General features: G+C 62.4%; 55 protein-coding genes (1 of these 55 cut by a window edge). 24 read left to right on the forward strand and 31 right to left on the reverse strand.

Annotated elements, in window-relative coordinates; translation table 11 throughout:
• From ACOVQ0_RS18060 to ACOVQ0_RS18070, 3 genes are all read right to left on the reverse strand, one after another.
• Positions 1-271 (reverse strand): tyrosine-protein phosphatase (locus ACOVQ0_RS18060; protein WP_421887709.1); only part of this gene is annotated, 271 nt, incomplete at its 3' end.
• 2 nt (positions 272-273) lie between these two features.
• Positions 274-1,056 carry an SDR family NAD(P)-dependent oxidoreductase gene (locus tag ACOVQ0_RS18065; protein WP_421887712.1) on the reverse strand — a complete coding sequence of 261 codons (783 nt, stop codon included), beginning with the start codon at positions 1,054-1,056 and terminating at the stop codon, positions 274-276.
• A 10-nt stretch (positions 1,057-1,066) separates the two neighbouring features.
• Positions 1,067-3,226, reverse strand: coding sequence for a TonB-dependent receptor (locus ACOVQ0_RS18070; RefSeq protein ID WP_421887715.1), 2,160 nt, complete (start codon positions 3,224-3,226; stop codon positions 1,067-1,069).
• A gap of 190 nt (positions 3,227-3,416) precedes the next feature.
• On the opposite strand from ACOVQ0_RS18070, the gene ACOVQ0_RS18075 reads away from it, so the two are divergent.
• Positions 3,417-4,076 carry a TetR/AcrR family transcriptional regulator gene (locus ACOVQ0_RS18075; RefSeq protein WP_421887718.1) on the forward strand — a complete coding sequence of 220 codons (660 nt, stop codon included), beginning with the start codon at positions 3,417-3,419 and terminating at the stop codon, positions 4,074-4,076.
• Positions 4,077-4,169: 93 nt separating this feature from the next.
• Entirely contained in the window at positions 4,170-5,333 is a 1,164-nt protein-coding gene (locus ACOVQ0_RS18080; protein WP_421887721.1) for an LLM class flavin-dependent oxidoreductase, read from the forward strand.
• A 230-nt stretch (positions 5,334-5,563) separates the two neighbouring features.
• Here ACOVQ0_RS18080 and ACOVQ0_RS18085 read toward each other — a convergent pair whose 3' ends face one another.
• From ACOVQ0_RS18085 to ACOVQ0_RS18095, 3 genes are all read right to left on the reverse strand, one after another.
• Positions 5,564-7,996 carry a TonB-dependent receptor gene (locus tag ACOVQ0_RS18085; protein WP_421887725.1) on the reverse strand — a complete coding sequence of 811 codons (2,433 nt, stop codon included), beginning with the start codon at positions 7,994-7,996 and terminating at the stop codon, positions 5,564-5,566.
• Between the two features lie 132 nt (positions 7,997-8,128).
• Entirely contained in the window at positions 8,129-9,007 is an 879-nt protein-coding gene (locus ACOVQ0_RS18090) for a Coq4 family protein (protein ID WP_421887729.1), read from the reverse strand.
• 119 nt (positions 9,008-9,126) lie between these two features.
• Positions 9,127-10,869 (reverse strand): D-aminoacylase, encoded by a 1,743-nt coding sequence (locus ACOVQ0_RS18095; protein ID WP_421887732.1) that lies wholly within the window; start codon positions 10,867-10,869, stop codon positions 9,127-9,129.
• A gap of 151 nt (positions 10,870-11,020) precedes the next feature.
• On the opposite strand from ACOVQ0_RS18095, the gene ACOVQ0_RS18100 reads away from it, so the two are divergent.
• From ACOVQ0_RS18100 to ACOVQ0_RS18110, 3 genes are all read left to right on the forward strand, one after another.
• The gene (locus tag ACOVQ0_RS18100; protein ID WP_421887735.1) at positions 11,021-11,773 is read left to right on the forward strand and encodes a helix-turn-helix domain-containing protein; all 753 of its coding nucleotides are present in this window, start codon (positions 11,021-11,023) and stop codon (positions 11,771-11,773) included.
• A 124-nt stretch (positions 11,774-11,897) separates the two neighbouring features.
• Complete coding sequence (locus tag ACOVQ0_RS18105; protein ID WP_421887738.1) at positions 11,898-12,668, forward strand: SDR family NAD(P)-dependent oxidoreductase; 771 nt, start codon at positions 11,898-11,900, stop codon at positions 12,666-12,668.
• Positions 12,661-13,203 (forward strand): nuclear transport factor 2 family protein, encoded by a 543-nt coding sequence (locus tag ACOVQ0_RS18110; RefSeq protein WP_421887741.1) that lies wholly within the window; start codon positions 12,661-12,663, stop codon positions 13,201-13,203. Before ACOVQ0_RS18105 ends, ACOVQ0_RS18110 begins: the two co-directional genes overlap by 8 nt.
• Before the next feature lie 3 nt (positions 13,204-13,206).
• On the opposite strand, the gene ACOVQ0_RS18115 is transcribed toward ACOVQ0_RS18110, so the two are convergent.
• The 7 genes from ACOVQ0_RS18115 to ACOVQ0_RS18145 form a co-directional block, all read right to left on the reverse strand.
• Positions 13,207-14,550, reverse strand: a complete 1,344-nt coding sequence (locus ACOVQ0_RS18115; RefSeq protein WP_421887744.1) for an MFS transporter — start codon at positions 14,548-14,550, stop codon at positions 13,207-13,209.
• Positions 14,551-14,690: 140 nt separating this feature from the next.
• Complete coding sequence (locus ACOVQ0_RS18120; protein WP_421887747.1) at positions 14,691-15,446, reverse strand: SDR family NAD(P)-dependent oxidoreductase; 756 nt, start codon at positions 15,444-15,446, stop codon at positions 14,691-14,693.
• Positions 15,443-16,564: a Gfo/Idh/MocA family protein gene (locus tag ACOVQ0_RS18125; protein WP_421887749.1), complete on the reverse strand. Its 1,122-nt coding sequence runs from the start codon at positions 16,562-16,564 to the stop codon at positions 15,443-15,445. Before ACOVQ0_RS18125 ends, ACOVQ0_RS18120 begins: the two co-directional genes overlap by 4 nt.
• Positions 16,561-17,418, reverse strand: coding sequence for a sugar phosphate isomerase/epimerase family protein (locus ACOVQ0_RS18130; RefSeq protein WP_421887752.1), 858 nt, complete (start codon positions 17,416-17,418; stop codon positions 16,561-16,563). Before ACOVQ0_RS18130 ends, ACOVQ0_RS18125 begins: the two co-directional genes overlap by 4 nt.
• Positions 17,418-18,650 carry a DUF1214 domain-containing protein gene (locus ACOVQ0_RS18135; RefSeq protein WP_421887755.1) on the reverse strand — a complete coding sequence of 411 codons (1,233 nt, stop codon included), beginning with the start codon at positions 18,648-18,650 and terminating at the stop codon, positions 17,418-17,420. The genes ACOVQ0_RS18130 and ACOVQ0_RS18135 overlap by 1 nt, the downstream gene beginning before the upstream one ends.
• A 2-nt stretch (positions 18,651-18,652) precedes the next feature.
• The gene (locus ACOVQ0_RS18140) at positions 18,653-19,918 is read right to left on the reverse strand and encodes a sulfotransferase family protein (protein WP_421887758.1); all 1,266 of its coding nucleotides are present in this window, start codon (positions 19,916-19,918) and stop codon (positions 18,653-18,655) included.
• Positions 19,915-20,907, reverse strand: a complete 993-nt coding sequence (locus ACOVQ0_RS18145; protein WP_421887761.1) for a zinc-dependent alcohol dehydrogenase — start codon at positions 20,905-20,907, stop codon at positions 19,915-19,917. Before ACOVQ0_RS18145 ends, ACOVQ0_RS18140 begins: the two co-directional genes overlap by 4 nt.
• Positions 20,908-20,919: 12 nt before the next feature.
• On the opposite strand from ACOVQ0_RS18145, the gene ACOVQ0_RS18150 reads away from it, so the two are divergent.
• Both ACOVQ0_RS18150 and ACOVQ0_RS18155 read left to right on the forward strand, forming a co-directional pair.
• Positions 20,920-21,735 (forward strand): TetR/AcrR family transcriptional regulator, encoded by an 816-nt coding sequence (locus tag ACOVQ0_RS18150; protein ID WP_421887765.1) that lies wholly within the window; start codon positions 20,920-20,922, stop codon positions 21,733-21,735.
• A 91-nt stretch (positions 21,736-21,826) separates the two neighbouring features.
• A complete protein-coding gene (locus ACOVQ0_RS18155; RefSeq protein ID WP_421887768.1) occupies positions 21,827-22,330 on the forward strand; it encodes a nuclear transport factor 2 family protein in 504 nt (167 codons plus the stop codon).
• Between the two features lie 2 nt (positions 22,331-22,332).
• Here ACOVQ0_RS18155 and ACOVQ0_RS18160 read toward each other — a convergent pair whose 3' ends face one another.
• Complete coding sequence (locus ACOVQ0_RS18160; RefSeq protein ID WP_421887771.1) at positions 22,333-24,084, reverse strand: N-acyl-D-amino-acid deacylase family protein; 1,752 nt, start codon at positions 24,082-24,084, stop codon at positions 22,333-22,335.
• Positions 24,085-24,260: 176 nt separating this feature from the next.
• Here ACOVQ0_RS18160 and ACOVQ0_RS18165 point away from each other — a divergent pair, with 176 nt between their 5' ends.
• Positions 24,261-25,016: an SDR family NAD(P)-dependent oxidoreductase gene (locus ACOVQ0_RS18165; RefSeq protein WP_421887774.1), complete on the forward strand. Its 756-nt coding sequence runs from the start codon at positions 24,261-24,263 to the stop codon at positions 25,014-25,016.
• A gap of 48 nt (positions 25,017-25,064) precedes the next feature.
• On the opposite strand, the gene estDL136 is transcribed toward ACOVQ0_RS18165, so the two are convergent.
• From estDL136 to ACOVQ0_RS18230, 13 genes are all read right to left on the reverse strand, one after another.
• Positions 25,065-25,991, reverse strand: a complete 927-nt coding sequence (estDL136, locus tag ACOVQ0_RS18170) for a chloramphenicol hydrolase (protein ID WP_421887776.1) — start codon at positions 25,989-25,991, stop codon at positions 25,065-25,067.
• Positions 25,992-26,008: 17 nt separating this feature from the next.
• The gene (locus ACOVQ0_RS18175; protein WP_421887778.1) at positions 26,009-26,911 is read right to left on the reverse strand and encodes an NAD-dependent epimerase/dehydratase family protein; all 903 of its coding nucleotides are present in this window, start codon (positions 26,909-26,911) and stop codon (positions 26,009-26,011) included.
• Complete coding sequence (locus ACOVQ0_RS18180; RefSeq protein ID WP_421887781.1) at positions 26,908-27,327, reverse strand: nuclear transport factor 2 family protein; 420 nt, start codon at positions 27,325-27,327, stop codon at positions 26,908-26,910. The genes ACOVQ0_RS18175 and ACOVQ0_RS18180 overlap by 4 nt, the downstream gene beginning before the upstream one ends.
• Positions 27,324-28,196 carry an SDR family NAD(P)-dependent oxidoreductase gene (locus ACOVQ0_RS18185; protein WP_421887784.1) on the reverse strand — a complete coding sequence of 291 codons (873 nt, stop codon included), beginning with the start codon at positions 28,194-28,196 and terminating at the stop codon, positions 27,324-27,326. Before ACOVQ0_RS18185 ends, ACOVQ0_RS18180 begins: the two co-directional genes overlap by 4 nt.
• A gap of 117 nt (positions 28,197-28,313) precedes the next feature.
• Entirely contained in the window at positions 28,314-28,646 is a 333-nt protein-coding gene (locus ACOVQ0_RS18190; protein ID WP_421887787.1) for a 2Fe-2S iron-sulfur cluster-binding protein, read from the reverse strand.
• Positions 28,647-28,656: 10 nt separating this feature from the next.
• Positions 28,657-30,075, reverse strand: a complete 1,419-nt coding sequence (locus ACOVQ0_RS18195; RefSeq protein WP_421887790.1) for a cytochrome P450 — start codon at positions 30,073-30,075, stop codon at positions 28,657-28,659.
• 284 nt (positions 30,076-30,359) lie between these two features.
• On the reverse strand, positions 30,360-31,232 hold the full coding sequence (locus ACOVQ0_RS18200) for an SDR family NAD(P)-dependent oxidoreductase (RefSeq protein ID WP_421887793.1): 873 nt from the start codon (positions 31,230-31,232) through the stop codon (positions 30,360-30,362).
• Positions 31,229-32,119: a helix-turn-helix transcriptional regulator gene (locus ACOVQ0_RS18205; protein ID WP_421887796.1), complete on the reverse strand. Its 891-nt coding sequence runs from the start codon at positions 32,117-32,119 to the stop codon at positions 31,229-31,231. The genes ACOVQ0_RS18200 and ACOVQ0_RS18205 overlap by 4 nt, the downstream gene beginning before the upstream one ends.
• A gap of 10 nt (positions 32,120-32,129) precedes the next feature.
• Positions 32,130-32,873, reverse strand: coding sequence for an EthD domain-containing protein (locus ACOVQ0_RS18210; RefSeq protein ID WP_421887800.1), 744 nt, complete (start codon positions 32,871-32,873; stop codon positions 32,130-32,132).
• 15 nt (positions 32,874-32,888) lie between these two features.
• Entirely contained in the window at positions 32,889-33,650 is a 762-nt protein-coding gene (locus tag ACOVQ0_RS18215) for an SDR family NAD(P)-dependent oxidoreductase (RefSeq protein WP_421887803.1), read from the reverse strand.
• A gap of 25 nt (positions 33,651-33,675) precedes the next feature.
• Entirely contained in the window at positions 33,676-34,887 is a 1,212-nt protein-coding gene (locus ACOVQ0_RS18220) for a sulfotransferase family protein (protein ID WP_421887805.1), read from the reverse strand.
• 88 nt (positions 34,888-34,975) lie between these two features.
• On the reverse strand, positions 34,976-36,070 hold the full coding sequence (locus tag ACOVQ0_RS18225) for a zinc-binding dehydrogenase (protein WP_421887807.1): 1,095 nt from the start codon (positions 36,068-36,070) through the stop codon (positions 34,976-34,978).
• A gap of 5 nt (positions 36,071-36,075) precedes the next feature.
• A complete protein-coding gene (locus ACOVQ0_RS18230) occupies positions 36,076-37,734 on the reverse strand; it encodes a GMC family oxidoreductase (protein WP_421887810.1) in 1,659 nt (552 codons plus the stop codon).
• A 124-nt stretch (positions 37,735-37,858) separates the two neighbouring features.
• Between ACOVQ0_RS18230 and ACOVQ0_RS18235 the strand changes: the two genes are divergently transcribed.
• Together ACOVQ0_RS18235 and ACOVQ0_RS18240 are read left to right on the forward strand one after the other, a co-directional pair.
• Positions 37,859-38,098: a ferredoxin gene (locus ACOVQ0_RS18235; protein ID WP_421887813.1), complete on the forward strand. Its 240-nt coding sequence runs from the start codon at positions 37,859-37,861 to the stop codon at positions 38,096-38,098.
• Positions 38,095-39,339 carry a cytochrome P450 gene (locus tag ACOVQ0_RS18240; protein ID WP_421887816.1) on the forward strand — a complete coding sequence of 415 codons (1,245 nt, stop codon included), beginning with the start codon at positions 38,095-38,097 and terminating at the stop codon, positions 39,337-39,339. Before ACOVQ0_RS18235 ends, ACOVQ0_RS18240 begins: the two co-directional genes overlap by 4 nt.
• 53 nt (positions 39,340-39,392) lie before the next feature.
• On the opposite strand, the gene ACOVQ0_RS18245 is transcribed toward ACOVQ0_RS18240, so the two are convergent.
• Positions 39,393-40,085, reverse strand: a complete 693-nt coding sequence (locus ACOVQ0_RS18245; RefSeq protein WP_421887818.1) for a hypothetical protein — start codon at positions 40,083-40,085, stop codon at positions 39,393-39,395.
• A gap of 226 nt (positions 40,086-40,311) precedes the next feature.
• On the opposite strand from ACOVQ0_RS18245, the gene ACOVQ0_RS18250 reads away from it, so the two are divergent.
• Positions 40,312-41,112 carry a sugar phosphate isomerase/epimerase family protein gene (locus tag ACOVQ0_RS18250; RefSeq protein WP_421887821.1) on the forward strand — a complete coding sequence of 267 codons (801 nt, stop codon included), beginning with the start codon at positions 40,312-40,314 and terminating at the stop codon, positions 41,110-41,112.
• A 44-nt stretch (positions 41,113-41,156) separates the two neighbouring features.
• Here ACOVQ0_RS18250 and ACOVQ0_RS18255 read toward each other — a convergent pair whose 3' ends face one another.
• The 3 genes from ACOVQ0_RS18255 to ACOVQ0_RS18265 form a co-directional block, all read right to left on the reverse strand.
• Positions 41,157-42,119, reverse strand: coding sequence for an aldo/keto reductase (locus ACOVQ0_RS18255; RefSeq protein ID WP_421887824.1), 963 nt, complete (start codon positions 42,117-42,119; stop codon positions 41,157-41,159).
• An 84-nt stretch (positions 42,120-42,203) separates the two neighbouring features.
• Positions 42,204-42,971, reverse strand: coding sequence for an SDR family NAD(P)-dependent oxidoreductase (locus ACOVQ0_RS18260; RefSeq protein WP_421887827.1), 768 nt, complete (start codon positions 42,969-42,971; stop codon positions 42,204-42,206).
• 21 nt (positions 42,972-42,992) lie between these two features.
• Positions 42,993-44,447, reverse strand: a complete 1,455-nt coding sequence (locus tag ACOVQ0_RS18265) for an FAD-dependent oxidoreductase (protein ID WP_421887830.1) — start codon at positions 44,445-44,447, stop codon at positions 42,993-42,995.
• A 234-nt stretch (positions 44,448-44,681) separates the two neighbouring features.
• Between ACOVQ0_RS18265 and ACOVQ0_RS18270 the strand changes: the two genes are divergently transcribed.
• The 13 genes from ACOVQ0_RS18270 to ACOVQ0_RS18330 all read left to right on the forward strand — a co-directional run.
• Positions 44,682-45,443 carry an SDR family oxidoreductase gene (locus tag ACOVQ0_RS18270; protein WP_421887832.1) on the forward strand — a complete coding sequence of 254 codons (762 nt, stop codon included), beginning with the start codon at positions 44,682-44,684 and terminating at the stop codon, positions 45,441-45,443.
• A 6-nt stretch (positions 45,444-45,449) separates the two neighbouring features.
• A complete protein-coding gene (locus ACOVQ0_RS18275) occupies positions 45,450-46,388 on the forward strand; it encodes a VOC family protein (protein WP_421887835.1) in 939 nt (312 codons plus the stop codon).
• Positions 46,385-47,281, forward strand: coding sequence for a CoA transferase subunit A (locus ACOVQ0_RS18280; protein ID WP_421887838.1), 897 nt, complete (start codon positions 46,385-46,387; stop codon positions 47,279-47,281). Before ACOVQ0_RS18275 ends, ACOVQ0_RS18280 begins: the two co-directional genes overlap by 4 nt.
• Positions 47,281-48,084: a CoA-transferase subunit beta gene (locus tag ACOVQ0_RS18285; RefSeq protein WP_421887841.1), complete on the forward strand. Its 804-nt coding sequence runs from the start codon at positions 47,281-47,283 to the stop codon at positions 48,082-48,084. Before ACOVQ0_RS18280 ends, ACOVQ0_RS18285 begins: the two co-directional genes overlap by 1 nt.
• A gap of 14 nt (positions 48,085-48,098) precedes the next feature.
• Positions 48,099-48,998 (forward strand): enoyl-CoA hydratase, encoded by a 900-nt coding sequence (locus ACOVQ0_RS18290; RefSeq protein WP_421887844.1) that lies wholly within the window; start codon positions 48,099-48,101, stop codon positions 48,996-48,998.
• The gene (locus ACOVQ0_RS18295; RefSeq protein WP_421887846.1) at positions 48,998-50,062 is read left to right on the forward strand and encodes an NAD(P)H-dependent flavin oxidoreductase; all 1,065 of its coding nucleotides are present in this window, start codon (positions 48,998-49,000) and stop codon (positions 50,060-50,062) included. The genes ACOVQ0_RS18290 and ACOVQ0_RS18295 overlap by 1 nt, the downstream gene beginning before the upstream one ends.
• Positions 50,063-50,082: 20 nt before the next feature.
• The gene (locus tag ACOVQ0_RS18300; RefSeq protein ID WP_421887849.1) at positions 50,083-50,838 is read left to right on the forward strand and encodes an enoyl-CoA hydratase family protein; all 756 of its coding nucleotides are present in this window, start codon (positions 50,083-50,085) and stop codon (positions 50,836-50,838) included.
• 121 nt (positions 50,839-50,959) lie between these two features.
• Positions 50,960-52,105: an acyl-CoA dehydrogenase gene (locus ACOVQ0_RS18305; RefSeq protein ID WP_421887851.1), complete on the forward strand. Its 1,146-nt coding sequence runs from the start codon at positions 50,960-50,962 to the stop codon at positions 52,103-52,105.
• A 12-nt stretch (positions 52,106-52,117) separates the two neighbouring features.
• Positions 52,118-53,164, forward strand: coding sequence for an acyl-CoA dehydrogenase family protein (locus ACOVQ0_RS18310; RefSeq protein WP_421887853.1), 1,047 nt, complete (start codon positions 52,118-52,120; stop codon positions 53,162-53,164).
• Positions 53,157-54,308, forward strand: coding sequence for an acetyl-CoA C-acetyltransferase (locus tag ACOVQ0_RS18315; protein ID WP_421887855.1), 1,152 nt, complete (start codon positions 53,157-53,159; stop codon positions 54,306-54,308). The genes ACOVQ0_RS18310 and ACOVQ0_RS18315 overlap by 8 nt, the downstream gene beginning before the upstream one ends.
• 4 nt (positions 54,309-54,312) lie before the next feature.
• Complete coding sequence (locus ACOVQ0_RS18320) at positions 54,313-54,753, forward strand: nuclear transport factor 2 family protein (RefSeq protein ID WP_421887858.1); 441 nt, start codon at positions 54,313-54,315, stop codon at positions 54,751-54,753.
• 21 nt (positions 54,754-54,774) lie between these two features.
• On the forward strand, positions 54,775-55,680 hold the full coding sequence (locus ACOVQ0_RS18325) for an SDR family oxidoreductase (RefSeq protein WP_421887861.1): 906 nt from the start codon (positions 54,775-54,777) through the stop codon (positions 55,678-55,680).
• 27 nt (positions 55,681-55,707) lie between these two features.
• Positions 55,708-56,101, forward strand: partial view of an acyl-CoA dehydrogenase family protein gene (locus tag ACOVQ0_RS18330; RefSeq protein WP_421887864.1) — the 5' portion only. Its footprint extends 662 nt past the window's final position; the window shows 394 of its 1,056 coding nt (coding positions 1-394); its start codon is at positions 55,708-55,710; its stop codon lies off the right edge, out of view.

A 56,101-nucleotide genomic window follows, 5' to 3' on the forward strand; every position in this document is an offset into this window, starting at 1 on the left:
TGGTGCGCAGGTCTGCGATGGCGAAAGGGCGAAGCGCGGCGATGCGGGCAAGATCGGCATCGCTGAGCAGGTTCATCTGGTCGGAACGAAAGGCCAGGCCGGACTTCACCACCCGCCCATCAATCGTGCGATAGCCGCCGATATCGCGAAAGTTTGGCGCGGTGGACAAGGCCAGCGTCGGTGCGTCCACAGCGGCGGACTGCTCGGCCACCGTGGGCGCGCAACCCGCCAGCAGCAATCCAAGCGCAAGGGCGCAGGCAAGGCGTTTCATGGTCATACCCTTTGCGACGAGATGTTGCCGCCATCGACCACCAGTTCGGCCCCGGTGATATAGCTGGCCTCTGCCGATAGCAGAAAGCGGATGGCGCGCGCGACTTCTTCCGGGCGGCCCAGACGTTCGAGCAGGATGCGCTTTTCGAACCAGCCTTCGGGCAGATTGTCTATCGCCGGGCGCGTCATGGGGGTAACGATCTGGCCGGGCGACACCGAATTGATGCGGATGCCATCACGCGCCAGACGATCTGCCAGGGAGCGGACGAGCGAGAGCAGCCCGCCCTTGCCGGCAGAGTAGACCGGGTTGATGGCGTTGCCCAAGGTGGCGTTGATCGATGTGACCGCGACAACTGCCGAACCTTGCTGCGCGGCCATATCGGCGCGCATTTCCTTCACCATGAACGCCAGCGCGCGCAAATGGATGGCGATGCCGCTGTCCCAGCTTTCGGGCGTAAGGCCATCGATCGAATCCGTATCAACGGTGCCCGCCGAATGGACGAGGCCACCAGCGGGACCAAGCGCCGTGCGCGTTGCTGCAAGGGCTGTGGGAATGGCCGAAAGATCGCGCAGATCGATGGCAATGCCAAAGGCGCGCACGCCGCGTTCGGCTTCGATTTGCTGCGCAGCATTTCGTGCAGCATCGCCATTGATATCCCACAATGCCACCGGACGGCCCACGGCGGCCAGCGCCTGTGCAGTGGCAAGGCCGATGCCCGATGCTCCACCGGTGACGATCACCGGCGAGGAGGGAACGGAAAGCTGCGTCTGGAACATGTCGGTCATGGAGATCCCTTCAATATTCGAAGCGGAGTTCAAGGCCATAGCTGCGCGGATCGCCAAAGAAGGCCGCCGGAAGCCCTGCTGAGAAGTGGGCCAGATAATACTTCGTATCGGTAAGATTGCGCCCATATGCGGCAAGCTGCCACTTGCCGAAGCCCACGGGAATTCCCGACAGCGCGATGCGCGCGCTCAAGATACCGTAATCCCCGATCACATATCGCGCATCGGTGGTGGACGAGAACTTGCGGCTTTGCATGTAGTAATCGACGCTGGCGCTGGGCAGGCCGAGCGGCGTTTCGGGTAAGGTCCATTCCGCACCCACGGTAAGCGTGTGTCGTGGCGCTTCCACGAAATTGAAGCGCCCGGCAATGTTCGCGCCGGTGACCTGATCGGTGATCCGGCGATAGCCTGCGTCAAGGAACGCATAGCTGGCGTTGAACGTCAGCGCGCGCGAGGGCTTTGCGGTAATATCGAGTTCAAGGCCCTGAATGCGCGCTTCGCCAGCGTTGAAGATATCGGTCACTGCGGGGTTCGCAGGATCGGACTGGATATTGACCTGAATGTCGCGATAATTGGCGCGGAACAGGGCAATGTTGGCGCGCAGGCGATTGTCCAGCCAGCTGGACTTCACGCCCACTTCAAAGGAATCCAGCCGTTCAGGCCCATAGCCCTCGGCAAAGCGCGCAATCGTGCTGGCGCGCAGGTTATATCCCCCCGATTTGTACCCGCGTGACCATTTGGCATAAAGGTTCACATCCCGGCTGGCTTCATACCCGATGATCACGCTGGGGCTGTAATCGGTGAAGGTGTTGTCGCCGCTGCCCTGCGGGCGGGTGGTGACGGTGCCGTTCAGCGCCACGCTGCTTTGATCCAGCGTCGCCTTGCGGTTGTCCTGCGACCAGCGCAATCCGCCCGTCAGGTAGGCGCCATCCAGCATGGCCGGGCGCCATGTTGCCTGCCCATAAAGCGCCCATGCGCGGTTATGGACGGTGGCCGTGCGCAACGATGTGGCGCGGCCAGCGGGGACGGAACTGTCAAAGCTGGAGGCCTTTTCATCGAAGAAATAGGCACCCAGCGTATATTCAAGCTGGCTGTCGAAGGTAGAGCCGACGAGCTGCAGTTCTTCGCTCCACTGGCGCTGCGTCTGCTGGAATTCGGTGAGGAACACCGGGAAGGGACCGGCGACACCGGTCAGGTAGTTCTGATTGGTGTAGTTCGCCAGCTTGCGATAGCCGGTGATCGATTTGACGGTGAGCGCATCGGATACCGTCCAGCTTGCGGTCAGGCCGTGGCCCTGCGCCGTCACGTCGTTTGCCTTTAGGCCACGCACGGCGGGCGATCCGGCAGTGGGGCGCCGGGCAAGCAGCGGGTAGAACGGGGCCGAAACCATGAAGGCGGGCGTATCCGCAATGTCCGAGCGGTCATAGGCATAGCGCACTTCAAATGCAGGGGCGGGCTGCCATAGCACTGCGGCGCGCCACGCATCGCGGCGCTGATCGCCGAAACGGGCCACGCCGGTGCCAGGATTGCGGACGAAGCCATCCTTCTGGCTGTGCAGATAGGCGAGTTCCACCGCCAAGGTATTGCCCACCGGTACGTTCACACTGGTGCGCGAACGGAACTGGTCATAGTTGCCATAGGCGAGCGTCTGGCGGGCGTGAAACTCACCCAACGTGGGCTGGCGCGTGATGTAGTTGATCGCACCGCCGGTGGCATTGCGGCCATAGAGCGAACCTTGCGGACCGCGCAGCACTTCGATCCGTTCAACTTCGGCGATTTCGGCGGCAAGCCCCTGTCCGCGCGCCACATAAACGCCATCGAGATAGATCGCGACGCTGGGGTCCACGGTGATCTGATCATCGTTGTTGCCCACGCCGCGCAGGAATACGCGCGCGGTGGTGGCGCTGTTGGGGTGCGGGGTGATCTGGAGCGAAGGCACCTGGCTGCGCAGATCGGTAAGATCGGCAATGCCCTTTTTGGCGATGTCATCAGACGTAAGCGCGACGATGGAGAGCGGCGTCTTCTGCAGCGGTTCGGCGCGCTTCTGCGCGGTGACGACGATTTCCGCGATACCGCCGTCCTGCTGTTCCGGCGCACCATCCTGTGCATGGGCGGTGGTGGCAAGCGCCAGAGCGAGCAGGCCTGCGCCCCCCTTGATCGTCGACTGTTGCATGATTCTCTCCCTACCTGCGCCGTTTCGGCACTGTTTTCTACGTCCTGTTAGATTTTCTACCTACAAGAAGGTAGAATTGCAACAGTGTTTGTGCAAAGGTGCGCAGCGATGGCTTGGGAGTGCGGTTACAGACCGCTATGACGGGCGCATCGCGCGTTCGATTTTGGGCGTGATCTTTGGGGAAAGCCGCTTGTCCACCGCCAGATTGCCTGATGATCCGATGCAGAACGGCGCGAAGCCGGTGGCGCGGCAGCCGCGCGGCGATGCCACGCGGCAGGCCATCCTCAATGCGGCAGAGCAGGTATTTGCCGATCTCGGCTATGCCGCGGCGCGGCTGGAAGACGTGGCGCAAGTGGTGGGCATCCGCCGACCATCGATCGTCTATTACTTTCCCGGCAAACAGCAGCTCTACGATGCGGTGGAAGCCGAAATCTTTGGCGCGATGCACGCCTTCGTGACCGACCGCATGACAGGCACGGAAAAGCCGATGGACCGGCTGCTGGCGCTGTTCGACGCCTGGCTGGACTTTCTGGTGCAGCGCCCCACGGCAGCACGGATCATCCAGCGCGTGGTGGCTGACCCGGCACCGCGCGGCGACAATCCCGTGCTGTTTTCCGATACGGCACTGCGCGATCTGGAAGCCATTCTGGATGCGGGTGTGACCGACGGCAGCTTTCGCCCGATCCCGGCGATGCACATCCTGAACAGCATTGCCGCAGGGGCGCTGTTCTACGTCTGCAATGCAAGGCAATTGGGCGACAGGCGGCAATACGATCCCGCCGATGCAGATACGCTGGCGGCATTTCGCGCAATCATCCACCAGCAGGCTCGCATCGTGGTGAGTGCATAGCCCGATCGGGTTATGCGCCACCAGCGCGCGAGAGGTAACTTCGGCAGCGGAACAAGAACACGCCCGGCAACAGGGCGGCAGCCGGAGAGTCTCATGAAATTCTCGATCATATATGAAGCGCAAATGGTGGACACCAGCCGCGAGAACGAGCGCGCGGTGTTCCTGCAGATCGTGGAGCAGGCGAAACATGCCGAGGCGCATGGGTTTGATTGCATCTGGTGCGTGGAACATACCGCGCTGACGCAATATGCACACATGTCGGCCCCCGAAACGGTGCTGGCGTTCATTGCCGGCGCGACGAGCCGTATCCACATCGGCCACGGCGTGGTCTGCCTGCCCCCTGCGATGAACCATCCGGTAAAAGTGGCCGAACGCATCGCCACGCTGGACATTCTTTCGCAGGGACGGTTGCACTTCGGCGTGGGCAAGGGCGGCACGCAGCAGGAAGCAGGAACGTTCGGCTATGACCTGAACGAATTGCAGCCGATGATCGATGAATCGATGTACCTGATCCCGAAGATCATGGTGCAGGACGAGATCGAGCACGACGGCCAGTTCATCAAGATTCCCAAGCGCCCGATCCATCCCAAGCCGTATCAAGATCCGCATCCGCCGATGTACATGGCCTGCACACGCGAGAACACGCTGCTGGCGGCGGGCGCGCGCGGCATCGGCGCGCTGGTTCTGGGCTTTTCCGGCCCGGACGAGATTGCCAAGAAGAACGCGGTCTATCGCGAGGCTTTCCGCACACGCAAGGCGGAGGATCAGGTAGGCTTCCGCCCGACCGAACACCTTGCCGCGCTATGCGCCGCCACCGTGCTGGACGACCGCGAAAAGGCGCGCAAGATCGGTTTGCGCGGGCAACGTTTCTTCGCGGAAAGCATCGCCTATTGGTATCAGGGCGGACCGAAGCCAACGGTGGACGAAAACCTCGATGCCGCAGATCACGCCAAAGTGCTTGAGCAGGGCAAGCAGGCGACGATTGCCTATCTTTCGGAAGAAGCGATCCCGGTGGGGGACGAGCATCTTTCGAACTACACCGTGGCGCAGGACGCCTATGGCACGCCGGACGATTGCATCCGCTATGTCCAGCGGCTGAAGGATGCGGGCGCGGACGAAATCCTCTTCATCTTCCAGATGGGCGGCATCCCGCACGATGTGATCATGGAAACGATCCGCAACATCGGGGAAAAGGTGATCCCGCACTTCCGCGCGATCGAGGCAGCAGAGGCGGAGGAGATGGAAGCGGCTGAATAGGGCGGATCAGCCAGGTTCGAAGCCATGAAAGGGTGCCAGCGCGGCACCCTTTCTTTTTGGCAAGTGGGTAGTTTGCAAACACACCCGTTGGCAGTCGTCATTGCGAGCCTCGCGTAGCGAGGAGAAGCAATCCAGAGCGGTTTAGGCCAATTCTGGATTGCTTCGTCGGCTTCGCCTTCTCGCAATGACGATACGTGTTTACGAACTATACAATCGCCTTCTTTTTGGCGTCAGAAAGAGAAGCCAGCCTCGATGCCGTAGGTCCGGCCTCGTTCATAACTGCCGGTGAACAACAGCACCGGTGCGCCGAAGCTGATGTAGCGCTTGTTGAAAATGTTGTCTCCGAAGGCGGCGATGGACAGGCGGGAGCCACCCAACGGCATGTCGGCAAGGCCGATCCTGCCGTTGACCAGCCAGTAGGCGGGCTGGCGGTTGCGATCTTCCAGCACAACTTGCCCCGCCAGATTGCGCAAGGGGGTTGAGGTCAGGAAATAGGCACTGCGATAGCGGGCTTCGAGCAGCGCGGTAACGTGGCCGCCCTGGCTGGTAAGGTCGGGCGAATTATAGGTCACGGCGGTGCGCCCGGTCCAGTTCGAGAAGTAGGTGGGCCGGGCAAAGGCCGCAACGTCCTGACCGTTCAGGACGAAGGTATCGTAATCGAAATCGGTATAGCCCACGCTTCCCGACAGGTTCAGGCCTGCCGCGGGCACGATGTCCAGTTCCGCTTCGAAGCCCTTGATCTTGGCCTTGCCCGCATTGTCGAAGAACTGGCGGCCATTGATGAAGTTCTGCGTCTGCAAATCCTTGTAATCGTTGTAATAGGCCGAAACGTTCAGCCGCACGCGATTATCGAGGAACTGGGTCTTTGCCCCCACTTCATAGCTCGTCAGGTTCTCTGGCCGGTAGGGAATGCCGCTGAGGATACCGCCGGAAACATAGCCGGTGGCGACCTTGGCGAAGATCGTGCTCTGATCGTTCGGCCGCCATGTAGCGATGCCGGTATAGGTCAGCTTTTTGTACGTCTGCTTGTAGGTGCCGACGCCGAGGGAACCACCCTGTGCGCCCGAAATGACGGAAATCTGCAATTCGCGGTCGTCAATCGTGCCGCGCAGGCCACCAGTGATGTCAAAGCTATCCGAAAGATGGACGGTCAACTGGGCATAGCCTGCCATTGAATCGTTCACCCCCACGGTGCGGGTAATGCCGCTGCCGAACACCGCATCAAGCGGGCTGGGGACGATCGTGGCTGAAGGCGTGGGCGACAGGATGCCGAGCACTTCGGTTCCGGGCGAGTTTTCGTGGAAGTAGAACAAGCCTGCGGTCAACTGGTAGGCATCGTTGCTGAGCTGGAACTGCAACTCCTGGCTGAACTGCTTCTGCCGTGTGGCGCGGGCGGACAGCAGGGGGAAGAAATAGTCGTTCGCCCCCGGCACATTGGCCGGATTGAACAGCGCCGCCTGAATTTGCTGCGGCGTAAGGCCCGGCGTGATCAGCGCACCCAACTGGCCAAAGGTAAAGCGCATTCCGCTTGCTGAACCCAGATCGAAAATCACCGGGTCTTGCCGGAACTTGCGATAGGCGGTGATCGACTTGACCGTGAAATTGTCGCTGGCGTCGAGCGTCAGGGTCAGGCTGTGCCCTTGGGTAACAGTGTGTTCTTCACTGGTGGCCGCAGCCACCGACGAAAGCGGGCCGTTCAGCCCTTCGTTGGTCGTGCCGCCGAAGAATGGTTGCAGGGCGACGATGGGGGCAAGCAACTGGCCAGAGGCATCGGGGATCACGCCAAGGCTTTGCATCGCGCGGCCTGATGCGCGTGTATCGGTATAGTCGAAGCGGTAATCGGCGGTCAGCGCGCCAAATTCACCGCGCACGGCAACTTGCCCGCCATCGACATTGCGATGGCCCAGCTTCTTCACAAACCGCTGCGTGCCGAATTCGGGCGCACGCAGGGCGATGTTCAGGCCTTTGCCCGCCATCGTATTGGTCACATCACCGTCGATCTGATCGTGCAGATAGGACAGGCGGACGGAAAACGGGCCGATCTGCGGAAGATCGAGCGAAACCTTGCCGCGCCAGGCATCGTAGTTGCCATAGGAGCCGGTGGCACGCACGCCCCATTCTCCCTTGGGCGCGGCAGTGACGATGCTGATCGCGCCCGATGTGGCATTGCGCCCGAACAGCGTGCCTTGCGGGCCGCGCAGCACTTCAACCCGCTGGATATCGCTGAAATCCAGCAGCGAACCGACGGCGCGACCGATATAGACGCCATCGATATAGATGCCGACCTTGGGATCGACAGAGTTGCTCGACGTGCCGGATGCCACGCCGCGAATGATGATGGTCGGGTTCGACTGCTGGCCTTGCGCGTTGAACTGCAGGCTGGGGGCAAGCCCCGCAAGGTTGCGCACGCTGGTAACGCGCAGGGCGGCAAGCTGTTCGGTCCCGATGGCGGTGACGGCCACGGGCACCTTTTGCAGGCTTTCTTCGCGGCGCTGGGCCGTGACGATGATTTCCTGAACCGACGTCTGGCCGCCGCTGGCCGTATCCTGCACTTCTGGCGCCTGTTCTTCGGCATGAGCAGCGCCCGTCAGCGCAAAAGCACCTGCCGCCAGCATCGAACCGCGCAACAGCGTTGATCGGATATACCGTGCTTTCATCATCATTCTCCCTCCGTCATTGTTATTGTTATTCGGCAGACCGGCGTTCCCCGCCGTGACGCCGCGCGGGCGGCAAGACGCATGTGCGTCAGGCCGCCCAGGCATTTCAGATTGTGTTCTTGATGACCTGACCCACCGTCATTCAGCGGCTTCCATCAACGGCTCGCCGTAATGCGGATCATCCTCGTTGCAGAGGCGGTTGGTCAGATCCCAGCGATTGTCGATGACCGGCGTGATGCCCAGTTCGCTGCGGATGTCGTCGATCTGCACATCGGCATATTCGCGCCAGTCGACCAGCATCAGCGGATACTTCCAGTTGCGGCCCTGCTGCGCACCGAGGTATTCCGCCTCAAGGTTCACAACCATCGCATCGGGATAGAACAGGCCGTCCTTCATCACCGTCTTGGCCTTCAGATAAAAGGCGATGCGGCTGAAGAAGTTGCTGAGTTCCGGGTGAAAGTAGACCGACTTGGCGTGCATATTGGCCGAAAGCAGCGCCACTTCGCCGCCGTGGTTGGGTCCAAAGCCGCTGACCATATGTTCGATATCGTGCGAAAGTGCGGTCTGGCGCAGATAGAAGGTGAAATCGTTCACCACCTGAATTTCCTGAAAGAACAGGTCGAGCTGGTAACCCGAATTCGCCATGAAATTGTAGATGGCCGCACCCAGCGTGCCCGGCGCGCAATCTTTGGTTTCGGCCAGTGTGAAGTTCGAAAGGCTGCGGCGCTCCAGCCAACGCTTGAACAGTGGCAGGCGCGCCTTTTCCATTTCGAAAAGTTCGATGATCCGGGGCATGTCTTCCAGATCGTGCAGGATCTGCGCAACTTCGGGGATATAGGCGGTGTTGGGCAGATCAGGCCCATTGCGGCGCAGCATTTCCTGCGCGATCAGCGGCCGCAGGCCGGAATGGTTGAGGTATTTTGACGAGCTGACGAGGACCGAGCTTTCGGTCTCGATCTTGCGGATTGCACCGTTGAAATAGGCGCGGTCGGCTTCACCGATCTTGGCTTCGCTCATGTTCGGCATCCTTCTCTGGTCTGTTTTTCGTTGGAATGCGGAAGCGGGGGCGCCCGGAGGGATGGGCGCCCCCTTCGAGGAAGCTGGTCAGGGCTTCCTCAATGCTGTGCTGGCCCGGATTATTCGGCAGCCTCCGCCAGTGTGCCCACATCGTTGGCGGGCGAAAGGAACTGTCCCGGCATCGCGCCGGTGAAGGCGCCGTTCTCGAACGTGGGCACGCCGTTCACCAATGTGATGCGCGTCGGCATGGCCTGACGGGTAAAGCGCCAGGTGGTGCCGCCCCGGCCATCGGGTACGTCGAAGGCCTTCTCCATTTCGCGGCGCTGGATTTCGTCCATGTTGAACACGGCGATATCGGCGCGCTTGCCCACGGCGATCACGCCGCGATCGTTAAGGTTGAAGTGTCCAGCCAGCTTGCCGGTCATCACATGGATGGCCTGTTCCAGCGTCAGCTTCTGCTCTTCACGCACATATTGCGTCAGCAGCAGCGCGTTCTCGCCACCGCCGCACAGCATCTGAAGATGCGCGCCAGCGTCCGAGATATTGCCGACGGTGCGCGGGTCGTTCATCAGTTCCAGCGTCAGCGCCTCGTCCTTGGGGAAGGGGGCCATATGGACGGTCGATCGGGTGCCGTTCGCAATGATCCAATCGGCCATCGCGTCGCTGCGGTGCAGGCCACGGCTGTCGGCGTATTCCTTCAGCGTGATGCCCACCGGGCCGGTGCCGTTTTCGCTGTCGAGCAGGAACAGTTCCTGCGGGTTCTTCAGCGGCGAATGATCCCAGGCGTTCTTGTCCCAGCTTTCGCGGGCGCGGGCGCGCCAATCGGCATTGGCCAGCAACGCGGCTTTCTTGTGATGATCATCCTCCAGCACCACTTCGTGCCAGACATAATCGTTGGACTGCGCAAAGATCAGCGATTTGACGAGGCTGAGCGTGGATGTGGGGGAAACGTGGGCATAGCCCGGCCACACATCGACACCGGCTTCGCGCATCTTGCGCACCGATTCCTGCATGGCGGGCAGGATGCCCTTCTGGAATTCCAGCGTGGGCACGGCGCCTGCGATCTGGACCTTGATCTTGCGGCCCGCCAGCAGCTTGGACAAGCGTTCGAGGTTGGCCGGACCGGTCATTCGCATGAACGTATCGACGATCACCTGATAGCAGCAGCCGGGATAGCGTTCCATCACCGCGAACAGGGCTTCGAATTCGGCGTCGTTAGCTTTGAGCGTCGGGACGGGGCGATCCTGCCCGTCATGGTCGTGCATGTTGTCGGACATGCCCAGCGCACCTGCTGCCAGCGCATCGTCGAGCAGGTCTGCCATCCTGGCGATTTCTTCCGCCGTCGCCTCGCGGTCCCACGCATCCACACCCATCGCGGCAAGGCGGATGGCGATATGGCCGACATAGGCGGCGTAGTTCAGCGGCACCCTGACGTTGCGCTCCACCGATGCGCGGTATTCCGACCAGCTGTTCCAGTCCCACGGAAGGTTCTGCATGAACGGGCCTTCGGGGATATCTTCGAAGAACGAAAAGATGCCGATCATTTCGCGCTGGGCCGGCATGTATTTGTGCAGCGGCGCGGGCGAAAAGCCGCAGTTGCCAAGGATCATCGTGGTTGCACCATAACCGGGCAGGGGATCGAGATCGGGCTGCCACCACATCGTGCCATCGTAGTGGGTGTGGCTTTCGATAAAGCCCGGCGTCACATGGCAGCCGCTGGCATCAAACACGCGCTCGCCATTGGGGGCAAGGTTTTGGCCCACTTCTGCGATCAGGCCATCGCGCACGCGCACGTCAGCCTTGATCGCTGGTGCGCCGGTTCCGTCCACGACGGTGCCGTTCCTGATAAGAATATCCGACATCTCTTTCTCCCAATCTGCCGAACCATCCGGGCGTTCATGCTGCAATTTGTGCAGGCAGCCGGTGGGCGGGTTGAGTGCAGCATATGTCGGTGTTTGAGTCGGTCGAAGGAGAGGCTTGCCAAAGGGATCGTTTCGTTATCTGATGCAGATCATGACGCGATACGAATCCAGCGCATCCGCAATGTTATCCGTTTTGCGCCGCCATTTGCGCAAAGATGGCTGGACAATTTTGCGCCTTTCACGCGAAATTGGCGTGGGTGAAGCCACGGTAAAGCGCTGGCTGGCGGGCAAGGGGCTGACAATCGACCGGTTGGAGGCGATGGCACGGTTGTGTGGTCTGGTGCTGGGAGATCTTGCGCGTGAGGCCGAAGATGCGCCAGGCGAACTGGCGCATGAACTGACGCTGGCGCAGGAAAAGGCCCTGTCCAGCAACATCTTTCTGTCCTTCTTGTTCATGACCATTCTGAATGGTGTGCAGCCCACGGAAACCGCCGCCGATTTTGCCGTACCGCCCCGCACGATGGAGGCAGCGCTGGCCCGGCTTGAGCGGTTGGCCCTGATTGATCGGTTGCGCAGCGGGCGCGTGCGTCCGCTGGTGGATCGAACGATGGTGTTCCGCAAGCTGCCGCTGCGCTCACTGTTCGAACAGCACATGAAGCGCGTGTTCTTCGAACTCGATTACAGCGCGCCGGAAACGACCTACATTTCCGAGGTGGTGAAACTTTCGCGCGCGGGCGAAGCGCAGCTGGCCGAATTGATGGAGCAGTTTCGGGGGCAAGTGCAGGCGCTGGCAGATCGCGATGCGCAAGGTTCCGCACTGGGCCGCGAATGGATCGGCCTGCTGGGCGTAATGCGCCAGCTTGACCTTTCGCCCATACGCGAAGCGCAGTGGGAATTTGGATAAATATACGCGAATATGAAGTTTTAGCAATTATAAATCGATATATGCGTAATTTGATTGACTCTATAGCCTCGCTTTTTGAAACTCGCTGAGTATGGTCTGCGCAGCGCAGCGAAAGGGAGAGATCATGGAAGTCAACTTCCCCACCGGGACGACAATCGTGTTTGGCGGCAGCGGCGGTATCGGTCGTGGCGTAGCGTTGGAGTTTGCACGCGAAGGCAGCGATGTGGCGGTGGTCTATCGCTCAAAGCCCGATGTGGCCGAAGCGGTTGCGGCGGAAATCCGCGCGATGGGACGCAAGGCCTCGATCCACAGGGCCGATGTTCGCGACAGGACGCAAGTAACCGCCGCATTTGCCGAAGCGGTGAACACGCATGGCCGCGTGCATACCGTGGTGTGGGGCGCCGGGCCGGTGGTGCCGCAGGTGCCGATTGCGGACTGGACCGAACAGATGTTCCGCGATTCGATGGAGATCGAGGCGTTCGGCTTCAACAATGCTGTCCACACCGCTTTGCCGCACATGCGCGCCAATGGCGGGGGCAGCTTTGTTCATCTCGGATCGGCAGGGCATGACTGGTGGCCCAGGCTGGATGGCCTTTCGGTTGCGCCAAAGGCCTGCAACGAAGCGCTGGTCAAAGGCATTGCCAAGGAAGAGGGCGTGAATGAAATCCGCGCCAACTCCATCCTCGTCGGCGTGATCGATGCAGGCCAGTTCAAGATCGGACAGGAAGCCGGCACGTTCACGCCTGAATGGGAAGCGGCGGTCAAGGCGATGCTGCCGCTCAAGCGCTGGGGCACGCCGCAGGACATCGGGCAGGCGGCTGTGTTCTTCGCATCAAGCCGGGGCAACTATGTGACCGGTCAGACCATATCGGTGGGCGGTGGCTTCGGTGTCTGATCGGCACGGGATCGAACCCCGTGTCATCGGACCGGGCGAACTGGTGGCGCGCGAAAGCCTGCGCCACCTCGTTGCCGCCTATGGCCATGCCATAGACCGGCGCGACTGGAACTTGCTGCGCACGCTGTATCATGATGACGGGATCGACGATCACACGCCCTATTATTGCGGGCCGGTCGATGGGTACGTGGCGTGGCTACCGGGCATGATGGCCAATTGGCAGGCGACGATGCACACGGCCATATCCTGCCTGTTTGCCATTGATGGCGATCAGGCGCAGGGCGAAATTGCGGCGCGGGCCTGGCATCTGACGCTGGATGGCACGCGCCAGTTCGTGGCGTGGGGACGCTACGCCGATCACTATGCGCAGGTGGATGGCGTCTGGCGCTTCGCCAAACGGTCGTTCATCCTCGATTTTGCCGAGGATCTGCCGGTTGCCGCAGGTGATGACTTCGGCAGCGCTGGCGTAGGCACCGGGTCTGCCGGAGCCAACGACCCGGTTTATGCGCGACTGTCGTTGTTCGGCAGAGAGTGAGTGTCAGGCGGCAGCAAGGTTCGCCTTGTCCTGTTCAAGCGATCGGACTGCGCGCCACGCCGCCCATACACCGATGTAGCCAGTCGGGATCGCCACGCTGAGGCCGAACCGCAGGCCATGCGGGCCGGACCCGGCGATCCAGTCGCTCAACTGGCCCGCCAGAACCGGGCCAAGCACGGTTGCGAACATGCTGGAAATCAGCAGAACCAGCGCGGTGCCGGTGGCGCGGTGGGCATTGGGCAGCATGTATTGCAGGCCCGCCAGCACGCCCACCGACCAGCCTCCGCCCATCAGCCCCGCAGGCACGGCGAGGATCCGCGCCAGCGTCAGGCTCTCGCTCCACGTTACCAGCAGGATCGCGGTGGTCGCGCCGCCCAGCGCCAGTGCGGTCAGCCGAAGCTGCACAGTGGCATCGCCTTTGCCCAGACGGTCGGCCAGAAAGCCGAAGCCGAGCACGCCCAGCAGGCCGGGCATTCCGAACGACAGCGCGAAAGTGGCTCCGGCTGCCTGCGTGGAAAGGCCATAGGCGCGCTCGAACAGGGCCGGACCCCACATGCCGAAAGTAACTCCCGAAAGCGAGCCGAGCGCCATGACGGTCGCCAGCAACCGCACCGAGGGCGTGCCGATCAGCAACCGCATGGTTTGCCCCAGTGGCAGGACCGGAGCGGCGTGGGCCACAGGATCGCGCGCTGGTTCACGCACGATCAGCCACGTTGCCAGCGCCACGACGATCCCGATCAGGCCGAGCACGTGAAACGCGCTTTGCCAGGTGCTGACGGCAGCAATGGCAGGGCCACCAGCAAGGCCGCCCATCTGGCCGATATAGATGGCCGTGCCCATCAGCGCAAAAGCGCGCCCACGTTCCGAAACCGGGAAATAGGCGGCAATCAGCGCGGCGGCAGGGGCCTGGTAGGCCGCTTCGCCAATGCCCACGCCCACCCGAGCCAGCGCCAGCATTTCCGGGCTTGTCGCCATGCCCGACAGCAGCGTGAAGAAACTCCAGAAGGCACAGCCTCCGGCGATGATGAGAATGCGCGAGCGGCGATCTGCCAGACGTGCGATGGGCAGGGTGAACAGGCTGTAGAGCAGCGCAAAAGCCGGTCCCATCAGCAGCCCCATCATGGTGTCGCTGATGGCGAAGTGGGCCTTGATCGGCTGGGCAAGGCCGGGGATCAGGAAACGATCCGCGTAATTGAGGATGGCGACCAGCACCAGCAGGCTCAACGCCAACCAGCGATTGGTCAGCGGCCTCCCGCTTACCGTCATGGTCGCCACAAACGGGAGGGCAGGCGAACCGGCGGCAGAAGGCGCAGGCGCCACTACAGCGCCGCCACGAGGACGGTTCATCAAATCTCTCCCAAGGCGCAGATTATGCGTATTATTGCCCTGCGTATATTCTGCAAAGAACCTATTTGGAAGAGATTTATTCGCCTTAATCGGAATATTGGAGTTTCCGCTCTTGCATTTGTTGCATTTTTACCGCCGCCTTAGCCGGAAATAACGTAACCCCCGTCCACAACCAGCGTCTGCCCGGTGATCCAGCCCGCAGCCGGACTGGCAAGGAACGCTATGGCCTGTGCAATATCCTGAGGCTCGCCCAGACGGCCCAGCGGCGTGCGGGCAAGCGTGGGTGCGGTCCATGCGTCCTGCTCGAACGTGCCCGCGGTCATCCCACTGCGGGTAAGGCCTGCGGCCACGGCGTTGGCGCGCACGCCGCGCGGTCCCCAATGTGCCGCCATCGTGCGCGTCAATCCCAGCAACCCGGTCTTCGCCGCGCCATAGCCCGGCACGATCGGGATCCCGAAAAAGCTGCTCATCGATGCAATGCCGATCACCGACCCGCCGCCGGGCATGGGGCTGGCCGCCAGCAGATCCACCGTGCGGCGCGCCATGCGGAATGCGCCGTTCAGCAGCATGGCCACGGCCCGGTCGAATACATCAGGCTCCCATTCGTCAAGGCCGAGCGAAGGCAACGCGATCCCCGCGTTGTTCACCAGCACATCAAGCCGGGGCAGGGCCGCGGCCACCGCGTCGATCTGCGCCTTGTCCTCGATATCGAGCGGGAGATAGCGATAGGCCGAAAGATCGGCGTCATATTCGCTGGCGCTGCCGCGTGTGCCGGTGATGGTCACTTCGGCCCCGGCATCGCGAAACAGGGCAGCCGTCGCGGCCCCGATGCCACTGGTGCCGCCCGTGACAAGAACGTGTGCGCCGGCAAAATCGTGCTTCGGTCCCATCGTCATACTACCTCCACATCGACCCAGCGTTGCTCTGCATTCGAACGCCGTGCCGCATCGAGAATGGCCTGATTGGCCGCCGCATCGCGGAAATCGCCTGCCGGATCGGGCAGCGGCGGCGCTGTGCCTGCAATGCGCGCACCGATCTGGGCGAACAGCTTGGCATAGGGCGCAACGTCGAAGCCCTGGCTGTGCCAGCGGTCCATTTCTGTCTGAACCAGTTCGCCAATCGGGAAAGGTTCAGGGGCCGGGTTGATCAGTTCGGGCGGCATATCGATCATCCGCGCGCCTTGGCCATCGCGCACCCAGACCTGTTCGGGATCGCCAAAGGCCGCGCCGGATTGAATCCACGCAGCGCCCTTGGTGCCCGCCACCTTGGTAGACATTACGAATGGGCCGGGAAAAGCCAGTGCGGCTTCGAGAAGGCCCATGCAGCCCGACGCCGTGCGGAACTGCAGCGTATAGTAATCGTCAGACGTCTGCGTTGGCCGACCGGGCGAGAGCTTGCGCAACACCGCGCTGACAGCGGCAAATTCACCCACCGTAACGCGCGCCTGATCAATCATGTGTGTGCCGAATGCGCCGAGGAATCCCCCGCCTTGTGCTGCGTCCAGCCACCAATCAGCCAAGGGTTCATCGGTATCGCCCCCCGGCTGCTGATAGGTGCGGTGGAACATCAGTGGATCGCCGATAGCGCCCGATCGCACCACGCGCGTCAGCAGCGCTTGTGCCGAATCAAAGCGGAACTCAGCACCCAGGGCATGGACCACGCCCGCAGCTTCGGCAGCGGCCAGCATCTCGCGCGCTTGTGCCAGATCGCGGGCAAAAGGCTTTTCGCACATTACCGCGCGCCCTGCGGCAATCGCCTGCATCACCGGCGAAAAATGCGCGTGGGGTGGGGTGGCCACGGTGACGAGGCGGATTGCGGGATCGTCTGCCAGTACGCGGGCAAGGTCATTTGCGGCCAGCGGGATGTTCAGCGGCGCGGCACGCGCCTGCGTCTTTGCCAGATCGCGCCCGACGATGGCCCGCACTTCAAACCCGGCATCGCGCAGGGCGCGGACATGGGTAAACAGGCCGAACCCGGTGCCGACGACGACAGCGCCAAGAGGAGATGGGGTCATGGGGTGTTCCTTGCATTTTCAAGAAGGGATCGCGTGGCAGCAGCCCAGCTTTGCGCCACTTGCGCCAAGGGCAGTTCGTTCTGCCGACTGTTGAAAACCTCGACCCCGATGGGCGCGGTTGATCCGATCTGGTCCAGCGTGTGCAGCAGGCCTGCCAGATCAAGCGCACCTTCGCCCGGCAGCAGGCGTGCGGTCATCAGTTCGGCCCACAGATCGGTCATGGGTTCGGCAGGCGCATCGCAAAGCTGGACGGTGTGAACGCGTGATCCGGGGATTTCGGCAAGTTCGGCCAGCGTCGATCCGCTGCGGAAGAAGTGCCATGCGTCGATGGTCAGCCCGCCATTGGGTCGCCCCGCTTCCTGCACGATCGCCCAAGCCTGCGCGAGCGTGCGGATACCGCCGACGGGCAGAAATTCGATATGGGCGCGCAGGCCATGTTCCGCCGCCAGATCGCAGAGCGTGGCAAAGCCGCTCGCCGCTTCATCAAGCGAAGGCGGCGTAGGGCAAAGGTCCACCGCCACCACCGAAGGCGCGCCGATGCGTGCGGCGGATTCGATCACCCGCTGCGCCGTCAACCCGCGCAGCAGCAACGAAAGGTCACCCCCATCGCCCTGCAATGGGTGGCGCGGCATCCAGTTTGCGGTGCAATCCATCTCGGCCACACGCAGGCCCGCATCGGCAATGCGCGATGCGATGTCCTTTGCGCTCATACCCTGCGCTTCCAGCGTCCAGACGTCGCCCGGCATCAGCGATAACGCCGTGAAGCCTGCCTTTGCGATGGGGCCAAGCCGGTCAAACAGAGCGACGCCGGGCAGGGCGGGTGAACAGAATACCAGATCGGTGCCCATCGCCATCAGTCCACAAACTGGCCGGTGGCAATGGCATCTGCGGGATCGAGCGTTGCCAGCCCGCCGCGCTCAAGATCGGTCAACGGCACGCGCCACAGCGTTACGGGCGCGGTTGCCTCGGTCAGCACGAAGCGCAAGCCCCAGATGCCGCGTTCGTGGCCATAGCTGTTGATCCAGTTGCCGCCCAAGCCCGGATCACGCTCTGCAATGACCACGCGCACGCGGCCATCGCTCTCTGCCACGTGGCGATAATTGCTGATCCAGCCGTTGCCGTCCTCGAACGTGTCCAGATTTTCCTGCCACACGTTGCACAACTGGAAGTTCCAGTATTCGCACGGCGGCGGCGTGAATTCGAGAACGAGCGCTTCGTCCAGCGCCTTTTCCCAGCCACCGAAGGCAACGTGGCGATCAGGCACGCCGCCGTTCGAAAGGTATTGCGCGCGGCTGTAATCCAGCCGGTTCAGCTTGGCTGCAAAGTTGCCTTGCGTGCCCTGCCACCAGTTGCGCACCAGTTCGGCGTAACCCAGCACCGCCTGCCCGGTCCACGCCAGGTTGTCGGCAATCAGGGCAGGGGTAACCGGTTCAGGCGGCGCGTGGTCGGCGCGCGCGATTGTCATCGCCGGAGCCTGTTCGCTTGCCCGGTCGGACCAGACGAGGCGGATCAGGATGCAGTTGGTTTCCGGCGTCAGTTTCAGCCAGTTGCGCCCGTCTTGTGGCTCGTTCTGCGATAGAACGACCTCGAACGATCCGTCAGCCTCGAACCGTATCTGGCGCGAATGGAGAAAGCCGGTGGTCTTGAGGTTCGAAGGATCGAAGCGTTTCAGGCCATCCAGTCCTTGCTCCGCCCAGTCCTGCGCACCGGGCGCATCGGGGGCGGGACAGGTGCACAGCGCCATCACGAAATAGGGGATCGAGCCGCGCGTGCCGGTAATCACGTAATCGCGGGCTTCATCGAACTGGCACATCAGATGGTCCTGATCGACCGTCTGGACATTGATCGATTGCCGCCAAACCATGTCGCGCAGGCGCGGGCGGGTGGGTTCGGCGTTCTCGATCAGGCGTTCCATGCTCGACCGGGCAAGCCGGCTCATGAAGCGATACCATTCCGCGCGATCCAGATCGGAAAGCGGGCCAGAGAAGCTGTCGATATGGCGACCTGCAACTTTCAGCGTATCGCAGAAATCATCCCATGCCTGCCCGGAAAGCAGGCGCGCGTGTGCGGTGTCAGACGGTTCCATCGTCAATTCTCCTGCTTCACCGGGAAACGGTCGTAGTAAAAGGCAAAACGCTGCCGCAGCGCCGCCACGTCCACGCCGAACACGCCTTCCAGATCGTAGACGACCTTGCCGTGGGCATGGCGCGGGTTGTCGGAAAGGTAGCCCAGCAGCTTCGCTTCGGTTTCAGGCGGCAGGTCCAGCCCGGCCAACGCATAGACGCGCCGCGCCATGCCTTCCTGATCGCCCATGTATTCGTGGAACAGCACGTCGATGGACTGGGCAGCGCCAAAGGCATCGCGCTGATCCACGCATTCGCGCAGAAGCCTCTCTATCCGGTCTGTCCACAAGGCGGCCAGTGCGGGCGGATCAACCGGATCGCGCCGGGTGCGGTCGGAATAGCCGAGCATAGTGGTGAGCGAGCACAGCACGTCCACCGGATCGCGATGGGAAATGACCATCGTCGCATCGGGGAACACCGCTTTGATCGCGGCAAGGTTTTCCATGTGTTGCGGCGATTTCAGCAACCAGCGGCGGCGACCTGCCTCGCCACGCTGCCACGAAAGCACCTGAAGCACTTTCTTTTCATAGGCATAGGAAACGGCCCGATCATGGGCGAGGTAATAATCAGTCCAGCGCGGCAGGCGGGCGGAGAACTCCCAGCTGTAGCAGTTCATGTCCATGAACAGCAGTTCGTTGTCTTCATGGATATCGTGTGCGGCCATTTCGTGCATGGCGGCCATGTGAGGCACCAGCGCGCCGAACTCGCCCCAGAACGCCGCCGAGCGCGCGATACGCGGATCTTCCTCGCCGGGTGCGGGTTGTGCAACAGGCACCGGCTCTTCCGATTCCCACAGCGTCAGCGAATTCAACCGGTCATCGCGTGACAGCCAGTTGACCAGATGGGTTGTACCCGAACGGGGCAGGCCAGCGATGAAGATCGGGCGATCGATGGGAATATCGAGGATTTCGGGATGCCGCTTTACCAGATCCTCGATCCGCAAACGGTTGGCCATCGACCGCACCGCTTGGCTAAGCACGAAGATGCGCCCCCCACGGGTAAGGCCTGTGTCCTCGTAAAGCGATTGCAGCACCACGCGCAGGCGTTCGCGGAATCCGGTGTCCTCACCGAAATCGTGAAGCCCGGTTTCTGCCATTGCCCGCGCCAGCACCTCGTCAGCGGTCATCGGGCAGGGGAAATCGGCAGGGCCTTCGCGCCATGCGAGAAGTGCGGGCGTGATCGCGGGGTCAGCCATGTCGTGAATGTGGATCAAGGGGGCGGTCGCGGTCATGCGGTTTCTCCGAATGTCAGCACCACTTTGGCCGCGCGCATCGGGTCGGCCGCCATAACAAGCGCATCGTGGAACTGCGAAAAATCAAATCGGTGGCTGATGAGAGCAGACAAGTCATGCGCACCGTGCGCCAGCATCGCCACGGCTTCACCGAATTCGGCAGCGCGGGCATCCGCGATGGAGCCGAACAGCGCAATCTCGTTGGCCATCACCCGAAACAGATCAAGCGGCAGCGGCTTGTGGTGCAGCGCGATGACCGAAATGCGAGCGCGGTATTTCGCCACATTGACAGCTTCGGCCAGCGCAGCCGTCGATCCTGCGCAATCGACGAACACATCGGTGCCGACGAACGGGGCGCCGAAGCGTTCATCGCCGCCGTGGAACCGTGTAAGCGCATCGGTCAGGCTTTCTGCCGCCACGTTCACGGCAAGGCCAGCACCCAATGCACGCGCCCGCTCAAGCCGTTCGGGCACGCGATCGAATATCGCGATATCCCGTGCGCCCAGATGCTGCGCCATCACCACCGTGCACAGCCCTATCGGCCCTGCACCAAGAACCGCGATCCTGTCTCCCGCCTGCACTTGCGCCACGCGAAGGCCATGCAGGGCAACCGACAGCGGCTCTGCCAGCGATGCTTCGGCAAAGGACAGGCCATCGGGCAGGGCAAACAGCGTTTCGCCAATCTCGGCGCCGCTGACACGGATGAACGGTGCCATCGCGCCATCCGGTCCGCCACCGCCGATATAGGCTCGATCAGGATTGACTGCCACGCGCAGCCCCGGCGCAATCCCACGCACATCCTTGCCCACGGCAATCACCGTGCCTGCAAACTCATGCCCGATGGGCAAAGGTTCGGTCAGCGGTTCAACGCCGCCCAGTCCGCCCTGCGCGATATAGCCCAGATCGCTGCCGCAAATGCCGCAGGCACCGATCTGCACCAGCGCTTCATCGCTGCCGATGACAGGCATGGGAATCGTATCGATTCTCACGTCGCTGGCACCGTGAACGCGGGCAAGCTGTATTGTATCTGGCAAGCTTTGCAGCGTGGTCATGCGCCCTGCACCTCTCCCTTGGCTCGCATCATCTGCGCGGCCTTGCGGATAAAGTATACTGCAAGGTATATTTATCAAGCGCTATTTACGCAAGGCATCTGGCGGGGCAGGAAAGGGGCCGTGAACGTGATTGAGAAACAACCTGCATCCGAACTTGCACCAAGGCGGGGGCGACCATCGGCGGACGCCACACGTGCACGCATGGCGCACCTTCTCGAAGTGGCCCGCAGCATATTCGTGAAGCGCGGTTATCGGGCCGCGACGATGGATGAAGTTGCGTCTGCCTCCGGCATAACGAAGCGAACGTTGTATGCTTGGCATTCCGACAAGGAATCGCTGTTCCGTGCCTGCGTGATGCTGGGGGCAGAGCGTTTTCCCCGGCTTAGCCCGGAACCTGCTGAAGATCTGGCCACGGCGCTGGAACGCTACGTCGTGGCGCTGCACAGCGAACTGGTGCGCGAGGACAGCTATGGCATGGGCGCGCTGTTCCTGCGCGAAGCGGGCGATTTTCCCGAACTGGCGGGTTCGATCCAGCGCGGCCATTTTGATTTCATGATCGATCCTCTCGCATCGTTCCTGCGCGAAAACAGACTGGAAGAGGAAAAGGGCGTCGATCGGACAATGCTGTTCGTGGCGATGGCCCTGATGCCCCTGCACAACACAATGCTGGTCGGAATGCCTCTGCCCGATACAGCACAGGTTGCGGCCCATGCGCGGCGCTGTGTCGGTATATTCTTGAATGGAAGCCGGATTCAAAATCCATAATTTCTGCGCGTCAAATCACATTTTTGCGATTTTCAGCGTGAAATGCGTATAAAATATCCGATGATATCTACGAATCACATAAGGACGCCCAATGGCCGCCACGCTTGAAGACATTGCCGCCCGCCTGGCTGCGCTTGAGGACAAGGAAGCAATCCGCGCGCTGAAAGCACGCTATCTGCGGGCGTGCGACCTGAAGCAACCCGACGTCGTGCGCGATTGCTTCGCGCCGGGCCAGATTCGCATCGCCTATCAGAACTTCCCCGAATTTTCCGACCGCGATGCCTTCGTTGAAATCTACCGCCAGATGGGCTGCCAGCCCGGCGTCTATGACATTCACCATGCCACCAACTGGGAAATCGAACTGACCGGCACGGACCGCGCAACGGGCAAATGGTCGCTCAACTTCCGCACGATCCTCACCGGGCCGCGTCAGGTCGTGCGGCTCGCCGTGGAATATGATGATGTCTATGCCAAGCGCGATGGCCGCTGGTGGATCGTCGAAACGGTCAGCCACGTCACCTCGATGCTGACCGAGCAGGTGGGCGAAGATGGCAGCGTGACGGTTCTGGCATTGGCCGAACCGCCCGCAGCCTGATCCTAGGCGGGCACTGGCGCAACCGGTGCCCGCTGCATACCACGCACCACTTTGCCGGGACGCTGCGATGTTGATTGATCATTGCGGCGGATTACCTGGCCGCTGACGACAGTGGCGACAAAGCCCGACGCCGCCTGATCCAGCCTGCGTCCGCCGCCAGGCAGATCGTGCCGCACAACCGGCGCGTGCAGGGTAAGCGCGGCCATGTCGATCACGTTGACATCGGCCTTGTATCCGGCGCGCAGAAGCCCACGGTCTTCCAGCCCCACAACCCGCGCGGGCCGGGCGGCCAGCATCTCCACGGCCTCGGCCAAGGTCAGCCGTTCTCCGGCCCGGTCCCGCACCCAGTAGGTCAGCATGAACGTGGGGTAGCTGGCATCGCAGATCGCGGCATAATGCGCGCCACCATCGCCCAGCCCGATCACGCAATCTTCCCGGCGCACCAGTTCCAGCAGCGCATCCAGCTTGCCTTCGTGAAAGTTGCCCAGCGTGTTCAGGATCATGCCGGTGCCGTCACATTCCATCAATATGTCATAGGCAACCTCTTCCGGCGTCCGGCCTTGTGCGCGGGCCAGCGCGCCGATGCTCTGGTCGGCGGTGGGTTCATACTGCGGCGGATCGCCGAACGGGAACATCCAGTCCCAGTTGCGCGTCAGCATGGCCAGCGGGTGGCCGGGCTGCGGCATTTCCGCCAGCAGCGTTGCGCGCATGGCAGGATCGCGCAACAGCGGCAGTTGCTGCTCAAGCGGCAGGTTGGCGAACGGCTGATAGGATGGGCACAGGCAGAAGGGGTGGGTGGACAGCGCCCAGCCCGAAATCATGCCGATGGGGCGCGGCAGGACTTGCGGCCAGATCGTCAGTCCTTCGGCACGTGCCTCCTCAATCATCCGCAGCGCGCCTTCCCACGTGCGCGGCCCGCTGTTCATCAGGCCCAGCGTGAAAGTGGATGGACGCCCTGATGCTCTGGTCACGGCGACAAGCTGCGCCATCTCGTCCTCCCATGCGGAAAACGGTGCATCGAGCACGGCCTGAAACACGCCCGTTCCGGCTTCGGCCATCGCGCCGGTGATGGCCATCAGTTCGTCCACATCCGCACCATAAGTCGGGATCATCTCACCCGCCTTGGTGCGATGGATGTTGAGCCGGGACGTGGCAAAGCCGATTGCGCCAGCATCCAGCGCTTCGCGCGCGATTGCGCGCATCTGCGCCAGATCCTTGTCCGTTGCCGCTTCGCGCGCAATCGCCCGTTCGCCCATCACCCAGACGCGCAAGGGGCTGTGCGGCAGCAGACAGGCCACATCGATGTCGCGCGGGCGGGCGGCAAGGGCATTGAGATATTGCGGGAAAGTTTCCCAGTCCCACGGCAGACCTTCGGCCATGACCACGCCGGGAATGTCTTCCACACCTTCCATCAGCTGGATGAGAGCATCGTGATCCGCCTTGCGGCAGGGTGCAAAACCCACGCCGCAATTGCCCAGAACCGCCGTTGTCACGCCGTGCGAAGAACTGGGAGAAAGCGTATCGGACCACACCGCCTGCCCATCATAGTGGGTATGGATATCGACAAAGCCCGGCGTGACGATGCACCCTGTCGCATCGATGGTTTCCGCAGCCGTGCCTGCATAGTGCGCGCCGACAAAGGCGATGGCATTGCCGCGCAAGGCCACATCGCCCACGAACGGCTCACCACCCGATCCATCGACGATCGTGCCACCCCTGATGAGAATATCTGCGTCAATGTCCTGCCCGGTCATCGTATCTCTCTCCGCTGCTTTACAGAACGGTACTGCATCGTTCGGTTCACGGCAAGCGGAATGCCGGATGATGGCATGCTATAAATCCGCATAGAGCAGATATGGAACGCTGTTGACCTGACTTTGCGTTATACAATACGGTGAAAAATACGAATAGACGGAGAGGATTCGCAAAAATGATCGACTATGGCCTTCATGGCAAAGTGGCGCTCGTCACTGGCGCAAGCGGTGGCATCGGTCGCGCCGCAGCGCTGGTCTTCGCACGATCGGGTGCCAGCGTCCTTGTCAGCGATGTGAACGAGGCGGGCGGCGCCGAAACTGTCGGCCTGATCGAAGCGGCAGGCGGCAAGGCTGCGTTCCAGCGCTGCGATGTGTCGAACTCCGATGAAGTGAAGGCAATGGTCGCCGCCGCGGTTTCAACCTTTGGCGGCCTGGACTGCGCTTTCAACAACGCCGGGATCAACCGTCTGGGCGATGATGAATATGATGATGCAATCTGGGAACGCAACATGGGCATCAACCTGTCGGGCGTGATGCGGTGTATGCGCGAAGAAGCCGAAGTCATGATGGCGCGCGGCGGCGGTGCCATCGTCAACACCGCGTCGATCAACGGGATCGTCGGCAATGGCGGCCAGCCTGCCTATGTCGCGGCAAAGCATGGCGTCGTCGGCCTTGCTCGCCACGGCGCGCTGCGCTGGGCGCAGGCGGGCATTCGCGTCAATGCGGTTTGCCCCGGCGTGATCGAAACGCCAATGACCGCGCCGCTCGTCGCCAGCCCGGAAATGAAGAAAGTGATCGATGCGATGACCCCGATGGGTCGCATGGGCACCGCCGATGAAATCGCCGAAGCGGTGGTGTGGCTCTGCTCGCCCGCAGCCAGCTTCGTTACCGGTCACGCTATGGTGATCGACGGCGGCGCTACTGCTGTTTGATCTTCCGCCGGGCAGCCACAATGCTGGCTGCCCGGTCCGCAATGGCCATCAGGCCAGTGCCACCTTCAGCCTTGCGCCCGCACGCTCGATAAACGGCATGGCGTCGGGCACTGCTTCGAACATCGAAAAGAAGCCGTGGATCATCCCCGGCGCTTCTTCGCTCTCCACCTCAACCCCCGCTGCCGCAAGTGCATCGGCATAGGCCAGCCCTTCATCGCGCAAAGGGTCATACTGCGCCACCAGCACCGTTGCGGGCGGCAATCCTGCAAGATTGTCATGGCGCAAAACCGCCGCATGGGGATGCGGTGCGTCCACATCGTCCACATAGTGCGCCCAGAACCACTGCATCATCGCGGTGGACAGGAAATAGGCCCCTCCGCCGTTCGCGCCGTAAGATTCGCGCTCGAAATCTGCATCGGCCACCGGGTAGATCAGCAACTGGTGCGACAGCTTAGGCCCGCCTTCATCGCGTGCGCGGATCGCCACCGCAGCGGCAAGGTTGCCGCCCGCGCTGTCGCCTGCCACCGCCAGCTTGGCCGGATCAATGCCCAGTTCGCCCGCATGGGCCACCGCCCACAGCAGTGCGTCATAGCAATCGTCCAGCGGACCGGGAAATTTGGTTTCTGGCGCAAGCCGGTAATCGACCGAAAGCACAGCCGCCCCACTCGCCCGCGCCAGTGCCCGCGCAGTGGCATCGTGCGATTCCAGATTGCCGATGACCCAGCCACCGCCATGATAGAACAGCACCAAGGGTGGATTTTCGCCCGCTCCTTGGGGCACATAAAGCCGCGCGCCAATCGTGCGACCCTGCAGATCGAGCGACAGATCGCGCGCTTCGGCCACCGCAGGCGGCGGCCCCATCTGCATGGGCCGATTGGCTTCGCGCAGTGCTTCCGGGGTGATCGTGTCATAATCGACCGGCGGCATCTGCGCAAAAAAGCCCAGCAGCGCCTCGACCTGAGGGTTAAGCGTCATCTTGTCTCTCTCCCGGTTCAGCCAAATTGCGCGGCAATTTCTGCCACGGCAGCCGCCACATCATGCCGACGATAGCCGAGCAGTGCGGTTTCACCAGCATCGGGTTCATAACTGATCGTATTGCCGCGCCCCTGGGGAATGGCCACATCGGGCAACAGCGGAAGTTCCTCGTCGCGCTCCTCCAGCACCACATCGCTGTCTACCGCATCAAAGAACAACTGGAAGTATTCGCGGAACGAAAGGTTCTCGTCCCCCACCAGATAGGCCTTGCCCGGCTCACCCCGCAGCAGCGCGCCTTCGATCGCTTCGGACAGCGACCGGAATGACATGAAGTTGGTGCCGCCCGTGGGGGCAAAGAACGGGATCGGGATGTTGCCCTTGGCCCACTGCACATAGGGATCGAAGATCGCGCTGGGCAGGCCGGGCACGGTGCCAACCATGAAAGGCGCGTTCACGCTCACCACGTCAAAGCCGGGCCGCCCCTGCGCACGCGCGCCCTCGCAGGCGGCAAGGCGCGACTGGATATAGACATTGCCCGCCACCAGTTCGGGCGCGGCCTGCGGATAGAAGCTGCCAAGCTGCACCGCGCGCGCTACGCCTGCTTCGCGCGCAGCGGCAAACAGCGCCGGCACAGCCACATGGTTGGCCTTGTGCAACCACGCGCCAAAGTCCTCACCCTGTGGCACGTGGCGTGGATCGTTGCCTGCCGCGAACACCACCCAGTCGAACCCGCGCAGCCGGTCCGGCGTGAAATCGCCCGCCACATAATCGCCCTGTAAAAAACCGAGCGTGATCAGCGGCGTGCCCTCAGGCGCTCCCGTCCCGCGCCCGGTGATCGTCACATCATGGCCTTTCGCCGCCAGATGCAGCGCCGCATGGCCGCCCAGCGCGCCTGTGCCGCCAACCACCAGAATCTTCATGCAAAAGTTCCTTTCAAGGGCCGCAGCTCTTCCCAATCCACGATCAGGGCACGGCGTGTGAATTTCCAGCTATCGCCCTCGCGCCGCCACTGATCCTGATAGCGGATCGCCCAGAGCAGCAGCATGTCGCCCTCAGGCGTCGCCATGCGGTGTTCGGCGGTGGAGCGTGTTTCGCCTTCGGCGCTGTCGCCATTCAGGATCACCTCCATGTCGTGAACGATGTGGCGCGTTGCGGTGAAAGTGTGCGCCAGATGGTCGATCGAACCAAGATTGGCCTCAAGCCCGCTGATGGCAAAGCCGGGGCCGGTGATCTCGACATCATCGGCCAGCACTTCACGCCACAGCGCCTTGTCGCGCCGGTCCGCCCCAAGGGCATAGCGTTCCGCCGCGCGGCGCAATGCTGCAAGGTCGCTCATGCCACGGTGCCCGGAATTACCAGTCCATTGCCCGAAATCAGCGGCACATTGGTCCATTCGCCCTGCGGTGTGCGATACCACCCCGCCGCTGCCAGCGCGCCGCCATCCACGTGCAGCGCCGTGCCGGTAACCCACGCCGCCAGCGGGCTAGCCAGATAGAGCGCCGCGCCCGCGCAATCCGATGGCTGGCCGAACCGGCCCAGCGGAATCCACCGCTCTTCATGCGCGCGGTTTTCGGGCGGGATCATGTAATCGAGCGCCACTTGCGGCGTATCGGTCGTCTCTGGCGCGATGGTGTTCACACGGATGCCTTCCGGGCCAAGTTCCAGCGCAAGGCTTTTGGTAAAGCCCGTCACCGCCCACTTTGCCGCGGCATAGACGCTGCAATAGGGAATGCCGCGATGCGCCTCTATCGATGTAACGTTGATGATACTGGAACCCGCGCCGCCCTTGCGCAGCAGCGGGATCATCGCCCGCGTCATGCGCAGCATTTGCCCCAGATTGGTATCGACGATCTCGTCAGCTTCCTCGTCGGCAAGCATGGCAAAGGGTCGTGCATGGACGAAGTGGCCGACATTGTTGACCAGCACGTCCAGCTTGCCCGTTTCAGCCCCGATGCGTTCGGCGAGCATTGCACCAACGCCGCGCTGGCGCACATCGCAGCGGATCACCCGCGCACCGGGCATCGCGGCTTCGGCCTGATCGGCATGAACCGGATCGATTTCGGCAATCACCACATGCGCCCCGGCATCGTAAAACGCCTTGGCTATGGCGTGTCCGATGCCAACGCCGCCGCCCGTGACCAGCACGGTCTTGCCCGTAAAATCCAGCGCTTGCGCAAAAGGCGCAGGCTGCATGTCCGCAGTCATGGGATGCGTTCCTCTCATCACCCGATAAAGGGTGATACATCGTTATATAATTTACGCATATTGATGATAAGCGCGCAGGCTGTCAACAGGATGCGCAGCGGGTGCGCTGACAGCCTGCTATATTCCCGGCTGCTCCGCCGGAATGTGAACGATCAGCCCGTCCAACTCTTCGCCCAGTTGCACCTGGCATGACAGGCGGCTTTCGGGCCGCACGTCCACGCCCTCGATCGCTGCCAGCATCTCACGCTCATCGGGGTGCGCCGCTCCGGTGCGGTCAAGCCATTCCGGGTCGATATAGCAGTGACATGTGGCGCACTGCATCATCCCGCCACACAGTGCGTCGATCCCGTCCACCAGATTGCCGACGGCAAGTTGCATCAGCGTCATGCCTTCGAAATTCACGCATGTGCGCCGCGATCCGTCAGGCTGGACGAAGGTTACTTTGGCCATTCAACGCCCCTCATGCATGGGCCGGGCATCCCGCCGCCCTGGCCAGCGCTGCCACGTCAACGGCCCCTGCCTCGCCACTCGTCCTGCGCCGTTTGTAGCGCACGCGGCAGGGCTGGGCGGGCCAATAGGTTGATGCGCCGGTCACCGGCTTCACTTCGTCGATCAGTTCCATGTCGAAGTTCTGCAGCAGGATTGCCACCAGCGCTTTCATCTCCATGCGCGCAAAGTTCACGCCCGCGCAGCGATGCACCCCGCCGCCAAAGCCGATCAGCGAATTGCTGGTGGTCTGGGCATCGGGGTTGGCCGGATTGAACCGCTCAGGATCATATGCATCGGGATTGCGGAACGTCTCTTCCATGCGGTGGCTGACAGAGGGTGCCAGCAGCACGAATTCGCCCTTGCGGATGGTGTAACCCTCGCGCTTGATATCGGCGTTAGCCTTGCGCGAAAGCATATAGGCCACCGGATGCAGCCGTTCTGTCTCGCGCAGGGCAAGGTCCATCTTCTCCATCGCAATGGCGTGCTCCCACGTCAGGTTGCCGCCATCTCCGCCACCCAGCAAACCGCCGATTTCGTCCCGCAGCACTTGGGCATAGCCGGGGTTTTGCAGCAGATCGGCCAAAGCCCAACTCACCTGCCCGGCGGTGGTTTCATGCCCCGCCCACACCAGCAGCAGGATCAGATGGCGGATGATTTCGTCCGGCACCGGCCTGCCATCGGGATACTTCGTGGCGATCATCGTCTGGAAAAAGTCCGGCGGATCGAGCGGCGCTGCCCGGCGCTTGTCGATCCAGGATTGCAGGATGGCGTGCAGCTTTTTCTTGGCGCGCTGCGATTTCACCATCTTGGGCGTGGGCAGCCACAGCGGCAGCACGAATTCCATTCCGCCCGAAAAATCACGGAACAGATCGAAAAACTCATGCCCCAGCTTTTCGTGGAACTCGCGCCCCATGAAGCTGTGCGCGGCAATGTCCATCACCACCGGTCCCAGCGTCGGGATCAGGTCGAACTCGCCCTCATCGCCCAGCCGGGCCACCAGATTGAGCGATTCCTCCACCATCACCGGCACGTATTGCTTCATCGATGCCGCCTTGAACCGGGGCATGATGATAGCGCGCTGGCACAGGTATTCGTCCATTTCCGCGAAGGAATAGAAATCGGGCGAAAACATCTTGAGGAAGAACGGCATCGATTCCCGGATCGAGAGCAGCTTGTCTGTCTCTTCGAAGAAAAAGCGGTTGTGTTCCGGCCCCAGCATCACGTTCATGCGCTGGCCCATGAAGTTCATGGCAAACATGCGCCCGCGCGATTTGTATCCGCGTTTGAGCACGGAAACCGGATCGCGGAAAAACTGCGCCAGATGGCCAAGGAACGGCGCACCGCCATCCAGCAAGGGAAGACCGCCAGCGGCACTTGCAGCACTTGCCATGCCATTTCTCCCGTCATCGCCGGTTGGCCCGGCTTTACGGCAGAAGGCTATTCCTGATGGATCGGGCCGTCACGCATCGGTGTCCCAAAGGCATCACTCAGTGATCTGCACAAGATCACAAGATGAGCCTGTGAGATACCCCTCCAACACCCACACCGTCATGCTGAACTTGTTTCAGCATCCATTTGTGACCTGAAGCGGCGGTTCGATCGGCAAAATGGATCCTGAACCAAGTTCAGGATGACGACGCTTCAAAGCATTGGTTACCGGCCAACAAAGGCCAATCAGTAAACCGCGGCCGGGTTCTTCGGACGCGGGCTGCCCAGCATTTCGCGGTGCGAAGGCCGCTCGTTACCCCGATCGGTGACGCCCAGTTCCTTCGCGATTTCCGAAACGATCAGCGTCTGCCCTGAAAGCTCGTCGCGGTTCGCCGCCTTGTCGATTGCATCGATCACATGGGCGGAAAACTCCGGGTTTTCGGCCATTGCCAGAAAGCCTTCGTACTGTTCGGGATTGGTCTTTACCGCGATCTGCGACCGTTCGGTCACTTGCGGGCCAAGCCAGAGCGATACGGCGGCAACGCCCGTGCCCCGGAAATCGTGCTCCATATCGTGCGCCAGCTTGTCCAACCCGGCCTTCTGCGCGCCATAGGCAGGGCCGTGCATGTAACAGCTCGCCCCGAAAGACGACGTCATGGCGATGATGCCCGACCGTTGCGGCACCATGATCCGCGCAGCGTGCCAACTGGCAACATAGGCACTGCGCAGGCCCACATCGAGGATCTTCTGCGCGTCCAGTTCCTTTTCCCAGAACGGCATCTTTTCAATCAACTGGCGGTGCATATAGGCCGCATTGTTGACCAGCACATCCAGCCTGCCCTGTTCATCCATGACCTGTTCGAAAAGCTGCGCGACAGAGCTGTCGTCGGCATGATCGCACACAACCGGAATGCCCTTGCCGCCATTTTCGGTAACGCGCTGCGCCGTTTCCGCCACCGTGCCCGGCAGCACGGTTCCGTCCCAGCCCTTGGCGTCGCCCGGAGTCACCGTGCGGCCCGTGACATATACGGTGTAGCCCAGTTCGCCAAAGCCGCGCGCAATGCCTGCGCCCGCGCCACGGCTCGCGCCGGTAACGATGGCGACCTTGTTCTGGGTCATGGGGTAATCCTCTCTCTATGGGTTGCCTGCCAGCACGACGATTGGCGGAACGCCAGCGGCGTCTGGCCCGTGGTACGCCGGAAAGCGCGTGTGAAGCTGTTGGGATGGGAAAAGCCGCAGGCCTGCGCCACCGCCTTGATCGGCTGCGCGCCGCGTTCCAGCAATGTCTTGGCCTGCTCGATCCGCGTCGTTTCGATGTAGTCGGCCACGGTCCTGCCGGTCAGCGCATGGAACTGGCGATGCAGATGGCGCGGACTGATCCCGCAGATGGTCGCCAGTTCCCCCACTGCGGGCGGCGGGCCGGGTTGGCCCAGCCGTTCACGGATACGCCGGAACTGCCACGGAGCAAGCCGCGCCGATATCGAAGGCCCGGCCTCGCGCACGATCACGCGCTCCAGTTCCACGGCCACAAGTTCGAGCAGCGCGGCAATCGCAGCTTCGGAACAGTCGGTCGTATTCTGCAATTCGCGCCTGATCAGCCCCAGCAGGGTGCGCAGGGTTTCGCTGCTCAGCGATAGCATGGCCTGCAGGAACGCAAGGTCAGGATCGGGGCGCAGTGCCATCAGGCGCGCGGCACGATCAGGGCCGAATACGCAACGCACCACGCGGATATGGCCCGCTTCTGCCCGGCCAGACACAAGCACGCCCGGCCAGCGGGTAAACAGCGTTCCCATGAAGCAGCGGCGTTGTTTATCCAGTTCGGGCCTGTCCCATTCTGGAAAGCAGGCCGAAGCATCTGCCGATGTCGGCGGCACCGACATTTCGACCATCAGTTCATCTTCGCGGCGCGTGAAATCGAACATCGCAGGCCAGCGCCATTCAACGATTTCCGCCCGCCCCAATGGCGTTTCCACGCGGGCGAGCGTGTTGGGCGAATAATCGGTCATGGCGGGGCGATCAGGCAAAATCGAACTGCGACGTTGGGATGATATCGATGCGGCTGAAATCGATGAAGCCATTGCAGCTTTCCATCATCGCGGTCGTATTCGCGGCAAACTTCGCGGGCTGATCGACAGCATCGAAGAACACCTCCGGCTGCGTCAGCGCTTCCAGCGGGAAGCATTCCTCGACAAAAGCATCATAAGCGGGCGCATTTTCGGTCAGCGGACGAACGACAAGGTTCTGGACATATTCGAAGTTCGATTGCGTTTCGATCGCCACACGGGTGTGGTGCGAGTGCCAGTGGGCGATGGCATCGGCCCGCGTCAGGTCTGTGCGGAAAGAGATGAAACTCGCCTGGCTCCAACCCCATGTTCTTGAAAAGGTTGGATTGTTGGAAAGTTTCCCTGGGGAAACGCTATTTGGCTCCTGCTGATGATCGACATTGGCGATGATCGTTGATTCACACACGAGCCATGCGGCAAACCGGGCACCGTGCGCGGCCAGCGCGCTGTCCACTTCACCGCGGAAGCGGGCATTGGCCGATGGCATCCAGAACTGCGCGATGGCCGCCTGCTGCGGCGCTTGCCAGCGCTGCACCAGTGCATCGCCTGCGGCCACAGCCTCGTCGCGCAGGTTCAGCCGGATGTGCTGCGCCCCTGCTGCTGCCAGCGCGGCAGGCAGGCTTGCCAGAAGGCGCGCGCCATATTCGGCGTGGTCTTCGCCCTCAGGTGTCCATAACGCTGCGATGACTTTTTCCATGAAGGATGCGCACCCTTAATCGAAGTTGGCCTGCCCGCCGTCCAGCGGGATCGTGGCGCCCGTAAGATAGGCCAGATCCTGCCCCGAAAGCGCCACCAGCGCGCGGCCAATGTCGCCTTCCAGCGATCCGACGCGGCCCAGCGGGATCGTGCGGAAGAATGCCTTTGCCTCTTCCGGGTTGTTTTCGATCCACCATTTCAGGCCGGGGGATTCAGCATGGGGGGCGATGGTCAGCACGCGAATGCCTTCGCCTCCCCATTCCGCAGCGGCGGCGCGGGTGAGTGAGCGGATCGCCTGCTTGACCGCGCCATAGGCACCATAGCCGGTCATGTCCCAGCGGATGCCTGCGGATGAGCAGAAGTTGAAGATCGTGCCGCCGCCGCGCGCAGCAATGTGCGGGCGGGCCAGCTTCATCAGCCGCATCGTGGCGAGCGGGCCGGATTCAAAGCCTGCGGTAAAGGCCTCGTCGGTCACGTCGTCCAGCGTGCCCAGCGGCACTTCCTGCGCATTGTTGACAAGGATATCCAGCCCGCCAAACTCACCGACCGTTGCGTTGACCGCTGCGGCCAGATCCTCGGCTAATTTCACGTCACAGGCCAGCGCCAGCGCCTTGCCACCGCGTTCGCGCACCATTTGCGCGGTTGCTTCCACTTTTGAAAGCGTGCGTCCGGTAACCGCCACCGCAGCGCCTGCGCCTGCCATCGCCAGTGCCACGCCCTGTCCGATGCCTTGCCCGGCACCGGTAATCAGCGCCACCCTGCCCGAAAGATCGGTCATCGTTTTCGTCCTTTGCCTGTTCAGGTCAGCGGATGTAGCGCGCACGATACGAAGCGAACGCTTCGCGCACGTCGGCCTCGTTCAGGCCGAAGCGTTCGAGCGAATAATCGTGCATCGGGCGCTGTTCGCGCTTGTTGCCTGCCATGAACTCGGCCAGCGCGGCCTCTATCGCATCGTCCAGCGGCACGCCGATATGGGCCAGCACGCGCTGCGCCTGCCTGAGAGGCTCTTTGGCCACTTCGCGGTAGTCGATATCGATAAAGCGGTCCTCGCCAATGCGCGCGCGCGCTTCTTCAAAGCGCTTCATCCAGCTGGCAAGGCGCGGAAACCAGAAGCCGCCGACAGCCTCGTCCGAATGGACCGAGTTCAACTTGTACAGCGCCGCTTCCATGCTGACGTAGCTTGGCACAACCTCCAGCGGATCGCGGTGGGTCATCACCAGCACCGCCTGCGGGAAGGCATTGGCGATAACATCGGTATAGGGCAGGTTCTGCGGGCTTTTCAGGATCCACTTCTTGCCGCGCCGGGAGGGATCCTGCCACTGCAGGTACTTCAGGATTGTCTTGAGATCTTCGTACCCCTTCGACTGATCATAGCCATCCAGCCACTTGGCGAAGGAAGGGATGAAGGTCATCGCCTCGACCATCGTGGTGATGAACAACTGCCCCAGAATGATGATTTCCTCGTCCGGCGCATCGGGATCGAGCGGGTGGATCGATGCCAGTTCGGGCGAGAGGTTCAGCCAGCCTTCGATCATCGCTTCGGCATAGGCGCGCCGGGCCACGGGATTGCCAGGCTCATCGCCGGGCAGGGGGGCATAGTTCTGCGCTTCGTACCAGCGGATCGCGGTCATCCCCGGCGCGCTGGCCAGCAGGCGGTGGAAGATTGTGCTGCCGGTGCGCGGCAGGCCGAGGATGATGGCGGCGACTTCGACCGTCTCGTCAAGGATTTCAGGGTAGCGCTTGATATCGTCCACCATGCGCAACCGGCTGGCGAGCCCTTTGAGAATCGATTCGGTCTGCCCGCCGAAACCGGCCTGCGTCAACTTCCCTTCTGCATTGGCTGCAGCGATATATTGGTCCATCGGTTCGAAGAACCAGGTATCGCCAAAATCGGAGAGGCCGGTGCGTTCGCGCGCGGCGGCCAACAGGGTTTCGCGATCAAAAACCGGTGCGGATATGGTGGCGGTGGATGCCATGACGGTAATGTCTCTCCCGAAGACCAAAAATGCCGCCATGCGTAATTGATGGCGATGTTATGTTCGCAATTTGCGGCATTTTGTCACCATCATACGGATTTTGCAAATATAATTCCGCAAATCGCGGTCAATCTGAGAATGCGACGACAGTTCGCAGCGATTCCCCGCGCTTCATCAGCGCAAAACCTTCGTTTACCTCCGCCATCGGCAGGCGATGGGTGACCAGATCATCAAGGTTCAGACGCCCCTGCGCATAGTGATCGAGCAGGCCGGGCAACTGGCTGCGGCCTTTCACATTGCCCATGAATGATCCTTGCACCGTGCGCCCCAACTGGAGCTGGAACGGCACCAGTTGCATCGCATTGCCATCGGGCGGCACGCCGAGAACGACCGTTTTGCCCCAGCCGATGCGCGTGGATTCAAAGGCCTGCCCCATCAGGCGCACATTCCCGGCACATTCGAAAGCATAATCGACACCGCCGTCGGTCATTGCCTGAATTGCTGCCACGGCATTGGTTTCCCGCGCATCGATGAAGTCGGTCATGCCAAAGCGCTTGCCCTGTTCGTGGCGCAGCGGATTGATGTCCACGCCGATGATCCGCGTTGCCCCCGCAAGGCGGGCGCCCTGCACGACGTTCAGACCAATGCCGCCAAGGCCGAAAACCGCCACCGTCGCACCGCTTTCGACATGGGCGGTGTTCATCACCGCACCCACGCCTGTCGCCACGCAGCACCCCGCCGTGCAGGCGACGTGGAAGGCCACGTCCTTGCGGATCACCGCCACGTTGCGCTTTGCCATGACCACGAACTGCGCCAGTGTGCCGACGCCCGAATAGGCCGAAACCGGCTTGCCGTTCAGCGAAAAGGGTGTGGGTTGGGTTGCCATGTCGGCAAGGAAGGCTTCGCACAGGTTTGTCTTGCCCGACAGACAGTTGCGACAGGTGCCGCATTCCCCGATGCCCAGCGGGATGACATGATCGCCCAGTGCGATTGAAGACACGCCCGGTCCCACTTCGCGCACGATCCCGGCCCCTTCATGGCCGACGACAACGGGGAAGGGATAGGGCGCGGCAACGCCTTCCAACTGGCTGAGATCGGTGTGGCACAGGCCGCTCGCCATAATCTCGATCAACACTTCGCCGGGGCCGGGCGGGGCAAGATCAAGCAGTTCCTCGACCAGCGGGGCGCCGGGGGCGTGGCAGACCATAGCTCTTGTCTTCATGGCGATCAGTCTTTCTGCAGGATCAGGTCTGCGGCCTTTTCGGCGATCATCGCCACGGGAATGGCGGTGTTGCCGCCGGGCAGGTGCGGCATGATCGAGGCATCGACCACGCGCAGCGATTGCAACCCGTGAACGCGCAGGCGATCATCCACCACGGCCATCGGGTCTTGCCCCATGCGTGCGGTGCTGGTGGAATGATAATCGGCTTCGGCGTGGGCACGGATATAGGCGTCGATTTCCTCGTCGGTCCGGGCCTGCGGGCCGGGGGCAAGTTCTTCGCCGCGCATTTCATCGAACGCCTGCTGGTCAAAGATGCGCCGCGCGATACGCACGCCTTCGCGCATCACGCGCCGGTCGTTTTCGGTGGCGTTGTAGTTCTGGTCGATCACCGGCGGCATATCGGGATCGGCACTGGCAAGCGTGACACTGCCGCGCGATTCCGGGCGAGCGACGTTGATGTGCGCATAAAAGCCATGCATCGGCACCATCTTGCGCCCGTTCTGGCCGAACAGCGCGGAAACCAGCAGCATCTTGATGTCAGGTTCATTAAGCGCCGGATCGGAACGCACCATGCAGGCAACCGACATGCCGGGATCGGCCAGCGGCCCTTTGCGAAAGGCCAGATACTGCACCATCGCCAGCGCGCCGCGCACGGGGTTGAGGAAACGCAGCATCGACCACGGCTTTGTCGAGCGGACTTTGACATGGGTGGCCAGATGGTCCTGCAATCCTTGTCCCACGCCGGGAAGATTGTGGACCAGCGCAATGCCATGTTCGGCAAGATGCGCTGCGGGACCGACGCCCGACAGCATCAGCAATTGCGGCGTGTTGATCGCGCCTGCCGAAAGGATGACTTCGCGCGTGGCCGTGGCCAGTGTTGCGGTTCCGTCCTTTCGGAAGATGACGCCGGTGGCGCGGGTGCCATCGAATGTGATGCGTCGGGTGTGCGCCTGTGTCAGTACGGTGAGGTTCGCGCGTTTCAGAACCGGGCGCAGGTAGGCGGACGAAGCGCTGGAGCGACGTCCGCGCCCGACGGTGAGATCTACTGCGCCAAAGCCATCGCGCGCTTCCCCGTTGAGATCGTCGGTAACGGGATATCCGGCCTGCGTGCCCGCCGCGATGAAGGCGCGGGCAAAGGGATGATCCTGAGCGGCGCGGGTGATCTGAATGGGGCCGTCTGTGCCGTGCCATGCGTTGCGCGCCGGAGCGAAGCTTTCCAGCTTGCGGAAATACGGCAGGACATCGGCAAAGGACCAGCCCCGGTTGCCCGCCTGTGCCCAGCGATCGTAATCCGAATGGAAGCCCCGATCATAGGCCATGCCATTGATCGAAGACCCGCCCCCCAGTACCTTGCCACGCGGCAGGTAAAGCGTGCGCCCATCAAGGTGCACTTGGGGTGCCGACATATAGGGCCATGCGTGCGCGCCCGACATCATGATAGGCAGCAGGCCACCCGGCGCGGCGATCAACGGGCTGCGATCATCGCCGCCCGCTTCCAGCAGCAGCACGCGCACTTGTGGATCGGCAGAAAGGCGGTTTGCAAGGATACATCCCGCCACCCCGCCACCGACGATCACATAGTCGAATTCGCGCCTTTCCATGCTCTCCCGTTCGTTTCTGGTCTTGTTGCCCGGCATCGTGCCCACCGCGCGCCTTGCCCGCAACCTGCGCCGATCAGGCGGACGACGTTGATGGCGCAATCTGTTTGGTCCGGCGCGGAGGGGGCAGTCGATCAGCTTGGGTTCGCCCGCCTTGCGGGTTTAGCTGGCGGGGAGAGGAGGCCGCACCATGCGAGTCATAGCCAACCATACGCTTTGCCAGGGCCATGCCCGATGTGAAGATCTGTGCCCCGAAGTGTTTGCGACCGATGCCGTGGAAGGCAAAGTGGTGATCGTGCAGGAAGACGTGCCCGCCGGGCTGGAAGACAAGGTGCGGCTGGCCGTGCGGAACTGCCCTGAAGGCGCGCTGCGCGTGGCGCGGTCCGAAGGCCGTCAGGTGGAAGGGGCAGGGGCAGGGGCAGGGGCATGACGCTGTTGTTTCAGCCATCGCCGCCCGATCACGTTCCGCCCGAACGGATGGTCGATTTCGACATGTTCCACATTCCCGAAGGTGTGAACGACCCGGCGGAGATATGGCACGATCTGGTGCGGCGGGGCGTGCCCAACATCTTCTATACCCCGCATAACGGCGGGCATTGGGTCTTTCTGGGATACGAGGATATCGTTGAGGCCTATCGCAACCATGCGATCTTTTCGACCTATCAGACGCCGGTGCCGCCAATCGAACCCTTCCCGGTCGTGCAGCCGCAGGGGGTTGATCCGCCAGCGCACAACGTGTTCCGCCGCTTGCTGGCCCCGATGTTTACGCCAACGGCTGTGCGTGGGATGACCGCCGAACTGGAGCGCAGAGCGGCCGTGCTGATCGACGGTTTTGCTGCGCGGGGTGAATGCGATTTCATCACCGACTTTGCCGAGCGTTATCCCACGGCCACGTTCCTGCACCTGTTCGGCCTGCCCGAAGCGCGGCTGGATGCGTTTCTGGCGCTGGCCAACATGTTCTTCCGCAGCACCGATCCGGCGGCGCGGGCGCAGAACATCACCGCAATCTACGCCGAGCTGGACACGCTGTTCCGCGAGAAGGAACGCAATCCGGGCAGTGACATCGCTACGCAGATCGTGGCGGCGCGTGATGAGAACGGGCAGCAGCACTCGTGGGAGGATATCCTGAACTGCGGGTTCCTGCTGTTCGTGGCCGGGCTGGATACCGTGACCAACACGATGGCCTATGTCTGGCGCTATCTGGCGACCACGCCGGCTGCGCAGAAGCATTTTCGTGACCGACTGGACGATCCCGATGCCTTCCTGCGCGCGATCGAGGAACTGATGCGGATCAACGCCGTGTCCAACCTGTTCCGGCGCGTGACGCATGATTGCGAATACAAGGGCGTGCAATTGCGCCGCAACGATCGCGTGGTCCTGCCAAACACGGTTGCCAATCGCGATCCCCGCGTATTCAGGGAACCGCAGGTGATCGATCTGGACCGCGAGGTGAACGTCCATCTGACGTTCGGCGTGGGTCCGCACCGTTGCATCGGGTCGGTTTTGGCCAAGCGGGAGATCATGGTTTCGCTTCAGCAATGGCTGCGCCGGATTCCCGCATTCACGCTGGCGGACGATCAGTCTGCGGGATCAGTGTTTGGCGGTTCGGTGATGGGCTTTACCGCGCTGCGTTTGCAGTGGGACGTGGCGGCGAAGCAGGCGGCGGCGTAAGGCTGAACCGGTCCTGCGCCACTTTTGCGGTGCGGGACCGGTTCAGGCCCGGATCAGAGTTCGACCACGGACAGGATGTGGCTGTGCCGGTCAGGGAAAACATAGTCGAATTCGAGATACATGTTCTCACCCAACTGGCCCGCCCGGATCAGATCGGTTTCCACGAAGACCTGAACCCCGGCACTGCCATAGGCATAGCGCGTGGCCTCACCGAACACGGGCGAGGCATCGAGACGCGCATCGACCGCGACATCGCCACGGCGGGCGCGGTTCATGCCGATGTTGAGGCGTCCTTTGAATACGGGGTCGTTCTCGGCAAGATCCCGCAGCGTCAGAACCATCTTTTCCAACTCTTCCAGCGATTCGACCAGAAAGCCGAAGTGGAAGCTTGCTTCGAAGTCCTGCGCCATCATCGCGCGATAGGCCACGACCGCTTCATGTTCGTCACCAGTGCCGACGCGCAGCGCCGCGTGGATGGCTGCGATCAGCTTTTGCTGGGGTTCGGGCAGGCACGAAAGATACACGATGCCATCGCCGCGCCCGAAGTGTCCTTTGGCCACGACAAAGCGATAGAAATTGCCGCCCGGCAGCGGCAGCATCTGCGTTTCTGTCAGCCCTGCGATCTGGAGCAGGCGCGCAGCAGCGGGGCCGTCTTCTGGCGTGCCATAATGCAGCGCCAGATGTCCCATCGACAGGCCTCCGTCGGCGATTGAGGAGGTTTCGATGTCTGATGCGATGGTTGCCATTTGCAAGCCTGTCCTCTCCAAAGCTGCTTTGGAAAGCAGCGCTTCATGGGCTGGAGCATACCAGTGCAGGCAGCGCTGCGCAACAAAAGTAAGCATACGCTAACAATAGATTGCGTATGATTTATCGCAATTTTTTCCGATAGAGTGGGGTTATGCTCAAAATTTATCCGACTTTTGCGTATCGAAAATGATGGAACACATTCCACCGACGGGTTAGGCGTGGCTCATGCACCGTCTCGCACTTGATCACCTCACCGCCATCGACACGACGCCGATCCAGCTTGTCCAGGCAGCGCGAGCGGCGGGATGCGATGGCGTGTGCCTGTTCATGGAACCTATGGACGTGCTGCCGCTAATGCCGCAATTCGATATCTACGCCGACAGCACAGTGCGGATGGAATTGCGCGCGGCGATGCGCGATCTGGGCGTGACGCTCGACCTTGCCTATCCGTTCACGCTGGCAGGGCGCACCGATATCGCCACCTTTGCGACCGCGATGGAATGTGCCGCAGAACTGGGCGCGGGGCTGATCAATGCGCTGCTTTATGATCGCGATCCGGCGCGGCGCGTGGATCGGTTCGGGCAGTTCTGCGATATGGCGGCACGGTTCGGCTTGCCGGTTGGGGTGGAGTTCTATCCGCCAAGCCAGGTGCCATCGCTGGCGGCTGCGCTGGATATTGTGGAACAGATCGGGCGGCCCGGTGCGGTGGGTGTGAACGTGGATTTGCTGCACCTGATGCGGTCTGGCGGGGCGCCTGCGGAGCTGGCGGCGGCACCGGCGGGGTATGTTCTTTATGGGCAGATTGCCGATGGACCAGCGCAGGCCCCGGAAAGTCCTGACGACGAAGCCTCGTCAAATCGTTTGCTGTGCGGGGGCGGAGCGTTTGACGTGGCCGGGTTCGTGCAGGCCTTGCCGATCAATTGTCCGCTAAGCGTGGAAATTCCGCGCAATCATGCGGTTGGCATCGAGACTACGGCTGAGCGGGTGACCCGTGCGGTCGAGAGCGTGCGCTGCGCTTTGGCCTAGAGCCAGCCCCACCCCGCTGCACTACAGCGGAGTGGGGCAATGGATCAGGCGTTGCGCAGGGCGGCGAGTTCTTCCGCCGTCAGCGTGAGCGCATCAGCCTTGGCGCTTTCGGCCACCTGTTCGGGTGAGGAACCGCCGAAGATGGCGATGGTCTGGTTGGGCTGGCTGAGCAGATAGGACAGCGCGATTTCGTTGATCGAAACGCCATGCTTTGCCGCAAGCGACTGGACAATGGCAAGGCGGCGTTCGTTTGCAGGATCGGCATAGCGCGCGGCAAGCTGTTCACCCACCGAACCTGCAGCCAGCTTGGTGAAATAGCCGCCGGACTGCGCAGCATAGGCAATGACCGGAAGGCCCGCCGCGTGCAGGTCTTCATATTCGCCTTCGTAGTAGTGCACATAGCCCTGCTGTGCCGCCGCGCCGACATCAGGCACGGCAAGGCCCCAGAACGTTTCCGAGGCCACGAAGCCCTGTTTGCCCAGTGACGCGGCATAGGCATTGGCGGCGCTGATCCGGTCTGCGGCCCAGTTCGACGCGGCGAAATGGCGGATGCGGCCCGCTTCGCGATGGGCGATCAGCGCATCGACGATAGGTTCGACCGGGCTTTCCGGGTTGTCCATATGCAGGAAATAGAGGTCGATGGCATCCACGCCGAGGTGATCGAGGCTTTGCGCAAGGTCGGCCGAAACGTCATCAGGCGTCACGCGGTTGCGATAGTCGCCCACGCGCATGTCGAAGAAGCCGCCCTTGGTGGCGATGACGAAATCATCGCGTTTCTGCGTCTTCAGCCATGCGCCCACCGCGCGTTCGCTGGCGCCGATGGGGGCATCGGGCATCCAGTCGCCATAGCTGCGGGCGGTGTCGATGAAGTTGCCGCCCAACCTTGCGAAAGTATCGAGGATGGCGTTCGATTTGCCCTGATCGAGCATCCAGCCGAGCATGTTGGTGCCATAGCACAGGCGGCTGACGGACAGGTCGGTGTGATTGAGAGTGACCTTGGTGAGCATCTGGAAGTCCTTGATAGATGTAAGTGCTGACTTATAGAAAATTGCCAGCGAAGGAAACACCTGACCGGTGCCGCCACCGATGAATCACGGCATGATGCCGCCGCCGTTTACGTGGTAGGTCTGCCCCGTCATCCAGCGACCGTCTTCGGACAGAAGCAGGGCCACCATTGCGGCCACATCATCAACCACGCCGATGCGCGGGGTGGCGCAACCGGCAAGGAAATGGTCGATCATTTCCTGCGGGATAACGCCGCTTTCAGCCTGTTCAGGCGTGACGATAAAGCCCGGCGAAACCACGTTTGCGGTGATGCCTTCCTTGCCCCAGCGGGTCGCGATGTGGCGGGCCAGTGCGTAGAGCGACAGTTTGGACATGGCATAGGACGGGCGAACCGCGCCGGGTGACTGCGCCGACCCGGAACTGGTGAAAACGCACGCACCGCTGCCGGATGCCAGCAGATGCGGAAGGACGGCGCGGGCGCAAAGGACGTGCCCGCGCATGTTGACCGCCATCGTCTGATCGAAGACGGCCATGTCCATTGCCAGCAGATCGCTGTCGAGCAGCGCCATGCGCAAATCTGCGGCGTTCATGAATGCGCCGGTAAGCTTGCCCATATGGCCAAGCGCGATGGCAACGGCTGCGTTTACGTCATCTTCCTTGGAGATATCGGCCTGTGTGCCCCAGGCCTTGTAGCCCTGCGCGCGCAAACCCTGCGCTGTCGCTTCCACGCCTTCCCCGTTGATATCGACAAGGACGACTTGCGCGCCTTCCGAACACACACGACGCGCGGTTGCCGCGCCAATGCCACCAGCGGCGCCGAAGATGATGATGGCTTTGTCTTCAAGTCTGCTCATAAAAACTCTCCGTAACGAGGCTCAGGCGGTGGCGGCCCGGCGTCCGGCTTGCCGTCCGAAAAAGGTGCAATCTGCAAGGCTGAGGCCGGACGAATAGCCGTGCCCCCATGCGGGCAGGCCAGATGTGCAGCGCCCTGCAGCGAAGAGGCCGGGAATGGCCGCGCCCGAACGATCCAGCACTTCGCCATCGGTTGAAGTCTTGAGCCCGCCCAATGTGAAGAAGCTGAAATAGCTCGTCTCGAAATTGCATTCGAGCGCCACGAACGGCGACTGGTCGAGCGCTTTCAGGATCGGCTGCTGCTTGTCGAACAGCGGATCGCGGCCTTCGCGGGCGTGGCTGTTATAGAGGTACATCGTGGCCGAAAGCGTGCCAGCGGGCATTTCCAGTTCGGCTTCGACCTCTTCCCAGGTTTCGCCCGTACCCGCGATGGTGATTCCCGCAAGATCGAGCGGCTGATCGAAATGCGCGCTGTCGAGCAGGAGATAGACCTTGCCGCCCGGCTGATCGACGGCGCAGCGGCTGACGCGCCCGTGATAGCAGTCCTCGTTGATGAAGCGCTGGCCTGCGACGTTTACGAATACGCCGTGGGCCTGATCGGCCGGGATCGTCCACGGGCAGGTGGTGAAGAACTGATCCATGTGGATGGCATCGCCGCCCGCCGAAACGCCCAGTTCGATGCCGATGCCATCGTCCTTGTCCCCGATGGGACTGTTCACGCGGAAGCTTTCGGGGCAATATTTGCGGCGCATCGCATCGTTGAACACGAAGCCGCCCGTGGCCAGCACGACGCCCCGATGCGCGCGGACGAAGCGGTCCTTGTTATCGATGCGAACGACAACTCCTGCTACACGCTCCCCATCGGTGATCAGAGCCACGGCACGGGCATCGACGTGGATATCAGCGCCAAGTTCGCGTGCGCGCGTTTCCAGAATATCGATCAGCGGGCGACCGCCGCCCCAGCCCATGTGCTGAATGACATGGCCGCGCGGGGCAGGCTTTGCCTGTTTGTAAAACGGCGCGGCGGCTTCGCTGCCCGACCAGATCAGCGTGGAATCATCGGTCGGTTCGATGACCTTGCCGGGCAGGTAGTTGCCGCGATAGGGCACGCCCTGATCCTTCAGCCATTGGTAGTGCGACAGCGCTTCGCGCCCATAGAGTTCGCACTTGGCATCATCGGCGCAGGGACCACCTGCAAGCTTGAGATAGGCGGTGAAGTCTTCGACGGTATCGTCAAACCCTGCGGCCTTCTGCGCATCGGTGCCGCCGCCGATATAGATTTCTCCGCCCGAAAGAGCCGATGCGCCGCCGCTGCCGGAACTGCGCTCGAACAACATCACGCGCGCGCCTGCAACGCGCGCCTCTATGGCTGCGCAGGCGCCTGTGGCGCCGAACCCGATGATCGCGACATCGGTTTCGAGGTCCCACTGCGGCACCTGCGCAATCGGCATGGTCCTGTATTGCGAATATCCGGTCATCCTGGCTCTTTGCTCCCAAACCCCTGCAGTGATCGCTGTTATCCGCACCGCACGGCTACCCCTGAATGGGGCAATCGACTCATTTTGTGCATTTCTGCGCTGCATTCGTAATTTACGATTGCATTAGATACGCAAATCGTCAATTGAAAAGCCAATCGCCTTTCGATATTGGCGATTTCGAATCTGACATGGCGGGTTTTCGCCAGCGTTGGCAAAGCATGGGAGAGCGCCCCAGTGCAGGGCACGGATCACATTGACCTGACCGGAAAGGTCGCCATCGTCACCGGCGGTACGCGCGGCCTTGGGCGGGACATTGCGCAGGCCTTGTTGCGCGCAGGTGCTGCGGTGACAGTGTGTGGGCGGACAGAGCCGGCCGATCTGCCAGATGGCCTGACCTTCCGCGCCGCCGACATCCGCGATCCCGATCAGGCGCAGGCGCTGGTCGAGGCGGTATCAGCCAAACACGGGCGGATCGATATACTGGTGAACAATGCGGGCGGATCGCCGCAGGCACCCGCAACGGCCAGCCCACGCTTCTTCGATGCCATCGTGAAGCTGAACCTGCATTCGGCCATGTACATGTCGCAATATGCCTATGCCCACATGCAGGAAGCGGGCGGCGGAAGCATCATCAACATCGCCAGCGTATCGGGCATCCGCCCTTCGCCCATGACGTCGGCCTATGGCGCGGCAAAGGCGGGATTGCTGAGCCTGACGCAAAGCCTTGCGCAGGAATGGGGGCCAGACGGTGTGCGCGTGAACGCCATCATCGTCGGGCTGATGCAGACCGAAACTTCGGAAGAAACATATGGCGATGAAGCAGCGCAGGCTGCGGTCGCCAAATCGCTGCCGCTGCAGCGCATGGGCACGGGAACGGACATCGCAGGGGCGGTGCTGTGGCTGAGCTCCAGCCTTTCCTCATGGGTCAGCGGCGCACGCATCAACGTCGATGGAGGGGGTGAACGTCCCTACTTCCTCGACCTCGTGAAAGGATAACTGGCCGTGGGCAGCGCATCTGCTGGAATTAGGGCACTGGGCTATGTCAGGATCGAAACCGCCAAGGCTGAGGCGTGGGATCACTTCATGACGCAGGTCGTCGGCGTGATGCGCGCCGATCCTCCGCGTGATGGCGTGGCCACCTATCGCATCGACGAACGTCCGTTCCGCTTCTGGGTAGAGCGTGGCAATGAGGATCGATTGGTAGCCGCTGCCTATGAAGTGGGTGATGCCAGCGAACTGGCCGCGCTACGCGATACGATCGCGGGGCTGGGCCGCGAGATCGTGGATGGCGATGCCGCTGGTGCCAAGGCGCGCGGTGTTGCGGCATTCTTCGCCACCAGCGACCCATCCGGTAACGGTCTGGAGTTCTTCTGGGGTGACAGCCGCGACGATGTGACGTTTGTTTCACCCGTTGGCGTGAGCGGCTTCGTGACCGGCGACATGGGCATGGGCCACGCGGTGCTGGCCACGCCCAATTTCGATGAAGCGCACGCATTCTACAAAGCCATCGGCTTTGGCGACACCGATATCCCGCGCTTCCGCTTTTCGGACGATCCCAATGATCCGGGCATGGGCTTTGCCTTCATGCACGCTGCCAACGGGCGCCACCATTCCATTGCCATTGCCGAAATGCCCGTGCCGCCTTCGGCCTGCATCCACCTGATGCTGGAAATGAAGACGCAGAGCGACGTGGGCAAGTGCCACGACCGGATGCGCGCGCACAAGGTGCCGGAAAGCGCGACGATCGGCAGGCATATCAATGATCAGACCTTCGGCTTCTACATGCAGACGCCATCGGGCTTCGACATCGAAATCGGGGCCGATCCGCTGGTGATCGACCCTGCCAACTGGACGCCGACCGCGCACCTCGTCCCCAGCGAATGGGGCCATGTCTGGGCATGGCAAAAGGCGCTTGAAGATTCAAAGGGAGAACAGGCGTGAGCCTTTCCGGCAAGACACTGGACAAGCGGATGAGCGCGGCGGAGATCGTGGCGCAACTGTCCGACGGGATGACACTGGGCATTGGTGGCTGGGGCCCACGCCGCAAGCCGATGGCGCTGGTGCGCGAAATCCTGCGGTCCGACCTGAAGGATCTGACCGTGGTCGCCTATGGCGGGGCGGACGTGGGGATGCTGTGCGCGGCGGGCAAAGTGCGCAAGCTGGTGTTTGCCTTCGTCAGCCTCGATGCGATCCCGCTGGAGCCGTGGTTCCGCAAGGCGCGCGAAAGCGGCGCGCTGGACGTGCTGGAACTGGACGAGGGCATGTTCCAGTGGGGCCTGAAGGCCGCCGCGTTCGGCCTGCCGTTCCTGCCCACGCGCGTGGGACTTGGCACCGATCTGGCCGAACTGGGCGGATTGAAGACGGTGCAGTCCCCCTATGACGATGGCGAAACGCTGGTCGCCATGCCTGCGCTGAAGCTCGACGCGGCGCTGATCCATGTGAACCGCAGCGACTGGCGCGGCAACGTGCAGGTCTTCGGGCCAGACACCTACTACGACGAATGGTTCGCCAAGGCGGCGGCCAAGACTTACGTCAGTTGCGAGGAACTGGTCGACCGGATGGAGGACCATTACCCCGAAAACGTTCAGGCCAACCTGTTCGAGCGGTGCTTCGTTTCGGGCGTGGTCGAAATGCCCTGCGGCGCGCATCCGAGTTCGATGCCGCCGCACTATGGCTGGGATATGAAGGCGTTCAAGGCTTACGCCGACAGCGCGAAAGACCCCGGTGACTGGGCGCAGGTGCAGGACCGCTTCGTTGGCGCATCGGAAGCCGAATATCTTGAAATGATTGGTGGAAAGGAGGCGGTGACGGGCTTGCCCTTGCCGATTTTCTGATGAGCGACATCACCCTTGTAGACTTGTGCATTTTCGCCTGTTCCGAAGCCTTCCGCGACAACGGCGAGATCGTGGCCACGGGCGTGGGGCCAGTGCCGCGCGTTGCCGCTGGCCTTGCCAAGCTGACCCATACGCCCGAACTGATGATGAGCGATGGCGAGGCCTATCTGGTGGAACAACCGGTGCCGCTGGGGCCGCGCAAGTACGAAGATCGCAAGCCTGCCGGCTATCTCCCGTTCTCGCGCTTTTTCGACAGTGCAGTGTGGTCTGGCCGCAGGCACGCGATGGTCACGCCCACGCAGCTTGATCGCTTTGGCCAGATCAACCTGTCCTATATGGGCGGCACTTACGACAAGCCCAAGACGCAGATGCTGGGTGTGCGCGGTTTTCCGGGCAACACGATCTACCACCCCAATTCGTTCTTCTTCCCCGCGCATTCGCCCCGTGTCTTCGTGCCGCATGTCGATATGATTTCGGGCGTCGGATACAATCCGGCCAAGCGCGTGGCGGGTGGCAACTTTGCAGGCGTGGACCTGCGCCGGATCGTTACGAACCTGTGCGTCATGGACTTTGGCGGGCCGGAAAACGCGATCCGCGTGATTTCGCTGCATCCGGGCGTGACCTTTGACGAAGTGCAGGCGGCCACCGGCTTTGAATTGCAAATGGCCGCAGGCCGGGCCGAAGACCTGCCCGAAACCGCGCTGCCCACTGCCGAAGCGCTGGCCGTAATTGCCAGCCTCGATCCGCACAACGTCCGTGCCAGTGTGTTGAAGGACAACCCACCTGCCGTGCGTGCAGCCTAAGGGGAGATGACAGGATGACCGATCTCGTCGAGCCGAAAACCGTCGACATCGTTTACGAGACGGAAGAACCCGTCCGTTACGAGGTGGTGGACAACGTGGCCTGGATCACCATGAACCGGCCGCAGTTCAACAACGCCCAGAACGGGCAGATGACCTATGCGCTCGACGATGCGTTTGGCCGCGCCGTGAAGGATGATGCGGTGCGCTGCATCGTGCTGGCGGGTGAGGGCAAGCACTTCTCTGCCGGGCACGATATCGGCACGCCGGGGCGCGATCTGCACTTTGAATTCGAAAAGCGGCTGATGCTTCCGCCGCATACCAACAAGCCCGCAGCCGAACTGCTCTATACCCGCGAACAGGAACAGTATCTGGGGATGTGCCGCCGCTGGCGCGACATTTCCAAGCCGACGATCGCGATGGTGCAGGGCGCGTGCGTTGCGGGCGGGCTTATGTTGGCATGGGTGTGCGACCTGATCGTGGCCAGCGAAGATGCGTTCTTTCAGGATCCGGTGAACCCGCTGATGGGCATTCCCGGCGTGGAATACTTCGCCCACGCCTATGAACTGCCGCCGCGCGTGGCCAAGGAATTCCTGCTGCTGGGCGAACGTATGCCCGCCCCGCGCGCCTACAGCTTCGGCATGGTCAACAAGGTCGTACCCCGCGAAGAACTGCGTGAGGCGACCACGGCATGGGCTGCGAAGCTGGCCAAGCAGGGCCGTCTTGGCAACTGGTTGACCAAGCAGGCGATCAACCATGTCGAGGAACTGCGCGGCAAGCGCGCGGCGATGGATGCGGTCTACCACATGCACCACTTTGCCCATGCGCAGAACGATCTCGTCACCGGCAATTCCATTGCGGGCGTCAGCGGCACATCGGCTGCGGCTGCGAATAAGAAGGATGCGGGTGAATCCTGATGGTTGACGCGCTTCACACCGTCCTGACCGAGCGGCTTGGCTGCAAGGCACCGATCATCCAGACCGCGATGGGCTGGGTGGCGGAACCCAGCCTTGTCATCGGCAGCAGCAATGCCGGGGCCTTTGGCTTTCTGGGCGCGGCGGTGATGACGCCTGATGAATGTCGCGCGAAAATCCTCGCTGTGCGCAAGGGCACGGACAAGCCTTTCGGGGTGAATTTCCATTCGTTTCAGCCCGGCGCAGACCAGATTGTCGACCTGATCCTTGCCAACGCTGAACAGGTGCGCGCGGTCAGCTTTGGTCGTGGGCCGAACGCGAAGATGATTGGCCGGTTCAAGGACGCTGGCATCCTGTGCATTCCCACTGTGGGCGCGGTGAAGCACGCGCAGAAGATGGTGGAACTGGGCGTCGACATGGTCAGCGTGCAGGGCGGCGAAGGGGGTGGGCATACCGGATCGGTGCCGACGACGGTGCTGTTGCCGCAAGTGCTGGATGCAGTGAATGTGCCGGTGATTGCCAGCGGCGGCTTTGCCGATGGGCGCGGGCTGGCGGCGGCACTGGCTTATGGCGCGGTGGGTATTGCGATGGGCACGCGCTTTCTGCTGACGCGCGAAAGCCCGGTGCCTGACACGGCCAAGGCCGAATACCTGAAGGCCACGACCGACCGGATCATCGTGACGACCAAGTTGGACGGCATTCCGCAGCGCATGATCCGCACCCGGCTGATGGATCGGATCGAACGGTCAGGCTCGCTGGGCATGTGGTTGCGCGCGTTTGAGGCGGGTGCGGCGATGAAGCGCCAGACCGGCGCGTCGTGGCTGCACTTCATCAAGGCGGCGCGCGGCATGACCGGGCACGGCGACGTGCCACTTCGCCAGGCGATGATGGCCGCGACCATGCCGATGCTGATCCAGAAGGCTGTGGTCGATGGCGATATCGAGAACGGCGTCATGGCCACCGGCGTCGTCGGCGGACGCATTTCGGAAGTGCCCACGTGCGCCGAACTGGTCGACCGCATCATGGCCGAGGCGCGCGCCCGGCTTGCCGCGCTGTGCGCTGGCTGATCGAGAAGGATACGAACCCCATGCCCATCACGCTCACCGTCAAGGACCGCATCGCAGAGATCGTGTTTGACGTTCCGCCCGTGAACGCGTTCGACAGCGAAACGTGGATGTCGCTGCCTGCGATCATCAAGGAAGCGGCGGCCAATCCCGAAGCCAACGTCATTCTGATCCGCGCGGCGGAGGAATCACGCGGGTTTTGCGGCGGGGTCGATATCAAGGAAATGCAGGCGCACCCTGAACGCATCACCGTGCTCAATCGCGGCAATTTCCTGACGTTCAAGGCCATTCACGAGGCGGAGATTCCGGTGGTGGTCGCGGTGCACAAGTTCGTGATCGGCGGTGGCATCGGCATCTGCGGCGGATCGGACGTGATCATCGCGGCGGACGATGCGTTCTTTTCGCTGCCCGAAGTGGATCGCGGGGCAATGGGCGGGGCCAGCCACATGTCGCGCATGTTGCCGCTGCATAAAGTGCGTGCGGCGTTCTTCACCGGCGGCAATATCCCTGCGCAGGAAGCCTATCGTCTGGGCGCGGTCGAAAAGGTCGTGCCCCGCGCCGATCTGGTGGCCGAAGCGCGCGCTTTCTGCGCGGTCATCGCATCGAAAAGCCGCAAGGCGCTGGTCATCGCCAAGGAGGCGCTGAACGGGCTTGAGGCGCGTGACGTGGACCGTGGCTATCGCTGGGAACAGGGTTTCACGCTGGAAATGTACATGCACGAAGACAGCCAGAAATCGCGCGATGCCTTTGTTGAAACGGGCAAGGCGGCGAAGTTCTGATGCGCGTCTCTTCACATATTGGGCATCCTGCCCCTCTCCTTCGTCATTCCCGCGAAGGCGGGAATCCAGCGCAGCCCAACAACTGGACCCCCGCCTTCGCGGGGGTGACGGGGATTATGGTATGAAGCTTGAATATACCCCGCAGCAGCAGGCCTTCCGCGCCGAAGTGCGCGCATGGCTTGAAGCGCATGTTCCCGCGCAACCGCTGGAACACTATGACGCCACGCGCGAAGGCTTTGAGGCGCATCGCCAGTGGGAAGCCACGCTGAAGTCTGGCGACTGGGGCATGGTGACATGGCCCAAGGAATATGGCGGGCGCGGGGTGGACCTCATCCAGTGGCTGATCTTCGAGGAGGAATACTACCGTTCGGGCGCGCCGGGGCGCGTCAACCAGAACGGGATTTTCCTGCTTGGCCCCACGCTGATGGAATTTGGCACACACGAACAGAAGCAGCGCTTTCTGCCGCCGATGGCGAGCGGTGAGGAAATCTGGGCGCAGGCATGGTCGGAACCTCAGGCCGGGTCTGATCTTGCAGGCGTTCGTGCCACTGCGGTTCGTGATGGTGATGATTATGTGCTGAATGGGCACAAGATATGGTCAAGCCGCGCGGCCTTTGCCGATTGGGCATTCGGGCTGTTCCGCGAACCGGGCACTGAGCGGCACAAGGGGATGAGCCTGATCTTCTTCCGGTTGGATCAGGAAGGCGTCACCCGTAACCCGATCCGCAAGATCAACGGGCATGTCGGCTTTGCCGAAATCTTCCTCGACAATGTGCGCGTGCCTGCCTTCAACCGCTTGGGCGATGAAGGGCAGGGCTGGCACATCTGCATGGCCACCGCCGGGTTCGAACGTGGGCTGATGCTGCGCAGCCCGGCCCGCTTTCAGGAAGCCGCCGCCGCGCTGGCGGCGCTGTGGCAGGCGCGCAAGGATCAATGCGATCCGGCCATCGAGGCCAACGTGATCCGGGCGCACATGAATGCCGATGCCTATGCCCTGAATATCTATCAGACCGCATCGCGTCTGATGGCGGGGGCGAAGATCGGGCCTGAGGCTTCGACCAACAAGATCTTCTGGTCGGAAATGGACATCCACCTGCACGAAACCGCGCTGGCGATACTTGGGGCCGAGGCGGAGCTGATCCCGCCGAGCGGGGAGCACGAGTGGCTGGACGATTACATCTTCTCGCTGGCCGGGCCGATCTATGCCGGGTCGAACGAGATCCAGCGCAACATCATTGCCGAGCGTATGCTTGGCCTGCCGCGCTGAGGGAGGACGGACATGGACTTCACGCTCTCCGACGAGCAGCAGATGTTTGCCGAAACCGCGCGCACGCTGCTGGGCGATACCTGCACGCCCGATCACTGGCGCAAGATGATGGAACAGGGCGTGGCGTTTGAGCCTGCGCGCTGGGCGCAGATTGTCGAGAACGGATTTACGCTGCTGCTGCTGCCCGAGGCGGCAGGCGGCATGGGCCTTGGTGAACTAGACCTTGCGCTGATCGCGCGCGAGGCGGGTTATGTTGCGTTGCCTGAACCGCTGGTGGAAAGCGCGGGCGTCGGCACGCCGCTGCTGGCGGCACTTGCGCCAGATCATCCGGCATTGGCTGATCCTGCCGCTATCATCGCGGTGGCTCCGGCAATCAATCCGGTGGTGGCCAATGCCGATATTGCGACCGGCATCCTGATCGAAAAGGACGGCCGTGCTTTCGTTATCACGCCAGACAAGGCGCGCCTGACCCCGGCTGAAACGATTGACCCCTTCCGTCGTCTGTTCCGCATCGAATGGGATGAAAGCCAAGCGCAAGACCTTGGCCCTGCTAACTGGACGCTGGCGCTGGACCGGGCCAGCCTGTTCGCGGCGGCACAGGGCGTTGGCCTTGCCCAGCGCGCGGTCGATCTGGCCGTTGCTTATGCGCAGGAACGCACGCAGTTCGGCAAGCCCATCGGATCGTATCAAGCGGTAAAGCACCACCTGTCGAGCGCGCAGGTGGCCATCGAATTTGCCCGGCCCGTGGTGCTGGCGGCAGCGGCAGAGATTGCCAATGGCGATGTTCAATCGCGCGCCCGTGTGTCTGAAGCCAAGATCGTCGCGCTGGAAGCTGCCGAAAAGGCCGCGCGCGCATCGATCCAGGTGCATGGCGCGATGGGCTATTCATGGGAAGTGGACGTCCACCTGTTCCTCAAGCGCGCACTGGCGCTGAAGCAGGCTTGGGGTACGCCCGCCTTCCACCGCAATCGCATCGCCACCCGCGTCTTCACCCAGCCCGTCGGGGCTGATCAGACCTTTGCCCGCGAGATGACCCAGGACGAGAACGAACATGCCTGAAGCCTATATCGTCGATGCCGTCCGCGCGCCTGTGGGGCGCAAGAAAGGCAGCCTTGCGCATATCCATCCGGCTGATCTTGCCGCGCATCCCATCCGCGAACTGATGGCGCGCCACCAGTTCGATTCCGCGCTGGTCGAAGATGTGGTGTGGGGCTGCACAGAAACCATCGGCGGGCAGGCGGGCGACATTGGCCGCACCGCATGGCTGGCGGCAGGGTTGGCCGAAGACGTGCCCGGCGTGACGATCGATCGCCAGTGCGGATCGGCGCAACAGGCCGTCCACTTTGCCGCGCAGGGCGTGATGAGCGGGACGCAGGACATTGTGGTGGCGGGCGGCAGTCAGGCGATGAACCGCATCCCGATCATGGCGGCGATGACGGCGGGCGCGGCCTATGGCTTTGAAAGCCCGTTCACCGGGGCAAAGGGCTGGGACGCGCGCTATGGCGATGAAGAGGTGAACCAGATCCGTTCGGCGGAAATGATCGCTGAAAAGTGGCAGATCAGCCGCGAGGAAATGGACGCCTTCGCCTTTGAAAGCCATCGCCGCGCACAGCACGCCACCGAACAGGGCTGGTTCAGGAACGAGATCGTGGCGCTGGAAGGGCTGGACCGTGACGAGACGATCCGCCCCGGCACCACGCTTGAAGGGCTCGCCAGCCTGACCCCCGTGCGTGAGGGCGGACGGATTACCGCAGGCAATGCCAGCCAGAACAGTGATTGCGCCGCCGCGCTGCTGATCGTCAGCGAACGTGCGCTGAAGGAGCACAACCTCAAGCCGCGCGCACGCATCCACCATATGTCGGTTCGCGCCGACAACCCGGTGTGGATGCTGACCGGGCCGATCCCGGCCACGCGCTATGCCATGCAGAAATCGGGCATGAAGCTGTCCGACATCGACCTGTTCGAATGCAACGAGGCTTTCGCCTCCGTGCCGATGGCATGGATGAAGGAACTGGATATCCCGCATGAAAAGGTGAACGTGGCTGGCGGCGCGATTGCGCTGGGCCATCCCATCGGATCGACCGGGGCCAAGCTGATGACGACGCTGCTGAACGCGCTGGAACGCACCGGCGGGCGTTATGGCCTGCAAACCATGTGCGAAGGCGGCGGGCAGGCCAACGTAACCATCATCGAGCGGCTTTGACGCGATGGGGGCCGCCACCGCCATCGCCAACCTGATCTATCGCTACGCCGAACTGATGGACGCAGGCGAACTGGAGCAAGTGGCAGCACTGTTTTCCCACGCGCGGGTAACGCTGGGCGGCGGGCAGGTGGTGGAAGGCGCAGCGCCGATGCTGGCGCAGTGGCAGGCGTTCGTGCGCATCTATCCGTGCGGCACGCCGCGCACGCGCCACGTCATCACCAACCCCATCGTCGAGGTGGATGAGGTGGCGGGCATCGCAAGCTGCCGGTCTGTCTATACCGTGTTCCAGCAGACGCCCGACCTGCCGCTGCAGGCCATTGCGTCGGGCCGCTATCACGACAGTTTTGCGCGCGTTGAGGGAGCATGGCGCTTTGCCACGCGCGATTATTCGATGCTCGATTACACCGGCGATCTTTCGCAGCACCTGCTGCTTGCCGTCGGCTGACAACATTTCAGGGAGGCTCCTTTGGGCATTTGCGAAAACCGCACCGTCATCATTACAGGCGCCGCAGGCGGGCTTGGCCGCGCTTATGCGCTGGCGTTCGGCGCGGAAGGCGCGAACGTGGTGGTGAACGATATCGGCACGTCGCTGGGCGGTGACGGACGCGATACCAGCGCGGCTGACGCTGTTGTGGCAGAGATCGTTGCGGCGGGCGGCAAGGCCATCGCCAATTATGAGGATATCACCGACTGGGACGCCGCTGGCCGTATCGTAGAGGCCGCTCTGGCCGCGTTCGGTGACCTTCATGTCGTGGTCAACAACGCAGGCATCGTGCGCGATCGCATGTTCGTTTCGGCCACGGTGGAAGAGTGGGATGCCACGATGCACGTCCACTTGCGCGGCCACTTCTGCATTGCACGCCACGCAGTCAATTACTGGCGCGCCAAGCAGAAGGACGGGCGCGATCCGGATGCGCGCATCATCAACACGTCGAGCGGCGCGGGGCTGCAAGGCTCCATCGCGCAGGCGGCCTATTCCACCGCCAAGGGCGGCATCGCATCGCTGACGCTAGTGCAGGCGGCAGAACTGGGCCGCTATGGCATCACCGCCAACGCGCTGGCCCCGTCTGCCCGCACGCGGATGACCGAAGGTGCCTTTGCCGACAAGATGAAGGCGGTGGACGATGGCTTTGATGTGATGGACCCGGCCAATGTCGCCCCCACCGTGGTGTGGCTGGGCAGCAGCGCCAGCGCCCATGTTTCGGGCTGCGTTTTCGAACTCGAAGGCGGCAAGATCATGCTGGAAGATGGCTGGCGCGAAGGGCCGTTCGTCGATCAGCAGGCCCGCTGGGAACCGGGAGACGTTGGTGCGGCGGTCGACCGTCTGCTGGCCGAACGGGTGCCACCGCGCAAGGTCTGGGGCACCGCCTGACAACTGCCTGAACCGGGAAAGACTGACATGGAATTTGCATTCACCGAAGAACAGGCAATGATCGCGGAAACCGCCCGCGCCTTTTTTGCCGAAAACGCCACAAGCGAACGCACGAGGCTGGCGATGGCCGCCGATGGCATCGACCGCGACTTGTGGAACAGCTTCTGCACTGAACTGGGCCTTGCAGGCATTGGTGTGCCCGAAGACATGGGCGGGGTAGGCCTTGGCATGGTGGAGTTTGCGCTGATTGCCGAAGCGGCAGGCGCGCAAGTTGCCGCGCTGCCACTGCTGGGCAACGCCCGCGCCGCCCATGCGCTGGTGGCAGGCGGAACCGATGCGCAGCGCACCCGCTGGCTGCCCGCACTGGTGGCGGGAGAAAGCATCGCGACAAGCGCATGGTCGGATGATTTCACAGCAGGCG

Origin of the sequence: Novosphingobium sp. (assembly GCF_049240505.1) — a bacterium.
In the GTDB taxonomy this organism is placed as follows: Bacteria; Pseudomonadota; Alphaproteobacteria; order Sphingomonadales; family Sphingomonadaceae; genus Novosphingobium.

What these genes read in the sequence shown, in the direction of transcription:
- ACOVQ0_RS18095 (WP_421887732.1), bottom strand. Translation starts at nt 10,869, where the DNA reads ATGTCGGATATTCTTATCAGGAACGGCACCGTCGTGGACGGAACCGGC.
- ACOVQ0_RS18265 (WP_421887830.1), bottom strand. Translation starts at nt 44,447, where the DNA reads ATGACCGGATATTCGCAATACAGGACCATGCCGATTGCGCAGGTGCCG.
- ACOVQ0_RS18250 (WP_421887821.1), top strand. Translation starts at nt 40,312, where the DNA reads ATGCACCGTCTCGCACTTGATCACCTCACCGCCATCGACACGACGCCG.
- ACOVQ0_RS18105 (WP_421887738.1), top strand. Translation starts at nt 11,898, where the DNA reads ATGGAAGTCAACTTCCCCACCGGGACGACAATCGTGTTTGGCGGCAGC.
- ACOVQ0_RS18190 (WP_421887787.1), bottom strand. Translation starts at nt 28,646, where the DNA reads ATGGCCAAAGTAACCTTCGTCCAGCCTGACGGATCGCGGCGCACATGC.
- ACOVQ0_RS18200 (WP_421887793.1), bottom strand. Translation starts at nt 31,232, where the DNA reads ATGACCCAGAACAAGGTCGCCATCGTTACCGGCGCGAGCCGTGGCGCG.
- ACOVQ0_RS18070 (WP_421887715.1), bottom strand. Translation starts at nt 3,226, where the DNA reads ATGCAACAGTCGACGATCAAGGGGGGCGCAGGCCTGCTCGCTCTGGCG.
- ACOVQ0_RS18085 (WP_421887725.1), bottom strand. Translation starts at nt 7,996, where the DNA reads ATGATGATGAAAGCACGGTATATCCGATCAACGCTGTTGCGCGGTTCG.
- ACOVQ0_RS18310 (WP_421887853.1), top strand. Translation starts at nt 52,118, where the DNA reads ATGGACTTCACGCTCTCCGACGAGCAGCAGATGTTTGCCGAAACCGCG.
- ACOVQ0_RS18300 (WP_421887849.1), top strand. Translation starts at nt 50,083, where the DNA reads ATGCCCATCACGCTCACCGTCAAGGACCGCATCGCAGAGATCGTGTTT.
- ACOVQ0_RS18210 (WP_421887800.1), bottom strand. Translation starts at nt 32,873, where the DNA reads ATGGAAAAAGTCATCGCAGCGTTATGGACACCTGAGGGCGAAGACCAC.
- ACOVQ0_RS18165 (WP_421887774.1), top strand. Translation starts at nt 24,261, where the DNA reads ATGATCGACTATGGCCTTCATGGCAAAGTGGCGCTCGTCACTGGCGCA.
- ACOVQ0_RS18315 (WP_421887855.1), top strand. Translation starts at nt 53,157, where the DNA reads ATGCCTGAAGCCTATATCGTCGATGCCGTCCGCGCGCCTGTGGGGCGC.
- ACOVQ0_RS18080 (WP_421887721.1), top strand. Translation starts at nt 4,170, where the DNA reads ATGAAATTCTCGATCATATATGAAGCGCAAATGGTGGACACCAGCCGC.
- ACOVQ0_RS18115 (WP_421887744.1), bottom strand. Translation starts at nt 14,550, where the DNA reads ATGAACCGTCCTCGTGGCGGCGCTGTAGTGGCGCCTGCGCCTTCTGCC.
- ACOVQ0_RS18225 (WP_421887807.1), bottom strand. Translation starts at nt 36,070, where the DNA reads ATGAAGACAAGAGCTATGGTCTGCCACGCCCCCGGCGCCCCGCTGGTC.
- ACOVQ0_RS18135 (WP_421887755.1), bottom strand. Translation starts at nt 18,650, where the DNA reads ATGGAACCGTCTGACACCGCACACGCGCGCCTGCTTTCCGGGCAGGCA.
- ACOVQ0_RS18260 (WP_421887827.1), bottom strand. Translation starts at nt 42,971, where the DNA reads ATGAGCAGACTTGAAGACAAAGCCATCATCATCTTCGGCGCCGCTGGT.
- ACOVQ0_RS18290 (WP_421887844.1), top strand. Translation starts at nt 48,099, where the DNA reads ATGACCGATCTCGTCGAGCCGAAAACCGTCGACATCGTTTACGAGACG.
- ACOVQ0_RS18125 (WP_421887749.1), bottom strand. Translation starts at nt 16,564, where the DNA reads ATGACCCCATCTCCTCTTGGCGCTGTCGTCGTCGGCACCGGGTTCGGC.
- ACOVQ0_RS18180 (WP_421887781.1), bottom strand. Translation starts at nt 27,327, where the DNA reads ATGAGCGACCTTGCAGCATTGCGCCGCGCGGCGGAACGCTATGCCCTT.
- ACOVQ0_RS18130 (WP_421887752.1), bottom strand. Translation starts at nt 17,418, where the DNA reads ATGGCGATGGGCACCGATCTGGTATTCTGTTCACCCGCCCTGCCCGGC.
- ACOVQ0_RS18100 (WP_421887735.1), top strand. Translation starts at nt 11,021, where the DNA reads ATGACGCGATACGAATCCAGCGCATCCGCAATGTTATCCGTTTTGCGC.
- ACOVQ0_RS18240 (WP_421887816.1), top strand. Translation starts at nt 38,095, where the DNA reads ATGACGCTGTTGTTTCAGCCATCGCCGCCCGATCACGTTCCGCCCGAA.
- ACOVQ0_RS18160 (WP_421887771.1), bottom strand. Translation starts at nt 24,084, where the DNA reads ATGACCGGGCAGGACATTGACGCAGATATTCTCATCAGGGGTGGCACG.
- ACOVQ0_RS18285 (WP_421887841.1), top strand. Translation starts at nt 47,281, where the DNA reads ATGAGCGACATCACCCTTGTAGACTTGTGCATTTTCGCCTGTTCCGAA.
- ACOVQ0_RS18255 (WP_421887824.1), bottom strand. Translation starts at nt 42,119, where the DNA reads ATGCTCACCAAGGTCACTCTCAATCACACCGACCTGTCCGTCAGCCGC.
- ACOVQ0_RS18205 (WP_421887796.1), bottom strand. Translation starts at nt 32,119, where the DNA reads ATGACCGATTATTCGCCCAACACGCTCGCCCGCGTGGAAACGCCATTG.
- ACOVQ0_RS18195 (WP_421887790.1), bottom strand. Translation starts at nt 30,075, where the DNA reads ATGGCAAGTGCTGCAAGTGCCGCTGGCGGTCTTCCCTTGCTGGATGGC.
- ACOVQ0_RS18175 (WP_421887778.1), bottom strand. Translation starts at nt 26,911, where the DNA reads ATGAAGATTCTGGTGGTTGGCGGCACAGGCGCGCTGGGCGGCCATGCG.
- ACOVQ0_RS18090 (WP_421887729.1), bottom strand. Translation starts at nt 9,007, where the DNA reads ATGAGCGAAGCCAAGATCGGTGAAGCCGACCGCGCCTATTTCAACGGT.
- ACOVQ0_RS18215 (WP_421887803.1), bottom strand. Translation starts at nt 33,650, where the DNA reads ATGACCGATCTTTCGGGCAGGGTGGCGCTGATTACCGGTGCCGGGCAA.
- ACOVQ0_RS18295 (WP_421887846.1), top strand. Translation starts at nt 48,998, where the DNA reads ATGGTTGACGCGCTTCACACCGTCCTGACCGAGCGGCTTGGCTGCAAG.
- ACOVQ0_RS18185 (WP_421887784.1), bottom strand. Translation starts at nt 28,196, where the DNA reads ATGACTGCGGACATGCAGCCTGCGCCTTTTGCGCAAGCGCTGGATTTT.
- ACOVQ0_RS18235 (WP_421887813.1), top strand. Translation starts at nt 37,859, where the DNA reads ATGCGAGTCATAGCCAACCATACGCTTTGCCAGGGCCATGCCCGATGT.
- ACOVQ0_RS18320 (WP_421887858.1), top strand. Translation starts at nt 54,313, where the DNA reads ATGGGGGCCGCCACCGCCATCGCCAACCTGATCTATCGCTACGCCGAA.
- estDL136 (WP_421887776.1), bottom strand. Translation starts at nt 25,991, where the DNA reads ATGACGCTTAACCCTCAGGTCGAGGCGCTGCTGGGCTTTTTTGCGCAG.
- ACOVQ0_RS18245 (WP_421887818.1), bottom strand. Translation starts at nt 40,085, where the DNA reads ATGGCAACCATCGCATCAGACATCGAAACCTCCTCAATCGCCGACGGA.
- ACOVQ0_RS18120 (WP_421887747.1), bottom strand. Translation starts at nt 15,446, where the DNA reads ATGACGATGGGACCGAAGCACGATTTTGCCGGCGCACACGTTCTTGTC.
- ACOVQ0_RS18220 (WP_421887805.1), bottom strand. Translation starts at nt 34,887, where the DNA reads ATGGCGGCATTTTTGGTCTTCGGGAGAGACATTACCGTCATGGCATCC.
- ACOVQ0_RS18140 (WP_421887758.1), bottom strand. Translation starts at nt 19,918, where the DNA reads ATGACCGCGACCGCCCCCTTGATCCACATTCACGACATGGCTGACCCC.
- ACOVQ0_RS18305 (WP_421887851.1), top strand. Translation starts at nt 50,960, where the DNA reads ATGAAGCTTGAATATACCCCGCAGCAGCAGGCCTTCCGCGCCGAAGTG.
- ACOVQ0_RS18065 (WP_421887712.1), bottom strand. Translation starts at nt 1,056, where the DNA reads ATGACCGACATGTTCCAGACGCAGCTTTCCGTTCCCTCCTCGCCGGTG.
- ACOVQ0_RS18155 (WP_421887768.1), top strand. Translation starts at nt 21,827, where the DNA reads ATGGCCGCCACGCTTGAAGACATTGCCGCCCGCCTGGCTGCGCTTGAG.